This is a genomic window from Acinetobacter sp. RUH 2624 (genome assembly GCF_000162375.2).
In the GTDB taxonomy this organism is placed as follows: Bacteria; Pseudomonadota; Gammaproteobacteria; order Pseudomonadales; family Moraxellaceae; genus Acinetobacter; species Acinetobacter nosocomialis.
In genome coordinates this window covers 1,824,684-1,869,691 of record NZ_KI391939.1, presented here as the reverse complement: position 1 = coordinate 1,869,691, position 45,008 = coordinate 1,824,684, and the positions used below count along the sequence as shown (strand labels likewise).

Annotated in this window: 40 protein-coding genes, 1 tRNA gene and 2 pseudogenes; 18 read left to right on the top strand and 25 right to left on the bottom strand. The window is 39.4% G+C overall.

Translation table 11 applies throughout. The features are described from left to right. Positions 1–126 precede the first annotated feature (126 nt). From HMPREF0014_RS15500 to HMPREF0014_RS15450, 11 genes are all read right to left on the bottom strand, one after another. Positions 127–579 carry an Mpo1-like protein gene (locus tag HMPREF0014_RS15500; protein ID WP_006581082.1) on the bottom strand — a complete coding sequence of 151 codons (453 nt, stop codon included), beginning with the start codon at positions 577–579 and terminating at the stop codon, positions 127–129. Between the two features lie 571 nt (positions 580–1,150). Beyond that, positions 1,151–1,768 carry a septal ring lytic transglycosylase RlpA family protein gene (locus tag HMPREF0014_RS15495; protein WP_002052473.1) on the bottom strand — a complete coding sequence of 206 codons (618 nt, stop codon included), beginning with the start codon at positions 1,766–1,768 and terminating at the stop codon, positions 1,151–1,153. A gap of 290 nt (positions 1,769–2,058) precedes the next feature. Further along, positions 2,059–3,060: a lytic murein transglycosylase B gene (gene mltB, locus HMPREF0014_RS15490; protein ID WP_004886176.1), complete on the bottom strand. Its 1,002-nt coding sequence runs from the start codon at positions 3,058–3,060 to the stop codon at positions 2,059–2,061. A 19-nt stretch (positions 3,061–3,079) separates the two neighbouring features. Then, positions 3,080–4,222, bottom strand: a complete 1,143-nt coding sequence (rodA, locus tag HMPREF0014_RS15485) for a rod shape-determining protein RodA (RefSeq protein WP_004707770.1) — start codon at positions 4,220–4,222, stop codon at positions 3,080–3,082. Positions 4,223–4,348: 126 nt separating this feature from the next. After that, entirely contained in the window at positions 4,349–4,999 is a 651-nt protein-coding gene (locus HMPREF0014_RS15480) for a hypothetical protein (protein WP_002052502.1), read from the bottom strand. Positions 5,000–5,022: 23 nt separating this feature from the next. After that, positions 5,023–5,835: an NADPH-dependent 7-cyano-7-deazaguanine reductase QueF gene (gene queF / locus HMPREF0014_RS15475; RefSeq protein WP_004707772.1), complete on the bottom strand. Its 813-nt coding sequence runs from the start codon at positions 5,833–5,835 to the stop codon at positions 5,023–5,025. After that, a complete protein-coding gene (locus tag HMPREF0014_RS15470; protein WP_002052782.1) occupies positions 5,832–6,605 on the bottom strand; it encodes an ABC transporter permease in 774 nt (257 codons plus the stop codon). Before HMPREF0014_RS15470 ends, queF begins: the two co-directional genes overlap by 4 nt. Next, the gene (locus HMPREF0014_RS15465) at positions 6,602–7,537 is read right to left on the bottom strand and encodes an ABC transporter ATP-binding protein (RefSeq protein WP_004886180.1); all 936 of its coding nucleotides are present in this window, start codon (positions 7,535–7,537) and stop codon (positions 6,602–6,604) included. The genes HMPREF0014_RS15470 and HMPREF0014_RS15465 overlap by 4 nt, the downstream gene beginning before the upstream one ends. Positions 7,538–7,654: 117 nt before the next feature. Then, positions 7,655–7,731, bottom strand: a tRNA-Arg gene (locus tag HMPREF0014_RS15460). 101 nt (positions 7,732–7,832) lie between these two features. Further along, a complete protein-coding gene (locus tag HMPREF0014_RS15455) occupies positions 7,833–8,456 on the bottom strand; it encodes a hypothetical protein (protein ID WP_004886182.1) in 624 nt (207 codons plus the stop codon). A gap of 149 nt (positions 8,457–8,605) precedes the next feature. Further along, the gene (locus HMPREF0014_RS15450) at positions 8,606–9,292 is read right to left on the bottom strand and encodes a 3'-5' exonuclease (RefSeq protein WP_004707798.1); all 687 of its coding nucleotides are present in this window, start codon (positions 9,290–9,292) and stop codon (positions 8,606–8,608) included. Between the two features lie 248 nt (positions 9,293–9,540). On the opposite strand from HMPREF0014_RS15450, the gene HMPREF0014_RS15445 reads away from it, so the two are divergent. Beyond that, complete coding sequence (locus HMPREF0014_RS15445) at positions 9,541–10,770, top strand: alpha/beta fold hydrolase (protein ID WP_004886184.1); 1,230 nt, start codon at positions 9,541–9,543, stop codon at positions 10,768–10,770. A gap of 108 nt (positions 10,771–10,878) precedes the next feature. Here the strand turns inward: HMPREF0014_RS15445 and HMPREF0014_RS26295 are convergent. Further along, a pseudogene (locus HMPREF0014_RS26295) lies at positions 10,879–10,956 on the bottom strand (hypothetical protein); the annotation flags it as partial. A 60-nt stretch (positions 10,957–11,016) separates the two neighbouring features. Here HMPREF0014_RS26295 and glyA point away from each other — a divergent pair. Beyond that, positions 11,017–12,270, top strand: coding sequence for a serine hydroxymethyltransferase (glyA, locus tag HMPREF0014_RS15440; RefSeq protein WP_002049224.1), 1,254 nt, complete (start codon positions 11,017–11,019; stop codon positions 12,268–12,270). A 39-nt stretch (positions 12,271–12,309) separates the two neighbouring features. Here the strand turns inward: glyA and adeH are convergent, their stop codons facing one another. From adeH to adeF, 3 genes are read right to left on the bottom strand one after another with little or no spacing between them, the layout of a single operon-like run. Continuing rightward, entirely contained in the window at positions 12,310–13,758 is a 1,449-nt protein-coding gene (gene adeH, locus HMPREF0014_RS15435) for a multidrug efflux RND transporter outer membrane subunit AdeH (protein WP_004886187.1), read from the bottom strand. Between the two features lie 12 nt (positions 13,759–13,770). Further along, complete coding sequence (adeG, locus tag HMPREF0014_RS15430; RefSeq protein ID WP_006581084.1) at positions 13,771–16,950, bottom strand: multidrug efflux RND transporter permease subunit AdeG; 3,180 nt, start codon at positions 16,948–16,950, stop codon at positions 13,771–13,773. 6 nt (positions 16,951–16,956) lie between these two features. Beyond that, positions 16,957–18,177, bottom strand: a complete 1,221-nt coding sequence (gene adeF / locus HMPREF0014_RS15425) for a multidrug efflux RND transporter periplasmic adaptor subunit AdeF (RefSeq protein WP_004886191.1) — start codon at positions 18,175–18,177, stop codon at positions 16,957–16,959. Positions 18,178–18,374: 197 nt separating this feature from the next. On the opposite strand from adeF, the gene adeL reads away from it, so the two are divergent. The 5 genes from adeL to HMPREF0014_RS15400 all read left to right on the top strand — a co-directional run bounded on the left by adeL (position 18,375) and on the right by HMPREF0014_RS15400 (position 22,645). Continuing rightward, a complete protein-coding gene (gene adeL / locus HMPREF0014_RS15420; protein WP_002049092.1) occupies positions 18,375–19,406 on the top strand; it encodes a multidrug efflux transcriptional repressor AdeL in 1,032 nt (343 codons plus the stop codon). 176 nt (positions 19,407–19,582) lie between these two features. Further along, on the top strand, positions 19,583–20,368 hold the full coding sequence (locus HMPREF0014_RS15415) for an ABC transporter substrate-binding protein (RefSeq protein ID WP_002049251.1): 786 nt from the start codon (positions 19,583–19,585) through the stop codon (positions 20,366–20,368). A 91-nt stretch (positions 20,369–20,459) separates the two neighbouring features. Further along, on the top strand, positions 20,460–21,149 hold the full coding sequence (hisQ, locus tag HMPREF0014_RS15410; protein ID WP_000010370.1) for a histidine ABC transporter permease HisQ: 690 nt from the start codon (positions 20,460–20,462) through the stop codon (positions 21,147–21,149). Continuing rightward, positions 21,146–21,859 carry an ABC transporter permease gene (locus HMPREF0014_RS15405; RefSeq protein ID WP_000569982.1) on the top strand — a complete coding sequence of 238 codons (714 nt, stop codon included), beginning with the start codon at positions 21,146–21,148 and terminating at the stop codon, positions 21,857–21,859. Before hisQ ends, HMPREF0014_RS15405 begins: the two co-directional genes overlap by 4 nt. 9 nt (positions 21,860–21,868) lie before the next feature. Next, positions 21,869–22,645 (top strand): ATP-binding cassette domain-containing protein, encoded by a 777-nt coding sequence (locus HMPREF0014_RS15400; RefSeq protein WP_000438610.1) that lies wholly within the window; start codon positions 21,869–21,871, stop codon positions 22,643–22,645. A 70-nt stretch (positions 22,646–22,715) separates the two neighbouring features. Here HMPREF0014_RS15400 and abeS read toward each other — a convergent pair whose 3' ends face one another. The 4 genes from abeS to HMPREF0014_RS15380 all read right to left on the bottom strand — a co-directional run bounded on the left by abeS (position 22,716) and on the right by HMPREF0014_RS15380 (position 26,439). After that, complete coding sequence (abeS, locus tag HMPREF0014_RS15395; RefSeq protein ID WP_004886197.1) at positions 22,716–23,045, bottom strand: multidrug efflux SMR transporter AbeS; 330 nt, start codon at positions 23,043–23,045, stop codon at positions 22,716–22,718. Between the two features lie 234 nt (positions 23,046–23,279). Beyond that, complete coding sequence (locus HMPREF0014_RS15390; RefSeq protein WP_004886202.1) at positions 23,280–23,543, bottom strand: YfhL family 4Fe-4S dicluster ferredoxin; 264 nt, start codon at positions 23,541–23,543, stop codon at positions 23,280–23,282. A gap of 2 nt (positions 23,544–23,545) precedes the next feature. Continuing rightward, complete coding sequence (yegQ, locus tag HMPREF0014_RS15385; RefSeq protein WP_004886205.1) at positions 23,546–24,916, bottom strand: tRNA 5-hydroxyuridine modification protein YegQ; 1,371 nt, start codon at positions 24,914–24,916, stop codon at positions 23,546–23,548. 56 nt (positions 24,917–24,972) lie between these two features. Further along, positions 24,973–26,439: a PLP-dependent aminotransferase family protein gene (locus tag HMPREF0014_RS15380; protein WP_080594606.1), complete on the bottom strand. Its 1,467-nt coding sequence runs from the start codon at positions 26,437–26,439 to the stop codon at positions 24,973–24,975. Positions 26,440–26,669: 230 nt separating this feature from the next. On the opposite strand from HMPREF0014_RS15380, the gene HMPREF0014_RS15375 reads away from it, so the two are divergent. Further along, the gene (locus tag HMPREF0014_RS15375) at positions 26,670–27,539 is read left to right on the top strand and encodes a PhzF family phenazine biosynthesis protein (RefSeq protein WP_006581087.1); all 870 of its coding nucleotides are present in this window, start codon (positions 26,670–26,672) and stop codon (positions 27,537–27,539) included. A gap of 54 nt (positions 27,540–27,593) precedes the next feature. Here HMPREF0014_RS15375 and HMPREF0014_RS15370 read toward each other — a convergent pair whose 3' ends face one another. Beyond that, the gene (locus tag HMPREF0014_RS15370; RefSeq protein WP_002049093.1) at positions 27,594–28,373 is read right to left on the bottom strand and encodes a ferredoxin--NADP reductase; all 780 of its coding nucleotides are present in this window, start codon (positions 28,371–28,373) and stop codon (positions 27,594–27,596) included. Positions 28,374–28,477: 104 nt separating this feature from the next. On the opposite strand from HMPREF0014_RS15370, the gene tsaA reads away from it, so the two are divergent. Further along, entirely contained in the window at positions 28,478–29,206 is a 729-nt protein-coding gene (gene tsaA / locus HMPREF0014_RS15365; RefSeq protein WP_004886212.1) for a tRNA (N6-threonylcarbamoyladenosine(37)-N6)-methyltransferase TrmO, read from the top strand. Between the two features lie 10 nt (positions 29,207–29,216). On the opposite strand, the gene HMPREF0014_RS15360 is transcribed toward tsaA, so the two are convergent. After that, positions 29,217–30,485 carry a DUF4010 domain-containing protein gene (locus HMPREF0014_RS15360; protein WP_004886215.1) on the bottom strand — a complete coding sequence of 423 codons (1,269 nt, stop codon included), beginning with the start codon at positions 30,483–30,485 and terminating at the stop codon, positions 29,217–29,219. A 288-nt stretch (positions 30,486–30,773) separates the two neighbouring features. On the opposite strand from HMPREF0014_RS15360, the gene HMPREF0014_RS15355 reads away from it, so the two are divergent. The 4 genes from HMPREF0014_RS15355 to HMPREF0014_RS15340 all read left to right on the top strand — a co-directional run bounded on the left by HMPREF0014_RS15355 (position 30,774) and on the right by HMPREF0014_RS15340 (position 35,079). Then, positions 30,774–32,531, top strand: coding sequence for a GspE/PulE family protein (locus HMPREF0014_RS15355; protein WP_004886218.1), 1,758 nt, complete (start codon positions 30,774–30,776; stop codon positions 32,529–32,531). A gap of 75 nt (positions 32,532–32,606) precedes the next feature. Further along, a complete protein-coding gene (locus HMPREF0014_RS15350; protein WP_002049212.1) occupies positions 32,607–32,957 on the top strand; it encodes a NirD/YgiW/YdeI family stress tolerance protein in 351 nt (116 codons plus the stop codon). A 104-nt stretch (positions 32,958–33,061) separates the two neighbouring features. Then, on the top strand, positions 33,062–33,724 hold the full coding sequence (locus HMPREF0014_RS15345) for a response regulator transcription factor (RefSeq protein ID WP_004886221.1): 663 nt from the start codon (positions 33,062–33,064) through the stop codon (positions 33,722–33,724). Further along, on the top strand, positions 33,721–35,079 hold the full coding sequence (locus HMPREF0014_RS15340) for an ATP-binding protein (protein WP_004886224.1): 1,359 nt from the start codon (positions 33,721–33,723) through the stop codon (positions 35,077–35,079). The genes HMPREF0014_RS15345 and HMPREF0014_RS15340 overlap by 4 nt, the downstream gene beginning before the upstream one ends. A 65-nt stretch (positions 35,080–35,144) precedes the next feature. On the opposite strand, the gene HMPREF0014_RS15335 is transcribed toward HMPREF0014_RS15340, so the two are convergent. Then, complete coding sequence (locus HMPREF0014_RS15335) at positions 35,145–35,315, bottom strand: hemin uptake protein HemP (RefSeq protein ID WP_000993415.1); 171 nt, start codon at positions 35,313–35,315, stop codon at positions 35,145–35,147. Positions 35,316–35,451: 136 nt separating this feature from the next. Here HMPREF0014_RS15335 and HMPREF0014_RS15330 point away from each other — a divergent pair, with 136 nt between their 5' ends. Then, positions 35,452–36,354, top strand: coding sequence for an NUDIX domain-containing protein (locus tag HMPREF0014_RS15330; protein ID WP_004886228.1), 903 nt, complete (start codon positions 35,452–35,454; stop codon positions 36,352–36,354). A 22-nt stretch (positions 36,355–36,376) separates the two neighbouring features. Here HMPREF0014_RS15330 and HMPREF0014_RS15325 read toward each other — a convergent pair whose 3' ends face one another. Together HMPREF0014_RS15325 and mrcB are read right to left on the bottom strand one after the other, a co-directional pair. Continuing rightward, complete coding sequence (locus HMPREF0014_RS15325; RefSeq protein ID WP_004886233.1) at positions 36,377–36,928, bottom strand: tetratricopeptide repeat protein; 552 nt, start codon at positions 36,926–36,928, stop codon at positions 36,377–36,379. A gap of 20 nt (positions 36,929–36,948) precedes the next feature. After that, a complete protein-coding gene (mrcB, locus tag HMPREF0014_RS15320; protein WP_004886236.1) occupies positions 36,949–39,345 on the bottom strand; it encodes a penicillin-binding protein 1B in 2,397 nt (798 codons plus the stop codon). A gap of 185 nt (positions 39,346–39,530) precedes the next feature. Here mrcB and HMPREF0014_RS15315 point away from each other — a divergent pair, with 185 nt between their 5' ends. Further along, positions 39,531–40,439 carry an NAD(+) kinase gene (locus HMPREF0014_RS15315; RefSeq protein WP_002049094.1) on the top strand — a complete coding sequence of 303 codons (909 nt, stop codon included), beginning with the start codon at positions 39,531–39,533 and terminating at the stop codon, positions 40,437–40,439. After that, the gene (locus HMPREF0014_RS15310; protein WP_003650690.1) at positions 40,436–40,708 is read left to right on the top strand and encodes a YeaC family protein; all 273 of its coding nucleotides are present in this window, start codon (positions 40,436–40,438) and stop codon (positions 40,706–40,708) included. The genes HMPREF0014_RS15315 and HMPREF0014_RS15310 overlap by 4 nt, the downstream gene beginning before the upstream one ends. Before the next feature lie 211 nt (positions 40,709–40,919). Here HMPREF0014_RS15310 and HMPREF0014_RS15305 read toward each other — a convergent pair whose 3' ends face one another. Continuing rightward, positions 40,920–41,924: a glycosyl transferase family protein gene (locus HMPREF0014_RS15305; RefSeq protein ID WP_004886239.1), complete on the bottom strand. Its 1,005-nt coding sequence runs from the start codon at positions 41,922–41,924 to the stop codon at positions 40,920–40,922. A 498-nt stretch (positions 41,925–42,422) separates the two neighbouring features. On the opposite strand from HMPREF0014_RS15305, the gene HMPREF0014_RS15300 reads away from it, so the two are divergent. Both HMPREF0014_RS15300 and HMPREF0014_RS15295 read left to right on the top strand, forming a co-directional pair. After that, positions 42,423–43,778, top strand: coding sequence for a dicarboxylate/amino acid:cation symporter (locus HMPREF0014_RS15300; protein ID WP_002049312.1), 1,356 nt, complete (start codon positions 42,423–42,425; stop codon positions 43,776–43,778). A 159-nt stretch (positions 43,779–43,937) separates the two neighbouring features. Continuing rightward, positions 43,938–44,912: pseudogene (locus HMPREF0014_RS15295) on the top strand (acyl-CoA dehydrogenase family protein); the annotation flags it as partial. Positions 44,913–45,008 lie beyond the last annotated feature (96 nt).

The window sequence follows — 45,008 nt, the reverse complement described above, 5'->3', positions numbered from 1 at the left end:
TTTACGGAATTAGGTAGACCTCGCACCCAAGTTGTGTCTTAAATTTGAATGGATTGGGGAGAACTCAGCTTTTGAATGTTTATGCAACAAAGCCAGCTGAATCTAAAAGATTCAGCTTTTTAAAAATTATTGAGTAATCAATTTGTTCTGCCGACTTTTCCACTTTGGCAATATTTTTCCAAGATAGGCATCCATACACCAAACTGGGCCAATCAATAGAAATTGCAAATCTTTAAAGAAAGAGGGCTTTTTACCTTCAACTTTATGTCCATAAAATTGTCCAACCCAAGCAATCACAAAAATTGCAATATAAAACCCTATACCTACAGGTAGGGCATAAATGAGCCAAGCCATCACAACTAGAAGCGCAGCCATCGCTACTGCAAGTACAAGATCGAGTCGAGCATAGAAAATAAGAGTCAGTACAATGAGTAAAGCAGTGAGCAAAGCACTAAAGTGGGCGATGATTCCGATAATAGAAAACAAAATAGCTGGGACGCATACCCAATGAATTTTCTTATTCGTTGGATTTTGATGGCTTTCACTGTATTCATCAAGCCATTCAGCAATAGATTTCATAGACCTTGTTCTCCATGTCTAATTTTGAGTCATTCTTTTTATGTCTATATTTTATCCTGTTGTTATGTATGTAGACAAGAAAAGTCGAAAATCTTCCTTATCGTACATTCATGTGACCTTAAAAATTAAGGACTGATCATCTGGGAAAAGCAGGGGGAAAAAATTAAAAAACAATTTTAAAAGCCAGCAGAGTTGGATTAAAAAATCAGACTATTTATTTTTGGATTTTGAAGTGGGGAAATCCTTATAAAAACCACTTTTTTATGAAAAGTTGGAAAATAATAGAAAAAAGCTCAACTCAACTTGCTTTAAAACGCTATAAACAGCTTTTTTGGGACTACGGTGGTACTAGGGTAGCGGAATTTTTTTAAAATGGCTCTAATCAAAAAATATAAGCAAAAATGGATGAGTAATAAAATGATGTGTTTTTGGGTTAAAAAATAATCAATTTTGTAATTAAAAAATGAGTAAAAAAACAAAATTTTTAGCATGATTTTTATATTTTTGGGTCTAAAAATAAAAAAGCCACAAATTAATTTGTGGCTTTTCCATGAACTCTAGGAGTAATCGCTTATGAAGTAGGACCGTCTACACGTTCAATACTTACTTTTGCAGTACCAGCATTGGTAATACCAAGACGTTTTGCAGCACCGTATGATAAATCAAGTACACGATTTGCATGGAATGGACCACGGTCGTTTACTTTTACTACCACACTTTTACCATTGTCTTTATTTGTAACACGTATATAACAGTTCAATGGCAGACTACGGTGAGCAGCAGTAAGTGCATTCATATCGAATGTTTCACCACTTGCAGTTTTACGGCCATGAAATTGACGACCATACCAAGATGCCATACCAGTTTGGCTAAACTTACGAACAGTATTTGAAGCTACTGTGTTAAGTTTTTCAATCACTGAAGGCTCATCTTCAGGGATTTCAATTTTAGCTGCGATAGCTTGACGACGAATTTGATCGCCAGAACGTTCAGTGATTGAAAGACTGTTAATGTTAGAAAAACGAGAATTAAAGCTTTGAGTATCTTTACTCAATACACGTGCAGCTAAATTAGCATTTGGACCATCTACATCACTGTTTAATGATGATGATTGCATCATTTCAGCGTGCAGTGGGGCCATGCTTAAACTAGCCGTCAGTGCAAGAATGTATTTCAGCGATAACTGCATTTATATAAACTCCTGAGAACATGCTCTTTTTCTTTTAGCCAACAGGCTAAAAATTGAAGTGAACATGCCTAATTATTCACTTTTGCAATTGCTTGATTGGGGTGGATAATATTCATCGCTTACGGAGAGTGTCTAGTCTTTAACGAGAAATAGTTACAAAAAGGGCAAAAACTTACAGTTTTAGGTTAAAAAATAACCAAATATGTAACAAAGTATTTAAAATGTATGTATTGTGATCGATTTAACAAAAATATTTATTGACTTTTACATAAACTCATCAAAAAGCTAGCCTATCGGCTAGCTACCTCTGTGCCTAATAACCATACAGCAGTCGCATACATTCGACTTTTGTTATAGGTCGTAATTACCTGAAAATTTGGATAGGTTAAATAGTAAATTGGACCGTTATAGTCTTGTAATTGAATAACATTTACCATATCTAAGTCATCAATTTTAACTAATGGGTTTAATGGAGAAATTCCTTGATTTTTGAGCACACCATACGGAGTAGGTTGAGTGAGATCTTTAGCAATAATACTTTCTGGATTTGAGCCTACATAACGAGCCATAAAACCAATAGGCTGATCACGTTGCCAACCTTGCTTTGCTAGGTAATTTGCAATTGAACCAATCGCATCTTCCGCAGAGTTACGAAGATCGATATGACCATTACCATCAAAATCTACTCCATACTTACTGATATTACTTGGCATAAACTGTGGATAGCCAATTGCTCCAGCATAAGAGCCAACAATACTATTGGTTGGATAGCCTTCTTTGTAAGTCCATGCAATCAGAGCAGCTAACTCATCACTAAAATAATCAGCACGGCGAGGGTAACCAAATGCTAATGTTGCAAGTGCGTCACGAGTGATAAAAGAACCTTTATTTGCCCCATATCCTGTCTCAACACCTAAAATACCCAAAATAACAGCTTGAGAGACACCAAATTGCTGTTCAGCTCGGTTAAGCGCATCTGCATATTGATTTTTAAACCGGACACCACGTTGAATAGTCCCTTCAACTAAAAACATAGAGCGATAATCGTACCAAGGCTTACTTTCTCCTGGACGAGTCATAATATTTATAATGTTTGGTAAATTTTTTGCACCGCTCATCGCGGCATCTACTTGTACACTACTTAAACCATAAGTATTCATGGCTTTTTGTTTAAAATTTAAATAATTAGGATCATTTACAAAATCATTGGCTTGAGCAAAATGACTTGTGCTCACTAGGCCGGTACACAAGGCAAGCGCTTTTAAAGTTTTATTAATAGATTGAGACAACATATCTTTTTAAAATTCCAAATTATCGATGTGTATGAATAGACATGACTAAACCAAAAGTGGCCATTAAAGTAATAATAGCGGTACCGCCATAACTCATAAAAGGTAAAGGAACACCCACTACAGGTAAAATACCACTGACCATTCCTGCGTTTACAAATACATAAACAAAAAAAGACAAACCAAAGGCACCAGCAACTAAACGACCGTAGTTATGAAAGCTCTGTAAACCAATCTGAAATGTTCTAAAAATAATAGCCGAATAAAGAATAACTAATATAAGTACGCCAATTAGGCCAAATTCTTCGGAATAAGCCGCAATAATAAAGTCAGTATGGCCTTCGGGTAAAAAGTGTAAATGTGATTGTGTACCTTCAAGAAAACCTTTACCTGAGAAACCACCAGAACCAATAGCTGTTTTGGACTGAATAATATTCCATCCTGTTCCTAATGCATCTGCTTCTGGGTCAAGTAGCGTTAGAACCCGTTGACGCTGATAGTCGTGTAAAAGAAATTCCCATGCAATTGGAATAACAATAGCTGCACAAGCTGCTGCGGCACCGATCATGCGCCAAGATAACCCACTTAAAAATAGTACGAAAATACCACTTGCTAATACGAGTAGGGATGTTCCTAAGTCAGGTTGTTCTGCAATCAGTAAGAAAGGAACACCAATTAACATTAATGATAAAACAACTTGAGAAAAGCTTGGAGGAAGTGGTTTGCGTGCTAAAAACCATGAAATCATCATTGGCATGCCAATTTTCATGAACTCACTGGGTTGCACGCTCCCGAAACCGGGAATATCGATCCAGCGTTTAGCCCCCATGCGGACTTCACCAAAGACCATAACTCCAATTAAGGAAAATAGTGCAAATAAATAAAAGTAAGGTGAAAAAGCTTGATAAACCTTAGGGGGAATTTGAGCCAGACTAATCATGACTAAAAAGCCAATACCAAAGCTCATGGCTTGTTTACTGACTAAGCCTACATCTTGTGCAGATGCACTATATAGTACCGTTAAACCTAATAGGGCATTTAGGAATAAAAATAGGCATAACCACGGGTCAATATGAAGTTGCTGCCAGCGCGATGGTTGCATGGCAGTACTAAGACCATCTCGAGGAGCTTGGCGTAAAAATTTATATTGTGGACTAGGAGACATGCGGCTTTAACTAGGTCAATCAGTGCTTGGCGCATGCTAACATAAACCTGATTAATGGCAATGTATATCAATATTTTGCAATAAAAAAACCTGGCTCTCGCCAGGTTTCCGATGGTCTATTTTCTGTTAGTTAAAGAATAAACTATCGTGATATTCAGCCATCGCTTTTAGTTCAGTGCGATTTAAACTTGGTATAAGTTTATCGATCGCAATGTGGACTGCTTTTGTTACAGCTGCTGCGCCAATATCAGCTGCTTTGCGCTTAATCATGCCTAAATCTAATGTTTTATTAAAATCAGACATAAAGTGTCTAACCATAGCATCACCAAACTGTTTATATAGTTCTGCTAAGGCTGCTTTATTAATGTCATTACCTGCCTGAAGCTCGGCAAAATTATGCTTCAAATTAGTCACTAAACCAGCATCTAAAGCTACACCAACTTTATATTGACCTTGTGGGTCTTTAAATAAGCTTTTCTCTGAAAATTCCACGGATTGTTTAACAACATCGTTTGGTGCTTTACTCAGTAATTGCTTTAAAAGCACAGCAACTGTTGATTTGACATAACCAGCTAGTTTTTCGGCAGTATCTCTTTTTTCACTCGCTGGGAAATGTTGTACTAACTGAGTCAGTACATTTTCAATAATTTCCTCATTAAGTTGTAAAGCAATTTTGTCTCGAAGTGGATATAACGGTTCACTGGAATTCTTATTCGCAATTCCAGTCTGTATATCGTTCAATAAGCCTTCAGAAGGGGTAAAACCAAAAAACGGCATGGTGTATCCTCAAATTATTCGTTTTATTGTCGTGCCAATCGAATCGGTTTTGGCATCCATGATAGATCCGATACTCGGCAAGGATTGATATCAAGTCCACCGCGGCGAGTATAAGTTGCATAAACCATCAGCTTTTCAGGTCGCAAATTTTGCCAAATATCTGCAAAGATTTGCTCAACACACTGTTCGTGGAAACCGTTATGCTGACGGTACGAGATAATATAAGCTAAAACACTACGATAACAAGGTTTTTTGCCCTTAAAACGGATAAAAACTGTACCCCAATCTGGCTGTCCCGTGACTGGGCAGTTACTTCTCAAAAGATGAGAATACAGTTCAATTTCGACTTCTTCACCAGACTCATCCAATTTTAAAAGTGATGCATCGGGATGTTGTTCTAAACGTTCAGGTGTTAGATCATCAATACAAATGCCTTGTGGTTTAGAAATATCAAGTTCATCTACTTGAAATAGCGTTAGCTCAACTTTTGCACCAGCTGCAGACGATAGATCTTTTTCAACCGTTTCAATAAATAACTCTTTAGAGCCAAACTGAGTGAAGTTAAGACTATTGAAGTATAGCTTTAATGACTTTGATTCAATCAAATTTGGTGAAGAAGCTGGCAGGGTAATTCTGCCAATCGCAACCTGTGGAATACCATGCGAGTTTAACCAAGATATTTCAAAAACATGCCACCAATCTTTACCTTGGTTGATACCTTCAATATGTGAATATTTTTCACGAGATTGAGCACGTGCAATTGGAAATAACACATCGGGTTGATAGCTAGTTGGATATTGGGTTTCTTTACCCAATAAAGACTGTTCGACACTCATTCACGCATTCCTGAACCACGAGCAAGTAAATAGTAGGCAATTCCATAAAGTACAACACAACATAATGTCACAATGATTAAAGAGAACGTAACGTTCACGTCACTATGACCTAAAATGCCGAAACGGAAAGCATTTACCATATACACAATAGGATTAATTAAAGAAAGTTTTTGCCAAAAAGGACCAAGTGCACTAATGGCATAAAACACACCACCTAAATAGGTGAGTGGAGTAAGTACAAAGGTTGGAATAATAGAAATATCATCAAATGATTTTGCATAGACTGCATTAATAAAGCCGCCTAAGGAAAATAAAACGGATGTAATTAATACTGTATATATAGTTACGAACCAGTTATGTATAAAAAGATGGGTAAAGAACATGCTCATCGCAGTAACAATGGCACCAACCAAGACACCACGACAAATACCACCAATCACGTAGCCCCATAAAATAATATGTAAGGGCACGGGACTCATGATGAGTTCTTCAATACTCTTTTGAAATTTAACACTGAAGAAACTAGAAGACACGTTAGCATAGCTGTTCGTAATAACAGCCATCATGATTAAGCCAGGTACAATAAACTGCATGTAGCTCACGCCACCCATTTGCCCAATACGTGAGCCAACCAAATTACCAAAAATGACAAAATACAAGCTCATGGTAATTGCAGGTGGTAATAAAGTTTGTGGCCAAATACGAAGAAAACGGCGTACTTCTTTACGAACTAAAGTCCAGAGGGCAATTTGCAGTTGGTTAAAGTTCATTTTGCCGCTCCTTCAAGATTTTTCTCGACCATTTTGACAAATAGCTCTTCAAGGCGATTCGATTTGTTACGCATACTACGAACACGAATACCTTGTGACTCTAAAAGTTGGAATAAGTCATTTAATGTATGTGCTTTATCCATTGTTACTTCTAAAGTACTACTATCAATTAAGTTGAACTTCACACCAATAATATTGAGCTGGAGTGGGGCAATTGGTTCTGCTAAATCAAAAATAAAAGACTCTTCACTCAGCTGGTTTAGGAAACTTTTCATGCTGGTATCTTCTTTAATGACACCACGGTCAATGATGGCAATTTGACGACACAACATTTCTGCTTCTTCTAAATAATGTGTCGTTAAAATAATAGAAGTACCGTTTTCGTTCATTTCGGTTAGAAAATCCCACATAGAACGGCGTAATTCAATATCTACACCCGCAGTAGGCTCATCTAGAATAAGAAGTTTAGGTTCATGCATCATGGCGCGGGCGATCATTAGGCGACGTTTCATACCACCAGACAGCATACGTGCTTGTATATTACGTTTTTCCCACAAGCCAAGTTTTTCTAAATAATGTTCCGCTTGTTTCTCGGCAATCTTTTTATGAATACCGTAATAACCAGCCTGGGTAACTAAAATATCGAATGCTTTTTCAAATTGCCCGAAGTTAAATTCTTGGGGTACAACGCCAAGCTGCTGTTTTGCCAAGGATGGATGAGTATCGAGATTATGTCCAAAAATCTCAACAGTTCCGGAAGTTTTTTTCGTGAGGGAGCTGATAATACCAATGGTTGTTGATTTGCCGGCACCATTTGGGCCTAACAACGCATAAAATTCACCTTCAGGCACAGTGAGGTTAATACCTTTTAACGCCTGAAAACCATTACGATATGTTTTGGACAAATCTCTTAAAACCAAAGCATCAGTCATGAAATTCTCACATTATGAAAGAGGGGTATATTTTGAGCGATAATGATTAATAAACCAAGTAAAATAGTCGGAATTTTATGAAATTGAGATAAATTTATGAAGTTATTATATATAAATTGGTGCGCCCGGCGGGGATCGAACCCACGACCCCAGGCTTCGGAAACCTGTACTCTATCCAACTGAGCTACGAGCGCACATGTGTGGGGCACATCATAGGAAAAAAACACCGGTAGGTAAAGCACGAAATACGTACCAAGTGAGTTTAATGCTTAATTAAACAGCAGCTTGTTCTATTTTAGATGCGTTGCTGAATAAGCTGAATTGAATAATTAATAGAATGGAGCGTATGTGCTAGCTCATGAGGAGGAATGCGTGATTCCTGCAAACTGGTAATCCATTGCATTTGGCACATTTTAAGTTCTTGAAGTGTTTTTATTTGCTCTATTTTTTGAATAAGTGGCTTTGCCATAAGGCCACAGTATTGGCTTAAGCTTTGTTTCATTAATAGTTGTATTTCTTCAAAAGATAGCTGTTGAACTGGAATGCGTGGTTGGTTATTTTCAATATTTGAAGAAGGCGCAGAAGTTGATTGAGGAACCTGAATTTCTCCAACTAAATCATTACTTTTATTCTCATCAACATTTTTTTGATGTATTTCTTTAGTTGTTATAGATGACTCTTGGGGAGATATTTGTTCAGGTAACTCTGAATAATTTTCATTAGAAGGTGCAATTAGTTTTAAGTCAATGAGCTGTTGTATCAGTTCTGGTGGGGCGATCCGCTTTTTAAACTCAGTATCGAGACTTTGAAAATCTTCATGGTCTATTAATAGAAGTAAACGTCTTTGTTTTGCATTTAACGTAATATTACGTTGTTGAAGCGCAACTCTTCCCAAATTGGTTCGATAAAAACCAGACATTGTATTTCCCCAATATAAAAATGAAGCAGCCTGTTTGATTTTTCTCTACCAAACAGTACTGTTCTTAATAAAATATAAATGGGGTTAAAGATAAAACTCAAAAATGACAATTTGATGAAGAATTTATGAATATCATCTATTTAAGGAAATTAAAATGCGCTTTCTAATGCCTTGCGTAAATAGACATCGAGCTCGTCTTGACGTAGAAGCCATTGAATATAATCTTTAGGCAGTTCAGCAATTGCCGTACCTTTATGCTTACCAAAATTAATCGTATGCGGAATACGGGCTTCTTCAGAAACTTGGTAAAGCTCTTCAATATCTTGAATATTTAAATGATAGATAATATGCATCAAAATATTGGCAGTTAAAATAATGTCAGCGTCGGCACGGTGAGCACCTTTCAGCATTTCTCGAGCTTTACCGCTGCCTTGGGAAATCATATAAATGAGTGCAGAAATATTATGAGCTTCGGCATCTGGCCAAGCTTTACGTGCTAAAGCCAAAGTACAAATCGGTTTAATATGAGATACATCGACGCCACAGCGAGCAATTGCGGCAATATCATAATCAATATTATGGCCAATAATATAAGTTGTGCTATCAGGTAATTTAAAGGTTTTATAGTGAGGCTGATTTTCTAGGTCGGACTCTAAGATATGGTGAACAGCCATTGCAGCATAAGAGATCGGAGCTCCCACCTGATAAAGCTGATCAAACAATTTGCTTTTATCTAAAGTGAGTTTACCTGCATTAAGTTCAATAGGGGCGTATGCAATTTCAATAGGCAAACCATTTAGTGTATGAGTTTCTGTATCTAAAATAATGGCTTGCATCTTTTGAACCTTTAAACAATTACAAGTAACCATCAATCTTAACAGTTGGCTATCTACTTTAAAACATAGAGTAAGGCTAGATGAGCTATCAAATGCAATTTATGTTGAAAAGTAGAAAATCTCGCTGTTCATTTTGATTAAATATCACTTGCGAAAAATGAAGATTAGGCGTAATTGTTTGTAAGACATTTAAAATGTTCATTAAAAACTAAAGCACAACAAAAATTGAATTTAAGGAAGATATACGAATGAAAATGAAATTGTTCATGACCAGTGTTCTTAGCACAAGTTTACTATTGACGGGATGTGGAGATGGAAGTAGCGATGACAGTCCAGCAACTACTGATCCATCGGGTACTCCAGCCAATAATATTCAAAATCCAGTGGTTAAGGTCGATGCTTATACAAGTACTAACTTAGGAGCGGTTGCTGCTGAAAGTAGTATTTTAACTTATAAAATGTTAGGTCAAAGTGGACAAGAGGTGCAGGCAACAAGTCTAGTATTTACACCGACTACTCCACCACCAGCAGGCGGTTGGCCAATTGTGGTTTGGGCACATGGTACGACAGGGGTTGCAGATGCATGTGCACCGAGTAAATCGGCATTAACAGACAGTACTAAAGATTTAATTAGTAAACTTCTTGCAGCGGGTTATGTGGTGGTTGCACCAGATTATGAGGGATTAGGTACACAAGGTATACATCCATTTTTAAATATTAAAAGTGAAGCTTATTCAATTACCGATGCAGTAGTAGCAACACGCAATTATTTATTACAGCGGAACTTATTAACTTCGAAAAAGTGGGTTACTGTAGGACATTCGCAAGGTGGGCATGCTGCATTGGGCGCTGCACAATATGCGAGCCGTGCGCAGCTAGACTATAAAGGTACAGTAGCGGTAGCACCAGCTTCAAATCTAGGATTTATTTTAATTGCAGGTGAACAGGCTGTTGCTAATGCAACTGTGGATAAAAAGATTTCAATGTATGCGCAGCTTGATACATATACTGCTTTAGTGACAGCCGGCATTCGAAATACACAGCCAAGCTTTGATTATTCCCAAGTATTTACTTCACAAACAGCAAGTACTGCACAGCAGGCGGAAACAATTTGTGCAGGGCCATTGGGGCAAGCCTTTGGTGCAGGTATGACTAAGTATGCTACAGAGCATAATGGAACACTGGATGGATATACGCGTACACAACCTAATTTTATGGCAGTACCTTTAGTTAAAACATTCTTAGATAAAGATTCTCAACCTTTACAGGCAAAAGTCACTACACCGATTATTATTTATCAGGGGCTAGCAGATACAACAGTTCCGAAAGTAGCTACTGATATTTTGATATCTAATGCCACTGTCGTCGGTACAAAAATTAATAGCTATGTAACGGGTAATTGGGATCATGAAGCGGCAATGAGCAGTAATGTAGATAACATTGTTGGAAATGTACAAAACTTGCTGTCAGCTCAATAAGAGTGTTTGATATTTAAGGTTTTTTTATTGCTATGAAAAGCTAAATTTAACTTTGGAAAATTATTAATTAAAAGCTTTTTAAGTGTTTATAAATTATTTTAGATTTGATGGCTCATTTTTTATAAAAATTGAGCCATTTTTATTTAAAACTGAGCTAACTTGATTCTGTTTAATTATAAAGTTCATGCTACAATATGCCGCAATCTTAGCACGGCTTAAAAGCCCTAATTTATAGGACCCCCGCTAATGTTTGCCAATATTTCCATTTCTGAATTTGATCCAGAATTAGCTCAAGCAATTGCTTCTGAAGGTGAGCGTCAAGAAGCACATATCGAGTTAATTGCATCTGAAAACTATTGCTCTCCTGCTGTGATGGAAGCGCAAGGATCAAAACTTACGAACAAATACGCAGAAGGTTATCCTGGCAAACGCTATTATGGCGGTTGCGAATATGTAGATGTTATTGAACAAATGGCGATTGACCGTGCTAAAGAACTTTTTGGTGCTGATTACGCAAACGTTCAACCACATGCTGGTTCACAAGCTAACTCTGCTGTGTATTTAGCACTTCTTAACCCAGGCGACACAGTTTTGGGTATGAGCTTGGCTCACGGTGGTCACTTGACTCACGGTGCAAAAGTTAGCTTCTCTGGTAAAACGTATAACGCTGTTCAGTATGGACTAAATGCTGAAACTGGCGAGATCGATTACGAAGAAGTTGAACGTTTAGCGTTAGAACACAAGCCACGTATGATCGTTGCTGGTTTCTCTGCTTATAGCCGTGTTGTAGATTGGCAACGTTTCCGTGACATCGCGGACAAAGTTGGCGCTTACCTTTTTGTTGATATGGCTCACGTTGCTGGTCTTGTTGCTGCTGGTGTATATCCAAACCCAGTTCAAATTGCTGACGTAACGACAACGACAACTCACAAAACACTTCGTGGTCCACGTTCTGGTTTAATCCTTGCGAAAGCGAATGAAGAAATCGAGAAAAAACTTCAATCAGCTGTATTCCCTGGTAACCAAGGTGGTCCATTAATGCATGCGATTGCTGCTAAAGCAATCTGCTTCAAAGAAGCAATGTCTGATGACTTTAAAACTTACCAACAACAAGTTGTGAAAAATGCTCAAGCGATGGCTGAAGTATTCATCGCACGTGGTTATGATGTTGTTTCTGGTGGTACAGACAACCACTTATTCTTGTTATCTTTAATCAAACAAGACGTAACTGGTAAAGATGCAGATGCTTGGTTAGGTGCTGCTCACATTACTGTGAACAAAAACTCAGTTCCAAATGACCCACGTTCTCCATTTGTGACTTCTGGTATCCGTATCGGTACTCCGGCAGTAACAACTCGTGGTTTTGGTGAAGCTGAAGTTCGTGAACTTGCTGGTTGGATCGCTGACGTGATTGACAGCAAAGGTGACGAAAAAGTTATTGCTGATGTAAAAGCAAAAGTTGAAGCTGTTTGTGCAAAATTCCCTGTATATGCAAAATAATTTGTGTATATAAAAAAAGCGCCGTAAGGCGCTTTTTTATTAACTACTCCAACCGCCCCCTAAAGCACGGATTAAATTGATGCTTGCAATGATTTGGCTACCTTTCAGCTGAGCTGCTAATTGTTCTTGTTGCAAAATAGTTCGGTCAGAATCAATGACATCAAGATAGTTAATCGCACCTTCTCGATAACGTAAATGAGAAAGTTGATTAGCATGACGAGAAGAGGAGAGTGCTTGGTTTTGAGCCTGAATTTGCTGATCGAGAATTCTTTGATCGGATAAACCATTTTCAACTTCGCGAAATGCGTTTAGTACAGTTTGCCGATAATTCGCAACGCTTTCTTCATAAGCTGCTCGTGCTTGAGCAACGCCTGCTTTACGTTGTCCACCATCAAATAAAGGTAACGACAAAATAGTACCGGCGACAGGTCCTAGTAAAAAAGTCCGACTCGACCATTTACCCAACTCGCTTAAACTTGAAGATTCATAACCTAAAGCTCCTGTAAGACTGAGTTTTGGGAAAAATGCTGCACGAGCAATTCCAATACGTGCATTATCTGCTGCCATTGCACGCTCTGCAGCCGCAATGTCGGGTCTTCTTTCAAGTAAAGTTGATGGCAAACCGGCAGGGAAACGGATACTATTTGCAGTTAAAGATTGAACTGGCAAGTTAAAGTCCGCTGGTGGTTTTCCTAATAAGACTGCAAGCGCATGTTCTGCACTGGCTCTGTTACGAGCAATATTTAGGGCAGTGGTTTGTGCGGTAGCAAGTTCGGTTTGTGCACGAGAAACATCTAATTCACTGACCAGTCCGTTTTTAAAACGAAGCTGCATTAAATCTCGTGTTTCACCTAGTAATTTGATTGTTCGGTTATAAATTGCTTGCTCGGTATCAAGTTGACGTATCAGAAAATAGCCTTGAGCAACATCTGCTTGTAGAGCTAAAAGTGCCGACTGATATAGAGCCTCTTGTTGCTGTAGATCTGCTGTTGCTGCATTGACACTACTTGCTACACGACCAAATAAATCGAGCTCATATGAAACATTGGCTTGAGCGCGCCATAAGGTGTGAGCCGAAGTATGTGCATTGTCATCTAAACCGAGTGAAGCCGGAGACGGCTTTTGGCGGGTTGGCCCAAATCCGGCATCAATACTTGGTAAGCGCTCAGCTTGAGCTGCCGAACGTAGTGCACGTGAAGCCTGAATATTGGCTGCCACCGCTTTAAGGTTCTGATTGCCTGCGATAGCTTGCTGTTCAAGTTCATTCAGTTGAGCATCATTGTAAATGCGCCACCATTCACCACGAGTTTGTTGATCGGCAGGTTGGGCAATCTTCCAGTTATTATCTTCAATTTTTGGATCAGATTCTTTGAATTTGACTGGCATTATAACTTTTGCAGGTTGATATTCTGGAGCTAATGAGCAGCCTGCAAGGAGCAGGCTTCCCATGAGTGAGGACAACAACCAGTTTTGTTTTGATGTAATCACCAAATGCCCTCCTTAATGATCGTGTGGGCTAGCTAACGGCGCTTCATGAACTGCCGCAGAATGCAATTTATGTTTGCTGTTGAGGGTACGAATCAGAACGTAAAAGGCCGGGGTGAGGAATAAACCAAAGAATGTTACACCGATCATGCCGAAGAATACGGCAACACCCATCGCATGTCGCATTTCAGAACCTGCGCCAGTTGAAGTCACCAGTGGTACGACACCCATAATAAATGCAATAGAGGTCATTAAAATTGGCCGTAAACGTAGACGACTTGCTTCAACGGCTGCTTTAAAGGCAGTCGCGCCTTGCATTTCAAGTTCCCGCGCAAATTCGACAATCAAAATGGCATTTTTACAGGCTAGCCCGACCAGTACCATTAGACCGATTTGGGTAAAGATGTTGTTATCTCCAGCAGTCAGCCAGACACCTGTCAGAGCCGCTAAGATTCCCATCGGTACAATTAAGATAACTGCTAATGGTAGGGTTAAGCTTTCATACTGAGCAGCTAAAACCAAGAACACGAGTAATACGCTAATTGGGAATACCCAAAGTCCTGCATTACCGGCCAAGATTTTTTGATAAGTTAAATCTGTCCATTCAAACTTGATACCACGCGGCAGAGTTTGTGCAGCAATACGTTCAACCGCAGCCTCAGCTTGGCTAGATGAATAGCCCGGTGCAGGTCCGCCGTTAATATCTGCTGATGTGTAACCGTTATAACGAACGACCATTTCAGGACCATAGGTTTGAGTGACATTTACCAATGAAGATAATGGCACCATTTGGCCGGCACTATTACGGGTTTTAAGTTGCAAAATATCTTCAGGGTTAGCACGGAAAGGCGCATCAGCTTGTGCACGAACCTGATAAACACGTCCAAAGCGGTTAAAGTCGTTAACGTACTGAGAACCCAAATAAATCTGCATAGTGTTGAAAACATCTGTCACAGCAACGCCTTGCTGTTTAGCTTTTACACGGTCCAGATCTACGTTGAGTTGAGGTACGTTAATTTGATAACTTGAGAACATTGGGCCAAGTTCGGGGGCTGATTGTGCTGCTTTCATAAAATTTTGTGCAGCATCATTCAAGGCTGAATAGCCTAAGGCGCCTCGGTCTTCAAGTTGGAGTTTAAAGCCGCCCATAGTACCTAAGCCCATCACTGGTGGTGGTGGGAAAACCGCGATATAGGCATCTTGAATAGCTGAATATTTCTGGTTGAGCGCTCCTGCAATAGCATTTGCAGATAAGTCTTTAGCCTTACGTTCATCGAATGGCTTTAAGGTCACAAAGACAATACCGGCACTCGAGCTATTGGTGAAACCGTTAATTGATAGGCCCGGAAAGGCAACTGCACTTTCCACGCCAGGTTGTTTAAGTGCAGTATCACTCATTTTACGAATGACTGCTTCGGTACGATCTAATGATGCGCCGTTTGGTAGCTGCGCAAAGCTAATCAAATATTGTTTGTCCTGCGCGGGAACAAAGCCACCCGGAACAATATAGGAAATCCCAACGGTTAAACCTAGGAGTGCTGCATAGACACCCATTGCCGAAGCTTTATGGGAAATGACACGGCTGACGCCTTGACTATAACGGTCTGAAGCACGTGAAAACACACGGTTAAACAGTGCAAAGAAACGTCCGAATACACGATTCATAATACGTGTTAAGGCATCCGGTTTAGCATCATGACCTTTAAGTAATATTGCTGCCAAAGCTGGAGAGAGGGTAAGTGAGTTAAATGCCGAAATGACTGTTGAAATGGCAATGGTCATGGCAAATTGTTTATAGAATTGCCCAGTTAAGCCTGTCATAAAGGCAAGTGGAACGAACACGGCAACAAGTGTTAAAGCAATGGCAATAATCGGTCCGCTCACTTCTCGCATGGCACGGTAAGTCGCTTCCCTTGGATTTAAGCCAGCTTCAATATTCCTCTCGACGTTTTCGACGACCACAATTGCGTCATCGACCACAATACCAATGGCAAGTACCATCCCGAACAGTGAAAGTGCATTGATGGAGTAACCAAAAGCGAGCATAAGGGCAAATGTACCAATAATTGAAACCGGTACAGCAAGCAATGGAATAATTGAGGCACGCCATGTTTGTAAAAATAAAATAACGACCACTACAACCAGTGCAATTGCTTCAAGTAGGGTATGAACGACCGCTTTAATACTGGCCCGTACGAATTGAGTCGGGTCATAAACAATGTCGTATTTAATTGAAGATGGAAAATCTTTTGAAAGCTCCTTCATCGTGCTACGCACTTGATCGGAAACTTGTAAAGCATTCGCACCCGGAGCTTGGAAAATTGGAATTGCGACTGCTTGTTTGTTATCAAGTAATGAACGTAAGCCGTATTGAGAGGCTGCAAGTTCAACACGAGCAACATCACCCAATCGGGTAACCGCGCCATCAGGGGCAGTTTTTAAAATAATATCTGCAAATTCTTGCTCAGTAGTTAAACGACCTTGAGCATTGACTGAAAGTTGTAAAGGGGAATTACTTGGCGAAGCACCAATTGTACCTGCTGCAACCTGAATGTTTTGTTCACGAATGGCATTCACAATTTCAGTGGCTGTGAGGTTACGCTGTGCCACTTTTTGTGGGTCAAGCCATACGCGCATCGCGTAGTCACCGGAACCAAATAATCCGACTTCACCTACACCTTGTAAACGTGCCAAACGGTCTTTTACGTTGAGCACCGCGTAGTTACGTAAGTAGGTCATGTCATAGCGATTATCTGGGGAGGTCAGATGCACTACCATGGTTAAAGTAGGTGAGCTTTTTAAAGTCGTGACACCTAAGCGCTGTACATCTTCAGGTAAACGGGGCATGGCCTGAGACACACGGTTTTGAACCAGTTGTTGTGCTTTGTCTGGGTCGATACCGAGCTTAAAGTTCACCGTAATGGTTAAATTGCCGTCGCTGTTTGCTTGAGATTGCATATACAGCATGTCTTCGACACCGTTGATTGATTCTTCGAGCGGAGAAGCAACTGTTTCAGCGATCACTTTTGGGTTTGCACCCGGATATTGAGCACGTACCACCACAGATGGTGGAACAACCTCGGGATATTCAGAAATCGGTAACTGAAATACCGAAAGGAGACCGGCGAGTAAAATCAAGACTGATAACACACCAGCAAAGATCGGCCGATCAATAAAAAATTTAGAAATATTCATATGTGATTAACCTTTTGCCGGAGTTGATGTTTTATCTGTTGGCTGAGGTTGAGAAGAAGTAGCGTTAGCAGTGATTTGTGCATTTGGCATAGGCACGAGATGCGGTGTAATAGGGTCACCCGGACGAATCCGCTGTAAACCATTCACTACAATACGGTCACCCGCTTGTAATCCGCTATTTACGATTTGCAAGCCATCTTGTTGGGCACCGAGTTTTACTTCGCGGTAAGCAGTTTGATTTTTCGCATCAACGACTACAACAAAACGTTTATCTTGGTCGACGCCAACCGCGGTTGGACTAATCAGAATCGCTGGGCGAGGTTGGCCTCCACCTAAACGGATTCGTGCATATAGACCCGGTAATAAAACACCGTTTGGATTGTCAAAAGTTGCGCGAACACGAATCGTACCTGAGGTTGTATTCAGGTTATTATCGATTGAGTTGATTGTTCCTTCGCGAGTAAAGCCTGTTTCATTGGCAAGTCCCATATAGACAGGTACCTGTGCTGAATTACGCTGATTACTGATATATTTCAGGTAAGTTTGTTCATCCACATCGAAAGATGCATAAAGACGGGATACAGAAACTAAACTTGTTAAGACCTGTGCACCGTTACCTGCAGAGACGACATTGCCGACGGTGACTTCAGCTCGTGAAATCCGGCCGCTGACTGGTGCAGTAATACGGGTATATTCCAGATTTAAACGTGCAGATTGGACAGCAGCTCTAGCGGCTTGTAGGTTAGCATTCGCTGAACGTGCATCATTTTCGGCTAAATCCAGTTCTTGGCGAGAAACAGCATTACTCTGAATGAGACGTTGAATACGTGAAAGATTGCTTGCGGTATATGTTACCTGTGCTTCAGCTGAAGCAAGCTGGGCTTTTGCACGATTCAGTTCTGCTTCGAAAGGACGCGGGTCAATGGTAAATAGTAAATCGCCTTTTCTAACAAGACTGCCATCTTTGAAATGTACGGCAATAAGTTTTCCTGAAACTTGAGGCCGAATATCAACTTGATCAATTGCTTCTAAACGACCGGAATATTCTTGCCAATCGGTAATGGTTTTGCTTACTACAGGGGCTACATCAACAGTAGCAGCTTGTTGGGCACTGGTCGGTGCAGCTTTTGCATCGGCATTTTCATGTAAAAACATAAAACTGCCCCCTGTAGCCAAAATGGCGACAAAGATGGCAGACAGTGCAAACTGTTTGCGGGAAAATGACATGAGGTGCTCCTAGTTATTTGGATACCTGTTTTCAGACTTTTAGTTATGGTCCGTATGGGAGAAACAGGGTTTATGGAATGGACGGAGCATAAAAGTTTGTCAATCACGAATAAATATATTAAATTCGATAACACTATTCGTATTTTTATAACAATTGATGTATTTGAATAAAGAAATGCATTAATAGGAGTGTGCGTGTGGATCTATTTCATGCCATGAGAGTGTTCAACAAAGTGGTTGAAACAAATAGTTTCAGTTTAGCAGCTGATAGTTTGGGTTTACCGCGTGCTTCTGTGACCACAACTATTCAGGCTTTAGAGAAGCATTTACAAGTTCGTTTGCTGAATCGGACAACACGAAAAATTAGTCTCACACCGGATGGCGCCGTATATTATGATCGGACAGCCCGTATTTTAGCGGATGTTTCCGATATTGAATCTTCCTTTCATGATGCAGAGCGGGGGCCAAGAGGTCAGCTTCGTATTGATGTGCCTGTATCCATTGGCCGTTTAATTTTAATTCCAAGACTACGCGATTTTCATGCACGCTATCCTGATATTGATTTAGTGATTGGTCTAAATGACCGACCTGTAGACTTGGTGGGAGAGGCTGTCGATTGTGCAATTCGGGTCGGTGAATTAAAAGATTCAAGCTTAATTGCGCGTCGTATCGGAACTTTCCAGTGTGCAACTGCTGCTTCACCGATTTATTTAGAAAAATATGGCGAACCTACCTCAATTGAAGATTTGCAAAAAAACCATAAAGCGATTCACTTCTTTTCAAGCCGTACCGGACGCAACTTCGATTGGGACTTTGTCGTTGATGATTTAATTAAAAGTGTGTCAGTACGTGGACGTGTTTCGGTAAATGACGGTGATGCTTACATCGACTTGGCTTTGCAGGGTTTCGGTATAATTCAAGGCCCACGTTATATGCTCACCAACCATTTAGAATCGGGTTTGTTAAAAGAAGTATTGCCTCAGTGGACGCCAGCGCCGATGCCGATTTCAGCAGTTTATCTTCAAAATCGTCATTTATCACTCAAAGTAAAAGTGTTTGTAGATTGGGTCGCTGAACTTTTTGCAGGTTGTCCATTACTTGGCGGTACGGCTTTACCTTTCGACCAGAAATGTGAATTTGCCTGTGATAAAGAAACTGGTCATGAATATACAATTCGTACTTTGGTCGAGCAGCACAATATTGCTGAAGCTTATACACTCAAAACTTAATCTTAAAATTTGATTGATTTTTCAACATTTAAACCGTCAATACAGTTCATTGCTTAGACATCTTCATAAATCCTTAATTTACTGGTATAGAAATTGCAATTATTTCGGCAGAAGAGTAATTTAGAAATTGCTCAAGTTTTTATCACCTTATTAGGATTTTAAGGAGAAGCTTCAAGATGGCAAGCTTTATGAAAAAAATGTTCGTTTCAACAACCTTAGTTTTGGCTGCTGTTGCAACGAATGTTCAAGCAAAGGATTGGAAGGTGATTCGTTTTGGTACTGAGTCGTCTTATGCGCCGTTTGAATATAAAACACCAGATGGCAAGTTAACTGGTTTTGATGTTGATTTGGGTAATGCCATTTGTGCAAAGCTTAAAGCCAAATGTGTTTGGGTTGAAAATTCTTTTGACGGGATGATTCCCGCGCTTAAAGCGAAAAAATTTGATGGCATTCTTTCATCAATGACTGTTACTGATGAACGCGCGAAACAAATTTTATTTAGCAGCAAAATCTATAATACGCCAACGCGGATGGTTGCAAAAAAAGGTTCGCCGTTGTTACCAACACCTACTTCATTAAAAGGTAAGCGTGTTGGTGTACAGCAGGGCACAATTCAAGAAACTTACGCTAAAACCTATTGGGCTCCAAAAGGTGTGAGTGTTGTTCCTTATCCAACTCAAGATTTGATTTACCAAGACATGATGTCTGGTCGTTTGGATGCAACTTTACAAGATGCAATCATGGTTGATGGCGCTTTCTTAAAACAACCGAAAGGTAAAAACTTCTCTTTTGCTGGCGGCAATGTGGTGGATGTCAAAACATTGGGGGTAGGTGCGGCTATCGGTTTACGTAAAGAAGATGCAGACTTGAAAGCGAATATTGACAAGGCATTGGCTGCAATCATTGCGGATGGCACATACAAGAAACTCGAGAAAAAATACTTCTCTTTTAGCATTTACTAATGATGTGAAAAATGTCGGCTAAGTGCCGACATTTTTAAATCTATTCTCATCTCATCAATATTAGATATTGTTTTTAAGGAGAAGATGAGTCATGTCTTTTTCTGGCTATGGGCCACTCCTTCTCAGCGGAACATGGATGACCATACAGCTTGCGCTGTTATCACTCTTGCTTTCTGTCATTATTGGCTTAATTGGTGCGAGTTCAAAACTCTCTAATATTAAAGCTTTACGTTATATTGCGACCGCCTATACCACACTCATCCGTAGTGTGCCTGACTTAGTGATTATGCTGCTGTTATTTTATAGCTTGCAGTTGGGTTTAAATCAAATTACTGAAGCACTGCAAATGGACCAGATTGATATCAACCCATTTGTGGCTGGTGTGATTACATTAGCGTTCATTTATGGTGCATATTTTACCGAGACCTTTCGTGGTGCATTTCAATCGGTTCCAAGGGGACAAATTGAAGCAGCAATGGCCTATGGGATGACGCCGTGGCAGGTTTTTCACCGTGTATTATTCCCTCAAATGATGCGTTTTGCGTTGCCTGGTATTGGTAACAACTGGCAAGTTTTGATTAAGGCGACCGCGCTGGTTTCCATTATTGGCCTGACTGACATTGTAAAAATTACGCAAGATGCGGGTAGAAGTACCATGCAACTGTTCTTTTTCAGCATCGTGGCTGCCGCTATTTATTTGGTAATTACTACCGTGTCGAACCTGATCTTAATGTGGCTTGAACGTCATTATTCTGCTGGTGTGAGGAAGGGGCAATTATGATTGAAATCCTTCAACAATATTGGAAAGCATACCTTTGGACTGATGGCCTACAAATGACCGGTGTCGCGATGACTGCCTGGTTATTAGTGCTTTCTATTGGTATTGGGTTTGTGCTTGCTGTGCCTTTGTCACTTGCACGAGTATCAGAAAATATCTGGTTGCGTGGCCCAGTTTGGTTGTTCACTTATGTTTTTCGTGGCACACCACTGTACATCCAACTGTTGATTATTTACTCGGGTATTTATAGCTTTGATTATGTCCATGAACATCAAACTCTCGATGCATTCTTTCGAGAGGGCATAAATTGCACCATTTTGGCATTCGCGCTCAATACTGGTGCATATACCACTGAAATCTTCGCTGGAGCGATTCGTTCTATTCCACATGGTGAGATTGAAGCTGCTCAAGCTTTCGGTATGTCAAAATGGAAACTCTACACACGTATTATCATTCCGTCGATGTTACGCCGTGCTTTACCGTTTTATGGCAATGAAGTCATTTTGATGTTGCACGCGACAACCATTGCATTTACAGCAACAGTTCCCGACATTTTAAAAATTGCGCGTGATGTGAATGCCGCAACCTATGACACTTTCAGTGCTTTTGGCATTGCTGCGGTGTTATATGCAGTGCTGGCTTTTATTTTGATTTGGATATTTCGTAAGTTGGAAAAACGTTGGTTGGCATTTTTAAAGCCATCGAATCATTAGGAGACATAAATGGAACAGGTTGCAAAACTAGTGATTCGTGATTTACACAAAACATTCGGCGATCATGAAGTACTTAAAGGGATATCACTTGATGCAAATGCCGGTGATGTAATTAGCATTATTGGTTCATCTGGTTCAGGTAAAAGTACCTTGCTGCGTTGTATCAACTTTTTAGAACAACCGAGCAATGGCACGATTAAGCTCAATGGTGAAAAACTACGCACAGTCTTTGATAAAAAAGGCAATTTAAAAGTGGTTGACCCAAAGCAGCTACAAAAAATGCGTACTCAGCTCATGATGGTGTTTCAGCATTTTAATTTGTGGTCACACATGACAGTACTGGAAAATGTCATTGAAGGGCCAATCCATGTACTTGGAGTAAAACGTGCTGAAGCAGAAGAGTGTGCACGCAAGTATCTACGTAAAGTTGGATTGCCTGAAAGTGTTGAGAGTAAATATCCAGCATTTTTATCTGGTGGTCAGCAGCAACGTGTAGCAATTGCTCGTGCTTTGGCTATGGAACCGGAAGTGATGTTATTTGATGAACCAACCAGCGCACTTGATCCAGAGTTGGTAGGTGAAGTACTAAAAGTAATGCAAGGCTTGGCTGAAGAAGGTCGTACCATGATTGTGGTCACACATGAAATGGGCTTTGCACGTCATGTGTCTAATCAGGTGATTTTCTTGCATCAAGGGAAAATTGAGGAACAGGGACATCCTGATGAAGTACTTAACAACCCGAAAAGTGAACGTTTAAAGCAATTTTTGACGGGCAGTTTAAAATAAGCTGTTGATACCGAGTATGGTGAAACTTTTTTAACATTCTCATCATACTCGGTTGCTTTTTAATTATATTTTATAGATGAGTATTTTTAGAAAATACATTAATAATCACAATACCCGCGATCATTAAAGCTAAACCAATGCAGGCAGCTAAGTCTAAATGTTGTTTGTAAAATATCCAGCCAATTGCGGAAATTAAAATAATACCTGCACCCGACCAAATGGCATATGCGATTCCGATCGGAATTGTTTTTAATGTCAGAGACAGTAAATAAAAAGCAATTGCATAGCCCACAACCGTAATAATAGACGGAATGGGAACAGTAAAACCTTGAGATGCTTTTAATGCTGAAGTTGCAATAACTTCACAAGCAATCGCAATTGCTAAATAAAGATAAGACATGGGAAGCTGCGCCAGAAAGGGTTTTAATCAATCTATATGAAATGTTGAAATGATTTGACCAGTTTTAACGATTGTTCAATTTTTTGGTACAAAAGTACCAGTAAACCAAACTGAACTGATAAATTGATTTTATCACTAGCAAAGTGGTCTCAGCTATTTATTCGTTTATTCAATCATTGATCTGCATGGTCATTTAAGAGGATCAGTGATTTTAACTTGATCCTCTAAATGGTTTTAAGAAGAGAATGAGCCGATTAAATTCAGACCTTTAAATTTCTCTAATAATTGCTCTCTATTTTCAATATGTGCAGGGTCTGGTTCTATACAATCGATTGGGCAAACCGCTTTACATGTTGGCGCTTCATAAAAGCCTACACACTCGGTACAACGAGATGAATCAATTTCATAAACTTTGCTTCCTTCAAAAATAGCTGTATTGGGGCATTCGGGTAAACACATATCACAATTGATGCAGTCATTCGTAATCAAAAGGGCCATGTTTAACTCACTGAATAAGCCAATGTAGAGGCAGTAATACTTTCTTTCGCATGCGGCAAATTGCGTATGAGTAGGGCATAACTAACATCAACATCTTGTGAAAGTGGAATCTCAACAAAATGTCCCGAACCTTTAGCATCTGTAATTGGATTGCCCTTTAAATCGCTCATTTCGGTTAAGGTAAAGCTGATATTGCCTTGAGGCGTCATCAGCTCAAGTGAGTCGCCAATCACAAAACGGTTTTTCACCTCAATGCGAATATAATCGCCGTGACGTTCTAAAACTTCACCACAAAATTGTTGATAGTCAAAATGTGAAGATCCGTCAGCATAGTTTTGATATTCGCTATGTACATGCCGTCTTAAAAAGCCTTCAGTGTAACCGCGGTTTGCCAAACCTTCGAGTTGGGTCATTAAACTTGGGTCAAAAGGTTTACCTGCTAATGCATCATCAATGGCTTTTCGATAAATTTGAGCAGTACGGGCACAATAAAAATAGGATTTAGTACGGCCTTCAATTTTCAGTGAGGCAATGCCCATTTTTGTTAAACGATCTACATGTTGTACCGCACGTAAATCTTTAGAGTTCATAAAATAGGTGCCGTGTTCATCTTCTTCGGCAGCAAACATTTCTTCATTATTACGTTGTACGAGTAAAGTTTGAACCGAGGTTGTTTCTGATTGTCCTGATGAGCAGCAAGACTTTTCTGGTGTATTTAGCTGAGTGACTGGAATTATATCGCCGTTTGCATCTTCTTGGGCTTCATGCAGTTTATAGTCCCAACGGCAAGCATTGGTACAAGCACCTTGGTTGGCATCACGCTTGTTCATATATCCAGAAAGTAAACAGCGGCCTGAGTAGGCCATGCATAGAGCGCCATGTACAAAAACCTCGAGTTCAATATCGGGCACATGTCGCTGGATTTCTTCTATTTCTTCTAAAGATAATTCACGAGATAAAATCACGCGGCTTAGGCCGTAGTCTTTCCAAAATTTAACAGTAGCCCAGTTAATAGCGTTGGCTTGAACCGATAGATGAATTTGCACTTCTGGGAAATGCTCACGCACCATCATAATTAAACCCGGATCAGACATAATCAGAGCATCTGGCTGCATAGCCACAATTGGCTCAAGATCGCGTATAAAGTTTTTTAATTTGCTGTTATGTGGCTGAATATTTACCACAACATAAAACTTCTTACCCAAAGCGTGGGCTTCATCAATACCAATTTTTAAGTTGTCATGATCAAAAGTATTATTACGTACACGTAAGCTGTAACGAGGTTGGCCTGCGTATACTGCATCTGCACCATAAGCAAATGCATAGCGCATGTTTTTAAGAGAACCTGCGGGAGAGAGAAGTTCGGTTTTCATAAAATAAAAGGCATAAAAAATATATGGTTTTATTTTATTAACTCCGCATTTTTGATTCAACCTACTGAATTAGTAGGAATTTGAGTTATATCATTTTGCGCGGGTAGTATATTTTTTGCTAACTCTCCTAAGCGCATCAAAGCATTTAACATTTTCGGATTTAATTCGAAACAGGCTGCTATACGTAAACAATGACTAAAACGTTTATCAGCCGAACATAAAATTCCTGGCATACATAAGATCTTTTCATCCATTGCTTGATGAAATAGTTCTAATGTATCAATAGATTCGGGTAGCTCTAACCATAAAATAAATCCAGCTTGTGGACGACTAACTCGAGTACCGAGTGGAAAATAGCGACAAATATAAGAGTTGATGGTATCGATTTGTTGTTGATAGCGTTTTTTGAGCTGACGTAAATGCAGATCGTAACCACCATTTTCTAAAAAAAGTCCTAAAGTTTCGGTGAGTAAAGTTGGTTCGGCAACGGTTGTTGTTAATTTAATTTGCTGCACAATATTACGAAAGCGTCCAGCTTCTAGCCAACCAATTCGATAGTCAGGTGCCACAGTTTTGGTATAGCTACCACAGACCAAGACCCATCCATTTTGGTCAAATGCCTTAATGTTGGGTAGGAGAGGCTCGGTGAGTTGTAGTTCAGCATACATTGCATCTTCAATAACCGGAATTTGGAACTGATTAGCGAGCTCTGCTAAACGCCGGCGGTTGCTTTCAGGCATGCTAAAACCAAGAGGATTATGTCCTGTTGGAATAGTTAATATGGCTTGTACACTTTTAGATTTTAAGAGTTCTTCAAGTGCATCTAGACACATCCCTGTATGCGGCGAAGTCGGCACTTCTACGATTTTTCGCCCTAAATTATGAAGAAGCGGGTACAGGTTATGAAAAGTAGGAATCTCAAGCGCTATGCTGTCACCTGCTTGGGTGGTTGCCATAATTGCGAGACTTAAAGCCTCCATAGTGCCATGAGTCAGCACAATGTCATCTGCGGACAGAAACATGCCAAGCTGTAAGCTTCGCCTAGCAATTTGAGTACGTAATCGTAACGAACCAGGCGGCAAAGTATAGTTTTTAAAAATGTCTGCTTGTGTCCGTAAAACTTGAGCAGTTAAACGTTTTAATCTTTCTATTGGATAGAAGTTTTCTCCAGTAGGGCAAGCTAGAGCTAAATTGGCATAGTCAGGCTCCATCTGTTTTTTAACAATTTGTGCGAGAAAACAGCTAATTCCTGAAAGAGATACTTTTTCTTCACTGACATAACGCTCTTCGAGTTCTAGTAAGTTTGAAGGCGCATGACAAACATAGTAGCCAGACTGTGGGCGAACTGAAATTAAACCTTGGTCTTCAAGCTGACGATAAGCTTCTTTTACGGTGTTAATACTGACCTGATAATGATTTGCACAGTCACGAATTGAAGGCAGCCTAGAACCAATAGGCTGCCTACCATTCTGGATTTGAAGGGTGAGGTCATCACTCACTTTTTTATATTTGTACATGTCAATTTATTAAAAAATAAAAGCAATGGATACACTTTATAGTGATCTGGTATTTATCTCAAATATTGTTATTCGCTTAGATTAATCCTTTTAAGCAGGATTTATTTTTAAGAACTGTGTCTATTATTTTTAATATTAACTGATACTGTGACCATCAAAAATAAATTAGTAAGATCAAAAAGTGGTGAGGATTTAAAGCCATATTTTTTTAATTATAAAATCAGTAGGAGTGGTCTATGTCTGTTGTTGCATTTAAACAAGTTGATGTTTTTACTTCACAAGCATTTAAAGGAAACCCTGTTGCGGTCATTATGGATGCCAGTACTTTAACGTCTGAGCAGATGCAAGCCATTGCGAACTGGACCAATCTTTCTGAAACCACATTTGTATTTCCAGCCACTGATTCACAAGCTGACTATCAGGTTCGAATTTTTACTCCACAAAGTGAGTTGCCATTTGCAGGACATCCCACAATTGGTACCGCCTATGCTTTGCTTGAAGCGGGTATAGTGACTGCTAAAGAAGGTAAGCTAGTACAGCAATGCGGTGCAGGTTTGGTGACTTTGACTGTAAGTGATTCAAAGCATATTTCATTTGAACTCCCTAAGCCTAAAATTACTCCACTCGATGCAATGCATACTGAAAAATTGGCAGAAATTTTAAAATGTAAAATTAATACACAATGGAATGCAGCATTGATAGATGTAGGTGCGCGTTGGGTTGTATTACAAGCTGTAAATGCTAAGGCTGTTTTAGATAGCCAACCCGACTTTGCTGCTCTAAAAGAACATGATTTAGAAATGAAAGTTACGGGTGCGACAGTTTTCGGTTTTTATGAAAATGATGATATAGAAAAGCATATAGAGGTCCGTTCATTTGCACCTTCATGTGGTGTAAACGAAGATCCAGTTTGTGGTAGTGGTAATGGGAGTGTAGCGTCTTTTATTCGTTACTATGGTATTTTGCCAGCACAAAATGACCTTGTGCTTTCTTCACAAGGTCGCGCTTTAGGGCGCAATGGACAACTTAAGCTTGAATTGCATCAAGATAAAATTTTAGTGGGTGGAACAGCTGTTACCTGTATTGATGGCAGCATCACCTTATAAAAAGAGCTATAAAAAAACCGAGGACTTTACCTCGGTTTTTTATTTAGAAAAATCTTATTTTTCTACGAACGCACGTTCAATCACGTAGTCGCCCATTTCACCCATGCGAGGTGATTCAACTAAACCATGTTGGTCAAGTAATGCAGCAACGTCTTTTAAGAATGCAGGGCTACCGCAAAGCATTGCACGGTCAGTTTCACGGTTGAAACGTGGTAAACCGATTTTTTCAAATAAAGCGCCTGTTTCAATTGCAGTTGTTACACGGCCTTGAGTGTGGAAAGGTTCACGAGTAACAGTAGGGTAATAAACAAGTTTGTCTTTAATACCTAACTCTTCAAAGAATTCATGGTTTGGTAATTCGTTCAAGATCAGGTCTTGATAAGCTAATTCAGAAATATAGCGTGTACCATGAACAACAATTACTTTTTCAAAGCGTTCGTAAGTTTCTGGGTCACGAATAATTGACAAGAATGGAGCAAGACCAGTACCAGAAGATAAAAGGTACAAGTTTTTACCTGGTAAAAGATCATCATGAACTAAAGTACCTGTTGGTTTTTTAGAAACTAAAATTTCGTCACCAACTTGTACTTTTTGCAAAATTGAAGTTAAAGGACCATCTGGTACTTTAATCGAGAAGAACTCTAACTCTTCTTCGTAGTTTGCACTTGCAATCGAATATGCACGCATTAACGGTTTGCCATTCACTTCAAGTCCGATCATCACGAACTGACCATTTTTAAAACGTAAGCTAGTGTCGCGTGTAGTTTTAAAACTGAAAAGGGTGTCATTCCAGTGGTGCACATGAGTAATGCGTTCAACGTTAAAAGCAGCCATTAAAGGTCTCGATCACGATTAAAAGAAAACAGATTGCTATTCTAATCTAATTTCATTCCCGATAAACTGAATATATTTAATTGTGTTTATAAGAAAAAGTGATGATGAATTCTGTCACCCTCCCAATAGTCGGGCACATGTGCTCACCTTTTCGAGAAAAATTTGGTATTCCACGTCAGCCTAATTTGGTTAATATCGAATCTTATATCGAGATGGTAGAACCTTATAACGACTTGTTGGCTTTTGAGGGAATCGAACAATTTAGTCATCTTTGGCTCATTTGGCAGTTTCATGACAATAAAAATCAGGAGAATGCAACTAAATTCCGGCCTCAAGTTCGCCCACCACGTTTAGGGGGCAATGAAAAAATTGGTGTGTTTGCAACACGCAGTATGTATCGTCCAGCGCCTGTGGGTTTATCTGTAGTACGTTTAAAAAAGATTGAAAAAGTCGGTAAGTCATTAAGAGTGTACGTTACAGGCAGTGATTTATTAAATGGCACGCCAATTTTAGATATTAAACCTTATATTCAATATTCAGATGCCATTGTTGATGCTCAAAGTGGTTATGCGCAGGCTGAACCCGAACGAAAGTCGGTCATATGGTCGGAAACTGCACTCACTACCCAGCAATATCTTTTAAAGAATAAAAAAATTAATACGCAATATCTTGATGAATTAGAACAAGTATTGACGTTAGACCCTAGACCTGCCTATCAAGAAGACCCTGAACGAGTCTATAAAATGAAATTTTCGAATTTTGATATTCATTTTAAAGTGAATGGCAATGTCATTACAGTTATTGCTATGGTGAAAGATAAATCGCTTATCTAATAAAGCCGTTTTAGAACCAATGTAGGTTCATCCATAGCAAGCTAATAAATATTGTCATATGCAAAATTTGGGCAGGAATAAAAGCAAGGGCATAACGCATTCCACCAGAAATAGCCGAGTTAATGCTTTTAGCAATCGCATGGACAGCGAAGCCGCTCATGAAAGCAATGAGTAGTGAGGTATGAGCGTTATTCGGTTCTCCTTGTACAATTACTGCTGCAATAGCTGCATGTATTTCAAACAAAGATGCGAGTAAGGTCCCTGCGATTAAGCCCGCATCTCCCAAATATAGACTTAGACCATAAACGCCTGCCTGAATGAGGGTAAGTGTCCCTGCAATAATAATCGCTTCTTTTAAGCTAAACATTCTGGAATCTAGCTCGGGTGTAGTCGTACTTGGCTCTGCCTTGCGTAATATAATGAAAGCCCATACCGCTAAAAAAGCCAATGCAATGAGTGTTGGAAATATAATGAATTTGAACCATGCCAAACTTATACCGACGACAATAATTAAGGTTTGTACCAATGTGGAAACACATGACATTAATGCTGCACCTGCATTTGTCTTGGCATTTGCACGACCAGAGCGTACTTCCAAGCCCAGACTCGCGATAGTGGCGGTACTTGAAACAAAACCTGATGCTAAAGAAGAGAGTAATAAAGCATTTTTAGAAGATAAAAGCCGCTTTGCAATATGTGCGAGGGCTTGCACAAATAAAATCAACGTCAGTAACTTTAAAATCACATGAGGGTTTAGAACGGGGCCCCAAAAAGGTTTATTGGGGACTAAGGGTAAGGCAATTAAAAGTAATGCCAGTAAAAAAATCCCGTCGCGCAATTCTGATTCGGTAATCCATTGACTGGCTATGCCATGCATAGATTGTTTTGCCAATAAGATAATCGTTATGATGACGGCAAGTCCTGCAGCCAGCGAAATATTCCAAATACAAAGCGCCCCGATGAAGTAAGTTATAATAAAGGCAAGTTCTGTGGTGACACCAGGATCATTAGGCTGATTTTTAAGAGAGACAATACTGATCGCGCCTATAAGTAGAGCACCTACAATTCCAATTTCAGTACCAAATAAAAAGCATATTGCTCCGAGTAGTGAGCTAATTGCAAATGATCGAAAACCTGCGAAAGTTTTATATTCGTGTTTTAACTTACTTCGTTCGCGCTCCAGACCAATTAATAACCCGCAGCCCAATGCAGCAGCAATGATAGTGATAAATTCTTCAAATGATGCAGTTTGTAATGACATTGTCATTGGAAGATTCATAATACTTCCTCTTAGGTTTATTGTTATATGTAGATGTCAGTCATTTTTAAATCATATATTCATGTCCAGTTTATGCTTTTTATTGTATTGAGCCTAGTCTCTTTTTTAATCAAACTATCATAATAAATATCTTTATAAATATGATCTATGACACAAAAAAAATCTAAGTTGAGAATTGGTTTAATTATTTGAAGTTAAAAGATATTTAAAAGCTAAATTTGAAGATTTCTAGACCAGTTAAATCTAAAACATCTCTGCTATATTATAAAAATATATTGGGGATAACACATGAATGCACATGTAGAAATAGACGCACATTGGTGTCTGGAACAACTATTACAAGAAGGCCGCATTACTGAACGGGACAAATTACTGGTACAAACGACAAATAGACAAAAAGATCAATTGAAATGGCATCCATTACAGTGGATTGCACATTTTAATTTAAAAGACCAACAGCACGTACAAGCACATTTAAGTCTAAACCGCCTGTGCCAATGGTTTGCCGATCGGGCGCAATTACCTTTATTTGTGATTGATCCTTTAAAAGCAGATGTAAGCGCTTTAACTCAAGTCATGTCACAAGAGTTTGCAATTCGAAACCATATTTTAGCTGTAGAAGTCCATGCAGACCGAATTGTGATTGGTACAGACCAGCCTTTTAAAACAGATTGGTTAAACAATTTGGAAAGAAGCCTGGCACCGAAGAAAATTGAACGGGTATTGCTTAATCCCGAACAGTTGCAACGTTATTTGCGAGAATATTATCAGGTTAGCCGTGCGGTAAATTCAGCTCAGAAAGATGCTGCCCATGACCGTGATAACAAAGGGGTAGAAGCACTTTTACAGCTTGGTGATACACAGAATCCTGATGCCAATGATCAGCATATTGTGAAATTGGTCGACTGGATTTTACAGTTTGCATTTGAACAAAGCGCCAGTGACATTCATATGGAACCGCGTAAAGACAATGGCAAAGTTCGGTTCCGTATTGATGGTGTTTTACATACCATTTATAACATGCCCTCAAATACACTGACTGCCGTGATTTCCCGAATTAAAATTTTAGGGCGATTAAATGTAGCGGAAAAACGTAAACCGCAAGATGGTCGGTTAAAAACACGCACACCGAAAGGGCAAGAAACCGAGCTCCGTTTATCTACCTTACCAACAGCGTTTGGTGAAAAACTGGTTATGCGTATTTTTGATCCAGATGTACTGGTACGTTCCTTTCAGCAATTGGGTTTTGACCAGTCATTGTTGCAACAATGGCAGCGTATTACACAAAATAGTCACGGCATTATTTTGGTTACTGGTCCAACAGGTTCTGGTAAAACCACAACGCTATATTCTTCTTTAAAGCAGCTTGCAACCGAGCAGGTCAATGTCTGTACCATTGAAGACCCGATAGAAATGCTAGAGCCTAGTTTTAACCAAATGCAGGTCAATAATGCAATTGAGCTGGGCTTTGCTGATGGTGTGCGTGCCCTGATGCGTCAAGACCCAGACATTATTATGATTGGGGAAATTCGTGACCAAGATACTGCAAATATGGCCATTCAGGCAGCACTCACAGGTCATTTGGTTTTATCAACTTTACATACCAATGATGCGCCGTCTAGTTTGACGCGTTTACATGATTTGGGTGTGCAACCTTTTTTAACAGCAGCGACTATTTTAGGGGTATTGGCTCAGCGTTTAGTGCGACGACTTTGCCCGCACTGCAAACAAGAAACTCATATAAATGAGGAAGAATGGCAGCATCTAACATTTGACTATATTATGGAAATGCCCGAAAAAGTTTATCAAGCAGTAGGGTGTGAACAATGCCGACATACGGGCTATAAAGGTCGAGTTGGTATTTATGAGTTTATGCCAGTTAGTCTTGAGCTTAAGCATCTTATTAGCAGCCATGCGACATTAAATGAACTACGAAGCCAAACCAAAAAAGAAAGTGTAGAGCCTTTGAGAATTGCGGGAGCACATAAAGTCATTGAAGGGCTTACCACTTTAGAAGAGGTATTAAGAGTTGTTCCATTAAACTAAACTTTTCTTAAGATTCACCTCATTTATGCTTGTTTTACTGATGTCATTCCAAGATGTAATCAAATAGGTGATTTTATGAAAGCATTTAAAGTGATCTTGATGACAGCGCTTACTGGTATAGCGCTAGCTCCTATATCTATGAGTCAAGCAGCGGCTATATCTGCAACGGTCACTACTGTTAAGCAAGCATTAACGGCAAAAGACGATACGCCTGTAAAACTACATGGACAAGTCGTGAAATCTATTGGAGATGAGAAATATCAGTTCCGAGATAAAACAGGTACTATCACTATTAATGTAGATGATGAGCTTTGGCAAGGTCATCCTATTTCCCCAACAACTAATATTGGTTTAGTTGGTGAAGTAGATATAGACTTTAAACCCTCAAAACATGTAGAAATTGATGTAGAACAAATCCAGTTTTAAGCATTGGACTTTACTTATAATATTTATAGCCGCACTGATGATGCGGCTTTGCTTTTTTAATAAAGGCTTGGCAAGATCAAGACAGAATATAACAGGAAAAATAGATGAGAATTTTGCTTGCAGAAGATGATCGCTCTCAAGCGGAAAGTATTCAATCTTGGTTAGAGTTAGATGGCTATCAAGTCGATTGGGTCGAAAGAGGTGATTATGCCCTTACTGCGATTGAGCAGCATGACTATGATTGTATTTTACTTGATCGAGGTTTACCTCAACTGGCAGGTGAAAAAGTCTTAACAACAATCCGTTATAAACAAAAAAATGTACCTGTCATTTTTATTACAGCACGTGACAGCATTCATGACCGGGTAGAGGGACTAGATTTAGGCGCAAATGACTACTTGATTAAACCTTTTAGCCTAGAAGAGTTATCTGCCCGAATCCGTGCTCAATTACGTAATCAAACTTTAAGTCAGCAATCGATTCTAATATGGGGAGATTTACATCTCGATACTCAAGCAAAAGTTGTATCGTTGGCCGGAAATCCCATTGATTTAACAGCGAAAGAGTTCCAAATTTTACGTAAGCTCATGGTTCATCCTGAACATATTATTACTCGGGATCAATTAGAAGAAGCGCTCTATGCATGGGGGGACGAGATTGAAAGTAATGCAATAGAGGTTTTTATCTATCAACTTCGAAAAAAAATCGGCAGTAGCAGTATTAAAACCATACGGGGACTAGGCTACCGTATGGGAGATTTAAAATGAAAACGAATCGCTCCTCTTTGCAGTCTCAACTGGTTAAAACCACTATGTGGAGCAGTATCGTGGTGGGGCTGCTCGCTTTAAGCTTGCTTACCATATTTTCGATTTATCACAACATGTCAGTGCAAGATGAAATCATGGATGAAATTTCAGATACCTTATTGGTTTCTGATCTCTCTAAACATTCTATGAGACAATTTGACGAGCTCAGTGATGAGTTTGATATTCAGTATGAATTATTAAATTCTGGTCAATTGCTTACTCATTCTCATACTTACCAACATGAACTTTTTGAACAAGGCAATTTATCAAACGGTTTTTCATATTTTTGGTTTGATGGTCAATTATGGCGTAGTCTGGCCGCACAACAAAAAGATTCAGAGCTGCAAGTTGAGGTTTTTCAACCCATGAGTACTCGTGTTGAAGAGGTACTCAAAGCACTCGCTGGATATAGTGGTCTTATGGTTTTGTTCTGGCTACTACAATGGGTCATTGTAAGTTGGCGTACCGAACAACAATTGGCGGCTCTCAATCTACTCTCTAAACGTATTGCTCAAAAAACCGCATCAAATTTAGAACCGATTCAAGACCCAGATGTCATTACAGAAATTCAACCCGTCATAGATGCATTAAACCAGTTACTTGCAAGGCTCCAAAGGGCACTCGTTGCTGAACAGCGATTTACCGCAGATGCATCACATGAGTTACGTTCACCTTTATCTGCCATACAAATGCGTCTGCAAGTTTTACAACGTAAATATCAGCATATTCCAGAGCTTGATCAAGACTTTGAACGCATCCAAGAAGACGTTTCAAGAAGTACCAAAATTCTTGAAAATTTACTGCTTCTTGCTCGTTTGGAACCTAATGAAATAGAACAACCAGAACTCTTTAAGAGTGTGATTGATTTAAACCATCTATTGGCTCGAGTAATTGAAACTGTAAGCATGGATGCACAAGCCAAACAAATGATGATTGAGACAAATATTTTGTCAAATGAAACCAAAATATTTGCAAATGAAGAATTACTTTTCATTGCTTTTAGAAATCTGTTTGATAATGCTATTCGCTATAGTCCTATGTTGGGTTTTATTCATGTTGAGCTCAGTCATGATCAGCAACAATTAAAAATTTCTATAGAAGACACTGGAAATGGCGTAGATGATGAAGTTTTAAGACGTCTAGGACAGCGTTTTTTTCGTGTATTAGGTACGCAGCAACAAGGCTCAGGATTAGGTCTATCAATTACTAAGAAAATTATTCAACTCCATGGTGGGGAACTACAATTTATGCATGCAAACCAAGGTGGTTTAAAAGTTGAGGTGACATTGCCTTTTAATCATGAAATACAAAAATAGCATGGTTGCCCATGCTATCCATTTTTTGTTTTCCCACGAATATTATTGAAACGCGAGGGTAGTTCTTATTTAGTTAAAATGAGACGGTTATTACGAGTAAGGCGTAGTCGGTATTCCTCGCCAGCATGCATAATTCGAATTTCACGACCTAATGCAAATAGGTTGTTAGAATGCAGCATTGGTAAGGCATGAGCTGAGTCAGTGTTACGAGTAAATAAGCTAAAAGGTGCGTTCATTTGTTGTGCTCCGTGGTATATTCTTGAACGATTTAAATGATAATCATTATCGAATAGATCTGTCAATGAGATTTTAAAGAATTTATAAATTGATAAAATTTGCTTACACTTGGGAAAAATTTGAGTGAGTAGAAAAATGCCTAAACCGATAGTCGATGTCGCAATAGCTATCTTAATTCATCGCGGAAAAATATTAGTTGGATGGCGTGGTGAACAGCAGCATCAAGGTGGAAAGCATGAGTTTCCAGGAGGAAAGGTTGAGCAGGGTGAAACGCCTGAAGAAGCATGCCGCCGTGAAATTTATGAAGAAGTCGGTATTGGTTTAAAAGATTGGCATCAGTTTGATTATATTCACCATGAATATGATGACATTATCGTCAACCTTCATTTGTTCCATAGCTATGTACCTGATGAATTATTAAATCTTATTCATCAGCCTTGGACATGGTATACGCGTGATCAGCTAGTTAACTTAAACTTCCCGAAAGCCAACAAAGATATTATTAAAAGATTGTATTGGCCACATTTTATTAAAATTAGCGCTACGCTCACACTACCCGAAAATGATGAAACTTTAGTGTATTGGCGCAGTGAAAAAGATAATGTTAGTGAGGATGATCTAGAAAAATTAGCTCTTTTAGATACAAATCAGCTTTCAAAATTAATCATGAATGTCGATGTTTGGCACAAACTAAAACCTGATTTAAAAAGCCGTATAAGAACAGTACATCTTAAACAGTCTCAATTAATGAGTTTGCATAAAGGCGACTTAGAAGTGGGAGTACGTTTTATTGCTGCTTGCCACGATGCGGTTTCTTTACAGCATGCTCAGCAAATTGGTTGTGATGCTGTTTTTGTAAGCCCTGTCAAAGTAACAGAGACCCATCCTGACGCTATCGCATTAGGGTGGGATCGTTTTGCTGACTTAATTGACAAATGCCAGATTCCCGTCTTTGCTTTAGGGGGCATGAGTCCTGATGATTTAGCCACAGCACAGCAATATGGTGCGTATGGCTTGGCAGGTATTCGTAATTTTTAAAAAGACATAAAAGCATTAAAAGCTAGAGCGCTTTTAATGCTTGCTGAGCTTCCTGAACAGTTTTTGGGTTATTACGTTGTTGACCCGCTTTTAAAATGGTTAGCCAAAGCTGTTTTTTCATCGCTTGGCTCTGAGCAAAGCTTAAACCACGTCTTGCAAGAGACTCAGCATTAGCATATTGCTGTTTATGATTTGCAGTCAGTGCAAGAAATAAATAAGTCTCGGCGGCCTGTGGAGCTAAACGCTGGGCTTGAAGGGCGTAGCGCTCTGCATCTGACCATTGCTGGTTTTTGTAAGCTTGCTCAGTTTTTTGCATTAAAGTTTTAAAAGCTGGTAACTGGCTTCCATCCTCATTAAAGCGTTGGGGCTTTTTCTGCTGAGGAACAATCACCTGTAAACTTTTACGTTGAATATCTGGATGATCATAGGGTGTAATTTTTACACCAGATGGTGTCTCAGCATTCTTTTTCTCAGTAACAGGTGGTGTTTTCTCTTTTGGAGTTGAATGATCCGGTAAAGTTGTACAGCCGACCATAAGTACAGCACCAATATAAAAAACACCTTTCTTTAACATATCCTGTTTCCTGTTAATGCTTAGTTGTTATAACTACCACTAGAAATCACTCGTGTGTTATTCGACAGATCTTGTTCCATCTGGCTTTCACTCTCACGAATATAGCTATCGCTATTATCCGGTTGAGAAGCTGGTGCTGTGTTATCACTTTGTGGTGCGTATGTTGGATCAACTTGATAATACGGTGCTCCACATGGCGTAGCACGATGCGGAACCGTATGTGTCAGCATAGGGATATACATCGCGCCAGCACAAGCTTGTGCTGATAAATCACCTGTTGCATGGTCAATCCATTGCCACTGTACCGTGTCTGGCTGACGTAGATTTACTGGTGTTTGACGTAATTGTTTCATCACATTAATCCACACTGGTAATGCACCAGATGAACCTGTTAAGCCAGTTACTTTGTTGTCATCTAGACCTAACCATACTACAGCGACATGGTTCCCCGAATAACCAGCAAACCATGAGTCACGTGTATCGTTAGTTGTACCTGATTTACCAGCCAATTTTAAAGTAGGAGGTAAGCTGTTATACGCTGTGCGGCCCGTACCTGATGACATGACCTGTTGTAGGCCATAGTTCATGATATAGCCAACCGAAGGGTCAATGGTTTGTTGTACGTTTAAACCATAACGATCAAGTAAACGGCCATTTGCATCTACCACAGAACGAATCGCACGAGTTGGATATTTGAAACCACCTGTAGCGAAGTTTTCATAAATACCGAGTACTTCCATTGGTGACATATTAACTGCACCAAGGAAAATAGAAGGGTAGGCTGGAATTGGTGATTCAACACCAAATTTTCTTAAGTTGTTGGTAAAAGTAGATAACCCAAATTCTTGACCTAGACGAACTGCAGATAGGTTGTAAGAGTTTGCTAAGGCTTCACTTAAACTTACAACGCCATGACCACCGCCACTATAGTTTTTCGGTGTCCAGCTTTTACCGCCATCTACAGGAATGCTAATAGGAGCATCTTCGATCTTACTTGCCCAGTTATAACGTCCAGACTCAATTGCACTTAAATAAATAACTGGCTTCAATAAAGAACCGACTTGACGTTTTGCATCTAAAGCACGGTTAAAGCCAGTAAAATCTTGAGTTGAGCCAACGGCTGCAATCAACTCACCGTTTTCAGGATGTGCAATCAGTACCGCACCTTGCAAGTTTTTCAAGCGGGCAGGGTTACTTTGAGTAAGACGTTCTACAGATGCTTTAAATGCATCTTGAACCTGAGTTTGTGCAATTGGGTCCAAGGTCGTAAAAATACGTAATCCTTGATTAGTTAAATCGCTTTCTTGATATTCGGTACGTAACTGACGGCGCACAATATCTAGGAAATCAGGGAATTTTGCAGGACCTAAGCTTGGCTTGCTGAGAACACCTAAAGGACGTGCAATTTCAGTTTCATATTCGGCTTGAGTTAAATAACCCATTACACGCATGTTATTCAATACTGTATCGCGACGATTTTTTGCTCCTTCAGGGTTTTTCCAAGGGTTATATAAAGATGGCCCTTGAACTAAACCGACTAAATAAGCTTGTTGCGCGACATTAAGTTCCCGAAGTGGTAAACCAAAATAAAACTGCGAAGCCAAGCCATAACCATTAATTGAATAGTTACCATTTTGGCCTAAATTTACTTCATTTAAATAAGCTTCTAAAATTTCATCTTTGCTGTAATGAAGCTCAATAAGTAAAGCCATTAATGCTTCATTAACTTTACGCTTTAATGTACGTTCAGGGGTTAGATAGAAATTTTTGACTAACTGTTGTGTCAGGGTTGAACCACCTTGGCGACGTCCTCCAGTGACATTACTTACCAAAGCACGTGCTGTACCACGAATTGAAATACCGTGGTGATGGTAGAAATTACGGTCTTCTGTAGAAATTAAAGCTTCAATGAGTGGTTTAGGAACATTATTGAGTTTGATCAGAACACGGTCTTCATTATGCTGAGGATAGATTCCCCCAATCAGTAAAGGTTCTAAACGAGCCACACCTGTTGAAGAAGGTTTTGTACTGCGTACCTCTGCAACTTGGTCGTTTGCAAAGCTAAGTTCTAAAACTTGTTCCGGTTCTACGCTATCACCATAGTCAAAACCGCGTGTATGTACATACATGTTGCTGCCTTGAGCAACGAAGGTTCCAGACTTGTCATAATTACTTGAAGTTTTGTAACCTAATAATTTTAATTCTTGGGTAAAATTTGCTTGAGTAATGGGTGCATTATTATAAATTTCCAAAGGCCGAGCGAACACTTTGGCAGGAATGTCCCAGCGCTGTCCTTCAAATTTTTCACGGATAATATTATCTAAACGAATCAGATAGATACTAAGAGCAATAAAAGCACCAATCACCAATATGGAAAAAATTAGCGCGAAGAAACCGATACCACGTTCAAACTTCATATAAATGAGATAAAACCCTAAACAATACGTTAATGATGCGATAGCTTGTCATCAATTTGCAATGATAAAACTGTGAATAAATGGAAAACTTAGATTGAATTTTACAGCATCTTGTTGTTATGTTTTTTTAAATTAATCAGGTTAATGTTATGATAGCGTAGAATCGCAGCGGAGCTTACTCATTCGTGCAAATTTCACATAAGTCCTTCAGAAACGTCGGGTTAATTGGTCGACCGGATAAATCATCAGTTGTAGAAACACTATGTTTAATTCATGACCATTTGCTAAGTTTAGGCCTAAACCCCATTTTTGATCAGGAAACTGCCGAATTAGTGCCCTATGATCATGCACAAGTTGTTAGTCGTCACTTATTAGGTGAAGTTGCTGATCTGGTGATTGTAGTAGGTGGAGATGGTTCTTTACTTCATGCAGCTAGAGCTTTAGTTCGCTACAATACACCTGTCATTGGTATTAACCGTGGGCGTTTAGGATTTTTAACTGATATTAAGCCTGCGGAAGCTATTTTTAAACTTGATCAGGTATTACAAGGTCATTTCCAACTTGATCGCCGTTTCTTGCTTGAAATGGAAGTACGGACCAATGGTGAAGTCATTTATGATGCAATTGCTTTAAATGACGTTGTACTACACTCAGGTAAGTCGGTACATATGATCGACTTTGAACTTAATATTGATGGTCAATATGTTTACCGTCAGCATAGTGATGGTTTAATTGTTTCGACCCCGACAGGATCAACTGCTTATGCATTGTCAGGTGGTGGTCCAATTTTACATCCGAGTATGGATGCTATTGCATTAGTCCCTATGCACCCCCATACATTATCTTCACGCCCAATCGTAGTTGGTGGGCAAAGTGAAATTAAAATCGTCATTCGCGAAAATCGGGTATTACCGATGGTGAGTGCAGATGGGCAACATAGTGTATCGCTCAATGTTGGTGACAGTTTGCACATCCGCAAACACCCATTTAAATTAAGTTTATTACACCCACCAGGTTATGATTTCTATATGGCTTGTCGTACCAAACTGGGTTGGAACCAAGATTTTGAATCTTTTCAAAGAGATGAATCATGAATATTGAACAAATGCTATCTGTTTTAAACCCTGAAATTGTAGAGCGTTTAAAAACAGCAGTAGAAATTGGTAAATGGCCAAATGGTGTTGTTTTAACGAAAGAGCAGCGCGAAACATGTATGCAAGCCGTGATTGCTTGGGAGTTAAAGAACTTACCGGAAGAACAGCGTAGCGGTTATATTGACCGTGGTACAAAAGAAGAGGGTGAGGTTTGTGAAGATGATCATCACAAGCATGAGCCTGAATTTAAACCGATTCGTTTTGTTTAAAACCGTATTTTAAAACAAAAGAATAAATCCTAGTTAGCATTTGCTATCGCGTCGGCGACATGGATGTCGCCAGTTGAGCAACAGTACATGGAAGTACTGTTTGCTCAACAAAAGATTTTTGTTACTTTTCATCTTTGAAAAGTAAGTATTGCCTATATGTAGCAATATAAGAAAAACATGCTATAGAAGGCTGTATGGTCTTATATTAGTTTTATTGGCTTGAATTACGTGTTTCCCATAACACTTTTGCTTTTTGCATTGCTTCCTCAAAATTAGAAACAACGCCCATGGTATATAACGCAATACCCATAGTTTCTGTTACGGCCATTTCCCCATATTCATGATTTTGCTTTCCAAGCCAGACCGCTTTAAAGGTGGCTAAGTCTAACTCTTCTTCAATTGGGCTACGTTCAGGCGTAAGCTTTGGCAACTCATGCTCATAGAGTTCTCCATTTTTAATTCCGCAAATCAGGGTTTTCGCGTCTGGGTTTCGTTCAAATTCACCGCCTTCACCTTTAATGACTGCACTATTTTGATAGCCTAAGCGAAGCGCACTATGCTGATGAGAAGTTCTGTATGCAGGATGGAATATGGCTTGCAAGGTGGCCTTAGCGCTAAAAGGATTAATGAGGCGGGCTAACGTATGAATAGGCGAGCGTAAACCCATCACATTTCTCAAAGAAATTAAATCACTTAAAACAGGTGAAATTACATCTAATGGTAAGTAAGCAAAATTCTGTTCGGCCAATTGTGTGCGGACTTCTTGTTCAGAATGGCAAATTTTATAATCTAAATATTGCAAAACTTGTTCGGTATAGACCCGGTTAATCGTATGTCCAGAAGCGCCATGCATGACGATTTTATAGCTGTGGTGAGCAAGGGTAAGAGCTGCTAATAAAAACCAAGGGTAATGTTTCCGCTTGCCTGCATAAGATGACCAGTCCAAGTCCACATCTAAAGGTTGAAAATTAAGTTGGTCTTTGGTGGCTTGTACAAAGCCTGCAAGCTCATCAATGGACTCTTCTTTAACACGTAGCAGCATTAAAAAAGCACCCAACTGAACATCAAGAACTTCACCTTTTAAAATCATGGTAAAAGCCTGATAGGCCTCTTCATAACTTAGTGAGCGAGAGCCGGTTTTCCCCTTACCTAAAATACGGACATATTGAGCAAAGGGATGTTCAGCATCTTTATAGATATTACGTTTAGTATTCATGGCAATTCAAAACAGTAAAAATAAGGGGGAGACAGCTCAAAATGAATTGTCTACAAGGACTTATCAATATGACATAAAAAACTGCTGAAAAAATATCAAAAGTGTTTCTCATACTAAAGTCTTAAGGCTGCATGAGTGTTTTTTGTGCGTATTAGCCAAAATTTTAACCGAATTGCTATTTAATTCGAGTAAACTTTCACGTGCTTTTTTGAGCACTCATATCATAATTTTATGTGATTCTCCTATATCTTCAGCTTTTTATTGGAAAAGTAAGAGGTTATTTCTGGCTACTCAAAGTGGTTGGAAACTTCAGGTATTCTCCTGTTTTAGAAAACTGTATTTCGTTTTCATTGAGGTAGTAGGAAGGTTTTTTGTTCCCAAAAAACCGTTTCCCTTTTGCGGTGTTTATGTGAAAGGTTAGGGCTGTGTATTCGTAAAGAATAGACGTTTCATTTTGATATTTCCAACGGACTTGGAAATATAGATTGAAGTAAAGTTATGGCTAAAAAACCGATTTATAAATCACTTTATTTTCAAGTGATTATTGCGATTATTGCGGGTGTTCTGGTTGGGCATTTCTCACCAAGTACAACGCAAATAGTGAATGGTGTTGAACACCATATTCCAGGTTTAGGTGAGCAACTCAAGCCATTAGGTGATGCTTTTATTCGTTTGATTAAAATGATCATCGCACCTGTTATTTTCTGTACAGTGGTCAGTGGTATCGCTGGTATGGAAAGTATGAAGTCAGTGGGTAAAACTGGCGGTGTTGCGTTGTTATACTTCGAGATCGTTTCAACAATCGCACTTCTGATTGGCCTTGTGGTGATTAACATTGCAAAGCCAGGCGTAGGAATGAATATTGATCCTGCGACTCTGGACACTTCAGGTATCCAAAAATACGTCACTTCTGGTGAGTCACAATCTACCGTTGATTTCTTAATGCATATCATCCCAGATACAGTAGTGGGTGCATTTGCAAATGGTGAAATCTTACAGGTCCTTCTTTTTGCAATTCTATTTGGCTTTGCACTGCATAAGTTAGGTGATGCAGGACGTCCGGTATTAAAGTTAATTGATCAAATTGCACATGTGTTCTTTAACATTGTAAATATGATCATGAAGCTTGCTCCACTAGGTGCGTTCGGGGCAATGGCGTTTACTATCGGTAAATATGGTGTGGGTTCACTGGTACAGTTGGGCCAGCTCATCCTCTGTTTCTACATTACCTGTTTATTATTTATTTTCTTGGTATTAGGAACCATCAGCCGTTTGAGTGGATTTAGCATTCTTAAAATGGTGCGTTTGATTCGTGAAGAACTTTTAATTGTACTTGGTACATCTTCTTCTGAGTCAGTTCTACCACGTATGCTACGTAAGCTTGAAATCGCAGGTTGTGAAAAGTCTGTGGTTGGTTTAGTCATCCCAACAGGTTATTCATTTAACCTCGATGGTACTTCAATTTATTTGACCATGGCTGCAATCTTTATTGCTCAGGCAACAAATACACAGCTTGATATCCAGCATCAAATTACTTTGCTATTGGTACTTTTAATTTCATCTAAAGGTGCGGCGGGTGTAACGGGTTCTGGTTTTATTGTTATGGCTGCAACTTTATCTGCTGTTGGTCATATACCAGTTGCAGGTTTGGCATTGATTTTAGGTATTGACCGTTTCATGTCAGAAGCTCGTGCTTTAACGAACCTTGTTGGTAACTCTTTAGCAACGATTGTGGTTGCGAAATGGGTTGGTGCATTAGATAAAGATAAACTAAATGATGCACTGAATAATCCCGATGAAGTAGATAGAAAAATGCTTGAGCAAAAAAGTGTAATTGCTGAGGCATCTCACTAATCATTTATCGTAATAAAAAAGGAGGCTAAGCTTCCTTTTTTATTGGCTGACTGAAAAGTACAGTTTAAATGAGCAGCTATGCCATGACAGTAACTAAAAAAATGATTAGCATGCACAGCAATGAGATTCGATAAAACAATAAAGCCGAAGGAAAATATTATGTTGGCATATGATGCAGATTTAGAATTATTCCGTGATAATTTTAAACGTTTTATGAATGAGCATATTGCTCCACATTACGACCAATGGGAACGTGAAGGAATTATGCCGCGTTCAGTGTGGAATCAACTGGGCGAAAATGGCTTTCTATGTGTGGATGTCCCAGAAGAATATGGCGGTTATGGGGTTCCAACTTACTATTCATTAATGTTAGTTGAAGAGTCTGCTCGAGCTGGTTTTTGTGCATTATCAACTGCTATTTCATGTCACTCTGAAATTGCTGCACCTTATATTTTACATATTGGTACAGAAGAGCAAAAACAATATTGGTTGCCGAAAATGGTAACTGGTGAAGTGGTTGGGGCAATTGGTATGACTGAACCGGGTGCTGGTTCAGACTTACAATCAATGCGTACGAGCGCCATTTTGCAAGATGACCATTATTTACTAAATGGATCAAAAACATTTATTTCAAATGGTCAACATGCTGACCTTGTGGTGCTTGCAGTAAAAACCGATCCTCAAGCGCGTGCGAAAGGGGTGTCATTATTATTGGCAGATACTCATCTGGAAGGCTTTAAGAAAGGTACCAACCTAGACAAAATCGGTCTGCATTCTCAAGATACTTCTGAGCTATTTTTTGACAATGTTAAGGTTCCTAAAAACCAGTTACTCGGTCAAGCTGGACAAGGCTTTGCTTATTTAATGCAAGAGTTACCGCGAGAACGTACCGCTATTGCATCTACCGCAATTGGAGCTATTCGTGGTGCAATTGATTTAGCAACGGCTTATGTAAAAGAACGTCATGCATTTGGTCAGCCTATTTCTCAATTCCAAAATACGCGTTTTGTTTTAGCTCAAGCAAAAATTGATGAGCTTGCTACTACTGCTTTTTATGAGAGAAACGTTGCTTTATATCAAGAAGGTAAACTTGATGTTGAAACGGCTGCAGCACTGAAAAGTTTTAGTACAGATAGGCTTTGTTGCATAAACATTCAAAAGCTGAGTTCTCCCCAATCCATTCAAATTTAAGACACAACTTGGGTGCGAGGTCTACCTAATTCCGTAAAT

What these genes read in the sequence shown, in the direction of transcription:
- HMPREF0014_RS15500 (WP_006581082.1), bottom strand. Translation starts at nt 579, where the DNA reads ATGAAATCTATTGCTGAATGGCTTGATGAATACAGTGAAAGCCATCAA.
- HMPREF0014_RS15495 (WP_002052473.1), bottom strand. Translation starts at nt 1,768, where the DNA reads ATGCAGTTATCGCTGAAATACATTCTTGCACTGACGGCTAGTTTAAGC.
- mltB (WP_004886176.1), bottom strand. Translation starts at nt 3,060, where the DNA reads ATGTTGTCTCAATCTATTAATAAAACTTTAAAAGCGCTTGCCTTGTGT.
- rodA (WP_004707770.1), bottom strand. Translation starts at nt 4,222, where the DNA reads ATGTCTCCTAGTCCACAATATAAATTTTTACGCCAAGCTCCTCGAGAT.
- HMPREF0014_RS15480 (WP_002052502.1), bottom strand. Translation starts at nt 4,999, where the DNA reads ATGCCGTTTTTTGGTTTTACCCCTTCTGAAGGCTTATTGAACGATATA.
- queF (WP_004707772.1), bottom strand. Translation starts at nt 5,835, where the DNA reads ATGAGTGTCGAACAGTCTTTATTGGGTAAAGAAACCCAATATCCAACT.
- HMPREF0014_RS15470 (WP_002052782.1), bottom strand. Translation starts at nt 6,605, where the DNA reads ATGAACTTTAACCAACTGCAAATTGCCCTCTGGACTTTAGTTCGTAAA.
- HMPREF0014_RS15465 (WP_004886180.1), bottom strand. Translation starts at nt 7,537, where the DNA reads ATGACTGATGCTTTGGTTTTAAGAGATTTGTCCAAAACATATCGTAAT.
- HMPREF0014_RS15455 (WP_004886182.1), bottom strand. Translation starts at nt 8,456, where the DNA reads ATGTCTGGTTTTTATCGAACCAATTTGGGAAGAGTTGCGCTTCAACAA.
- HMPREF0014_RS15450 (WP_004707798.1), bottom strand. Translation starts at nt 9,292, where the DNA reads ATGCAAGCCATTATTTTAGATACAGAAACTCATACACTAAATGGTTTG.
- HMPREF0014_RS15445 (WP_004886184.1), top strand. Translation starts at nt 9,541, where the DNA reads ATGAAAATGAAATTGTTCATGACCAGTGTTCTTAGCACAAGTTTACTA.
- glyA (WP_002049224.1), top strand. Translation starts at nt 11,017, where the DNA reads ATGTTTGCCAATATTTCCATTTCTGAATTTGATCCAGAATTAGCTCAA.
- adeG (WP_006581084.1), bottom strand. Translation starts at nt 16,950, where the DNA reads ATGAATATTTCTAAATTTTTTATTGATCGGCCGATCTTTGCTGGTGTG.
- adeF (WP_004886191.1), bottom strand. Translation starts at nt 18,177, where the DNA reads ATGTCATTTTCCCGCAAACAGTTTGCACTGTCTGCCATCTTTGTCGCC.
- HMPREF0014_RS15415 (WP_002049251.1), top strand. Translation starts at nt 19,583, where the DNA reads ATGGCAAGCTTTATGAAAAAAATGTTCGTTTCAACAACCTTAGTTTTG.
- hisQ (WP_000010370.1), top strand. Translation starts at nt 20,460, where the DNA reads ATGTCTTTTTCTGGCTATGGGCCACTCCTTCTCAGCGGAACATGGATG.
- HMPREF0014_RS15405 (WP_000569982.1), top strand. Translation starts at nt 21,146, where the DNA reads ATGATTGAAATCCTTCAACAATATTGGAAAGCATACCTTTGGACTGAT.
- HMPREF0014_RS15400 (WP_000438610.1), top strand. Translation starts at nt 21,869, where the DNA reads ATGGAACAGGTTGCAAAACTAGTGATTCGTGATTTACACAAAACATTC.
- abeS (WP_004886197.1), bottom strand. Translation starts at nt 23,045, where the DNA reads ATGTCTTATCTTTATTTAGCAATTGCGATTGCTTGTGAAGTTATTGCA.
- HMPREF0014_RS15390 (WP_004886202.1), bottom strand. Translation starts at nt 23,543, where the DNA reads ATGGCCCTTTTGATTACGAATGACTGCATCAATTGTGATATGTGTTTA.
- yegQ (WP_004886205.1), bottom strand. Translation starts at nt 24,916, where the DNA reads ATGAAAACCGAACTTCTCTCTCCCGCAGGTTCTCTTAAAAACATGCGC.
- HMPREF0014_RS15375 (WP_006581087.1), top strand. Translation starts at nt 26,670, where the DNA reads ATGTCTGTTGTTGCATTTAAACAAGTTGATGTTTTTACTTCACAAGCA.
- HMPREF0014_RS15370 (WP_002049093.1), bottom strand. Translation starts at nt 28,373, where the DNA reads ATGGCTGCTTTTAACGTTGAACGCATTACTCATGTGCACCACTGGAAT.
- tsaA (WP_004886212.1), top strand. Translation starts at nt 28,478, where the DNA reads ATGAATTCTGTCACCCTCCCAATAGTCGGGCACATGTGCTCACCTTTT.
- HMPREF0014_RS15360 (WP_004886215.1), bottom strand. Translation starts at nt 30,485, where the DNA reads ATGAATCTTCCAATGACAATGTCATTACAAACTGCATCATTTGAAGAA.
- HMPREF0014_RS15355 (WP_004886218.1), top strand. Translation starts at nt 30,774, where the DNA reads ATGAATGCACATGTAGAAATAGACGCACATTGGTGTCTGGAACAACTA.
- HMPREF0014_RS15350 (WP_002049212.1), top strand. Translation starts at nt 32,607, where the DNA reads ATGAAAGCATTTAAAGTGATCTTGATGACAGCGCTTACTGGTATAGCG.
- HMPREF0014_RS15345 (WP_004886221.1), top strand. Translation starts at nt 33,062, where the DNA reads ATGAGAATTTTGCTTGCAGAAGATGATCGCTCTCAAGCGGAAAGTATT.
- HMPREF0014_RS15340 (WP_004886224.1), top strand. Translation starts at nt 33,721, where the DNA reads ATGAAAACGAATCGCTCCTCTTTGCAGTCTCAACTGGTTAAAACCACT.
- HMPREF0014_RS15335 (WP_000993415.1), bottom strand. Translation starts at nt 35,315, where the DNA reads ATGAACGCACCTTTTAGCTTATTTACTCGTAACACTGACTCAGCTCAT.
- HMPREF0014_RS15330 (WP_004886228.1), top strand. Translation starts at nt 35,452, where the DNA reads ATGCCTAAACCGATAGTCGATGTCGCAATAGCTATCTTAATTCATCGC.
- HMPREF0014_RS15325 (WP_004886233.1), bottom strand. Translation starts at nt 36,928, where the DNA reads ATGTTAAAGAAAGGTGTTTTTTATATTGGTGCTGTACTTATGGTCGGC.
- mrcB (WP_004886236.1), bottom strand. Translation starts at nt 39,345, where the DNA reads ATGAAGTTTGAACGTGGTATCGGTTTCTTCGCGCTAATTTTTTCCATA.
- HMPREF0014_RS15310 (WP_003650690.1), top strand. Translation starts at nt 40,436, where the DNA reads ATGAATATTGAACAAATGCTATCTGTTTTAAACCCTGAAATTGTAGAG.
- HMPREF0014_RS15305 (WP_004886239.1), bottom strand. Translation starts at nt 41,924, where the DNA reads ATGAATACTAAACGTAATATCTATAAAGATGCTGAACATCCCTTTGCT.
- HMPREF0014_RS15300 (WP_002049312.1), top strand. Translation starts at nt 42,423, where the DNA reads ATGGCTAAAAAACCGATTTATAAATCACTTTATTTTCAAGTGATTATT.